Source organism: Arcticibacter eurypsychrophilus, from assembly GCF_001730525.1.
GTDB lineage: Bacteria > Bacteroidota > Bacteroidia > Sphingobacteriales > Sphingobacteriaceae > Arcticibacter > Arcticibacter eurypsychrophilus.
In genome coordinates this window covers 1-57,671 of the sequence record NZ_MDFN01000012.1, presented here as the reverse complement: position 1 = coordinate 57,671, position 57,671 = coordinate 1, and the positions used below count along the sequence as shown (strand labels likewise).

The 57,671-nt window shown below is 38.8% G+C and carries 59 protein-coding genes (1 of these 59 running past the window's edge); 15 read left to right on the top strand and 44 right to left on the bottom strand.

Going from position 1 to position 57,671, the window contains the following annotated elements:
* From rpsK to rplC, 26 genes are all read right to left on the bottom strand, one after another.
* Window positions 1–305 carry the 5' portion of a 30S ribosomal protein S11 gene (rpsK, locus tag BFL47_RS08225; RefSeq protein ID WP_016196830.1) on the bottom strand. 85 nt of this gene lie to the left of the window's left edge, so 305 of the gene's 390 nt are visible here — the first part of the coding sequence; it begins with the start codon at window positions 303–305; its stop codon lies beyond the left edge, outside the window.
* 12 nt (window positions 306–317) lie between these two features.
* Window positions 318–695 carry a 30S ribosomal protein S13 gene (rpsM, locus tag BFL47_RS08220; protein ID WP_016196831.1) on the bottom strand — a complete coding sequence of 126 codons (378 nt, stop codon included), beginning with the start codon at window positions 693–695 and terminating at the stop codon, window positions 318–320.
* A 95-nt stretch (window positions 696–790) separates the two neighbouring features.
* Window positions 791–907 (bottom strand): 50S ribosomal protein L36, encoded by a 117-nt coding sequence (gene rpmJ / locus BFL47_RS08215; protein WP_008506259.1) that lies wholly within the window; start codon window positions 905–907, stop codon window positions 791–793.
* A 1-nt stretch (window position 908) separates the two neighbouring features.
* Entirely contained in the window at window positions 909–1,127 is a 219-nt protein-coding gene (infA, locus tag BFL47_RS08210; protein WP_016196832.1) for a translation initiation factor IF-1, read from the bottom strand.
* 91 nt (window positions 1,128–1,218) lie between these two features.
* Window positions 1,219–2,004, bottom strand: a complete 786-nt coding sequence (map, locus tag BFL47_RS08205; RefSeq protein ID WP_069659316.1) for a type I methionyl aminopeptidase — start codon at window positions 2,002–2,004, stop codon at window positions 1,219–1,221.
* A 7-nt stretch (window positions 2,005–2,011) separates the two neighbouring features.
* Window positions 2,012–3,352, bottom strand: coding sequence for a preprotein translocase subunit SecY (gene secY / locus BFL47_RS08200; RefSeq protein ID WP_069659315.1), 1,341 nt, complete (start codon window positions 3,350–3,352; stop codon window positions 2,012–2,014).
* Between the two features lie 7 nt (window positions 3,353–3,359).
* Window positions 3,360–3,806 (bottom strand): 50S ribosomal protein L15, encoded by a 447-nt coding sequence (gene rplO / locus BFL47_RS08195; RefSeq protein ID WP_069659314.1) that lies wholly within the window; start codon window positions 3,804–3,806, stop codon window positions 3,360–3,362.
* 2 nt (window positions 3,807–3,808) lie between these two features.
* Window positions 3,809–3,988, bottom strand: coding sequence for a 50S ribosomal protein L30 (gene rpmD, locus BFL47_RS08190; RefSeq protein WP_016196836.1), 180 nt, complete (start codon window positions 3,986–3,988; stop codon window positions 3,809–3,811).
* A gap of 4 nt (window positions 3,989–3,992) precedes the next feature.
* A complete protein-coding gene (rpsE, locus tag BFL47_RS08185) occupies window positions 3,993–4,511 on the bottom strand; it encodes a 30S ribosomal protein S5 (RefSeq protein WP_016196837.1) in 519 nt (172 codons plus the stop codon).
* Window positions 4,512–4,522: 11 nt separating this feature from the next.
* Entirely contained in the window at window positions 4,523–4,876 is a 354-nt protein-coding gene (gene rplR, locus BFL47_RS08180) for a 50S ribosomal protein L18 (RefSeq protein WP_069659313.1), read from the bottom strand.
* A 4-nt stretch (window positions 4,877–4,880) separates the two neighbouring features.
* Window positions 4,881–5,438, bottom strand: coding sequence for a 50S ribosomal protein L6 (gene rplF, locus BFL47_RS08175; protein WP_069659312.1), 558 nt, complete (start codon window positions 5,436–5,438; stop codon window positions 4,881–4,883).
* 17 nt (window positions 5,439–5,455) lie between these two features.
* Window positions 5,456–5,854 (bottom strand): 30S ribosomal protein S8, encoded by a 399-nt coding sequence (gene rpsH, locus BFL47_RS08170; RefSeq protein WP_069659311.1) that lies wholly within the window; start codon window positions 5,852–5,854, stop codon window positions 5,456–5,458.
* Window positions 5,855–5,953: 99 nt separating this feature from the next.
* Complete coding sequence (rpsN, locus tag BFL47_RS08165) at window positions 5,954–6,223, bottom strand: 30S ribosomal protein S14 (RefSeq protein ID WP_016196841.1); 270 nt, start codon at window positions 6,221–6,223, stop codon at window positions 5,954–5,956.
* On the bottom strand, window positions 6,216–6,785 hold the full coding sequence (gene rplE, locus BFL47_RS08160) for a 50S ribosomal protein L5 (protein ID WP_069659310.1): 570 nt from the start codon (window positions 6,783–6,785) through the stop codon (window positions 6,216–6,218). The genes rpsN and rplE overlap by 8 nt, the downstream gene beginning before the upstream one ends.
* Window positions 6,782–7,126: a 50S ribosomal protein L24 gene (gene rplX, locus BFL47_RS08155; RefSeq protein WP_016196843.1), complete on the bottom strand. Its 345-nt coding sequence runs from the start codon at window positions 7,124–7,126 to the stop codon at window positions 6,782–6,784. Before rplX ends, rplE begins: the two co-directional genes overlap by 4 nt.
* Window position 7,127: 1 nt before the next feature.
* Window positions 7,128–7,496, bottom strand: coding sequence for a 50S ribosomal protein L14 (rplN, locus tag BFL47_RS08150; RefSeq protein ID WP_016196844.1), 369 nt, complete (start codon window positions 7,494–7,496; stop codon window positions 7,128–7,130).
* Window positions 7,496–7,753 carry a 30S ribosomal protein S17 gene (rpsQ, locus tag BFL47_RS08145; protein WP_016196845.1) on the bottom strand — a complete coding sequence of 86 codons (258 nt, stop codon included), beginning with the start codon at window positions 7,751–7,753 and terminating at the stop codon, window positions 7,496–7,498. Before rpsQ ends, rplN begins: the two co-directional genes overlap by 1 nt.
* A gap of 13 nt (window positions 7,754–7,766) precedes the next feature.
* Complete coding sequence (rpmC, locus tag BFL47_RS08140) at window positions 7,767–7,994, bottom strand: 50S ribosomal protein L29 (protein ID WP_040300468.1); 228 nt, start codon at window positions 7,992–7,994, stop codon at window positions 7,767–7,769.
* An 82-nt stretch (window positions 7,995–8,076) separates the two neighbouring features.
* Window positions 8,077–8,499, bottom strand: coding sequence for a 50S ribosomal protein L16 (gene rplP, locus BFL47_RS08135; RefSeq protein ID WP_069659309.1), 423 nt, complete (start codon window positions 8,497–8,499; stop codon window positions 8,077–8,079).
* Between the two features lie 37 nt (window positions 8,500–8,536).
* Complete coding sequence (rpsC, locus tag BFL47_RS08130) at window positions 8,537–9,496, bottom strand: 30S ribosomal protein S3 (RefSeq protein ID WP_069659308.1); 960 nt, start codon at window positions 9,494–9,496, stop codon at window positions 8,537–8,539.
* A gap of 5 nt (window positions 9,497–9,501) precedes the next feature.
* A complete protein-coding gene (gene rplV, locus BFL47_RS08125) occupies window positions 9,502–9,885 on the bottom strand; it encodes a 50S ribosomal protein L22 (protein ID WP_016196849.1) in 384 nt (127 codons plus the stop codon).
* A 3-nt stretch (window positions 9,886–9,888) separates the two neighbouring features.
* A complete protein-coding gene (rpsS, locus tag BFL47_RS08120) occupies window positions 9,889–10,155 on the bottom strand; it encodes a 30S ribosomal protein S19 (protein ID WP_016196850.1) in 267 nt (88 codons plus the stop codon).
* The gene (gene rplB, locus BFL47_RS08115) at window positions 10,155–10,979 is read right to left on the bottom strand and encodes a 50S ribosomal protein L2 (RefSeq protein ID WP_016196851.1); all 825 of its coding nucleotides are present in this window, start codon (window positions 10,977–10,979) and stop codon (window positions 10,155–10,157) included. Before rplB ends, rpsS begins: the two co-directional genes overlap by 1 nt.
* Before the next feature lie 7 nt (window positions 10,980–10,986).
* Window positions 10,987–11,277 (bottom strand): 50S ribosomal protein L23, encoded by a 291-nt coding sequence (gene rplW, locus BFL47_RS08110; RefSeq protein ID WP_016196852.1) that lies wholly within the window; start codon window positions 11,275–11,277, stop codon window positions 10,987–10,989.
* A 1-nt stretch (window position 11,278) separates the two neighbouring features.
* Complete coding sequence (gene rplD, locus BFL47_RS08105; protein WP_016196853.1) at window positions 11,279–11,908, bottom strand: 50S ribosomal protein L4; 630 nt, start codon at window positions 11,906–11,908, stop codon at window positions 11,279–11,281.
* 1 nt (window position 11,909) lies between these two features.
* Window positions 11,910–12,527 carry a 50S ribosomal protein L3 gene (gene rplC, locus BFL47_RS08100; protein ID WP_069659307.1) on the bottom strand — a complete coding sequence of 206 codons (618 nt, stop codon included), beginning with the start codon at window positions 12,525–12,527 and terminating at the stop codon, window positions 11,910–11,912.
* Window positions 12,528–12,998: 471 nt separating this feature from the next.
* Here rplC and purN point away from each other — a divergent pair, with 471 nt between their 5' ends.
* Window positions 12,999–13,586 carry a phosphoribosylglycinamide formyltransferase gene (purN, locus tag BFL47_RS08095; protein WP_069659306.1) on the top strand — a complete coding sequence of 196 codons (588 nt, stop codon included), beginning with the start codon at window positions 12,999–13,001 and terminating at the stop codon, window positions 13,584–13,586.
* A gap of 36 nt (window positions 13,587–13,622) precedes the next feature.
* On the opposite strand, the gene BFL47_RS08090 is transcribed toward purN, so the two are convergent.
* The 3 genes from BFL47_RS08090 to BFL47_RS19590 form a co-directional block, all read right to left on the bottom strand.
* Window positions 13,623–14,393, bottom strand: coding sequence for a class I SAM-dependent methyltransferase (locus tag BFL47_RS08090; protein WP_069659305.1), 771 nt, complete (start codon window positions 14,391–14,393; stop codon window positions 13,623–13,625).
* 94 nt (window positions 14,394–14,487) lie between these two features.
* Window positions 14,488–15,375 (bottom strand): alpha/beta hydrolase family protein, encoded by an 888-nt coding sequence (locus BFL47_RS08085; protein ID WP_069659304.1) that lies wholly within the window; start codon window positions 15,373–15,375, stop codon window positions 14,488–14,490.
* A 15-nt stretch (window positions 15,376–15,390) separates the two neighbouring features.
* Window positions 15,391–15,672 carry a hypothetical protein gene (locus BFL47_RS19590; protein WP_139125791.1) on the bottom strand — a complete coding sequence of 94 codons (282 nt, stop codon included), beginning with the start codon at window positions 15,670–15,672 and terminating at the stop codon, window positions 15,391–15,393.
* A 482-nt stretch (window positions 15,673–16,154) separates the two neighbouring features.
* On the opposite strand from BFL47_RS19590, the gene BFL47_RS08080 reads away from it, so the two are divergent.
* From BFL47_RS08080 to rodA, 10 genes are all read left to right on the top strand, one after another.
* Entirely contained in the window at window positions 16,155–16,634 is a 480-nt protein-coding gene (locus BFL47_RS08080) for a GtrA family protein (RefSeq protein WP_069659303.1), read from the top strand.
* 10 nt (window positions 16,635–16,644) lie between these two features.
* Window positions 16,645–16,767: a hypothetical protein gene (locus BFL47_RS20355; protein ID WP_262482885.1), complete on the top strand. Its 123-nt coding sequence runs from the start codon at window positions 16,645–16,647 to the stop codon at window positions 16,765–16,767.
* A 215-nt stretch (window positions 16,768–16,982) separates the two neighbouring features.
* Window positions 16,983–18,908, top strand: coding sequence for a carboxypeptidase-like regulatory domain-containing protein (locus BFL47_RS08075; RefSeq protein ID WP_139125790.1), 1,926 nt, complete (start codon window positions 16,983–16,985; stop codon window positions 18,906–18,908).
* 432 nt (window positions 18,909–19,340) lie between these two features.
* Window positions 19,341–20,324 (top strand): hypothetical protein, encoded by a 984-nt coding sequence (locus tag BFL47_RS08070; RefSeq protein ID WP_069659301.1) that lies wholly within the window; start codon window positions 19,341–19,343, stop codon window positions 20,322–20,324.
* Window positions 20,325–20,509: 185 nt separating this feature from the next.
* Window positions 20,510–22,036 carry a bifunctional phosphoribosylaminoimidazolecarboxamide formyltransferase/IMP cyclohydrolase gene (purH, locus tag BFL47_RS08065; RefSeq protein ID WP_069659300.1) on the top strand — a complete coding sequence of 509 codons (1,527 nt, stop codon included), beginning with the start codon at window positions 20,510–20,512 and terminating at the stop codon, window positions 22,034–22,036.
* Window positions 22,037–22,093: 57 nt separating this feature from the next.
* On the top strand, window positions 22,094–23,116 hold the full coding sequence (locus BFL47_RS08060) for a rod shape-determining protein (protein WP_069659299.1): 1,023 nt from the start codon (window positions 22,094–22,096) through the stop codon (window positions 23,114–23,116).
* Window positions 23,117–23,193: 77 nt separating this feature from the next.
* The gene (gene mreC / locus BFL47_RS08055; RefSeq protein ID WP_069659298.1) at window positions 23,194–24,033 is read left to right on the top strand and encodes a rod shape-determining protein MreC; all 840 of its coding nucleotides are present in this window, start codon (window positions 23,194–23,196) and stop codon (window positions 24,031–24,033) included.
* The gene (locus tag BFL47_RS08050) at window positions 24,026–24,541 is read left to right on the top strand and encodes a rod shape-determining protein MreD (protein WP_069659297.1); all 516 of its coding nucleotides are present in this window, start codon (window positions 24,026–24,028) and stop codon (window positions 24,539–24,541) included. Before mreC ends, BFL47_RS08050 begins: the two co-directional genes overlap by 8 nt.
* On the top strand, window positions 24,541–26,484 hold the full coding sequence (gene mrdA / locus BFL47_RS08045; protein WP_069659296.1) for a penicillin-binding protein 2: 1,944 nt from the start codon (window positions 24,541–24,543) through the stop codon (window positions 26,482–26,484). Before BFL47_RS08050 ends, mrdA begins: the two co-directional genes overlap by 1 nt.
* Window positions 26,468–27,727 (top strand): rod shape-determining protein RodA, encoded by a 1,260-nt coding sequence (gene rodA / locus BFL47_RS08040; RefSeq protein ID WP_069659295.1) that lies wholly within the window; start codon window positions 26,468–26,470, stop codon window positions 27,725–27,727. The genes mrdA and rodA overlap by 17 nt, the downstream gene beginning before the upstream one ends.
* Window position 27,728: 1 nt before the next feature.
* Here the strand turns inward: rodA and BFL47_RS08035 are convergent, their stop codons facing one another.
* Window positions 27,729–28,622 (bottom strand): hypothetical protein, encoded by an 894-nt coding sequence (locus BFL47_RS08035; protein ID WP_069659294.1) that lies wholly within the window; start codon window positions 28,620–28,622, stop codon window positions 27,729–27,731.
* Between the two features lie 93 nt (window positions 28,623–28,715).
* Between BFL47_RS08035 and BFL47_RS08030 the strand changes: the two genes are divergently transcribed.
* On the top strand, window positions 28,716–29,294 hold the full coding sequence (locus BFL47_RS08030) for a thymidine kinase (RefSeq protein WP_069659293.1): 579 nt from the start codon (window positions 28,716–28,718) through the stop codon (window positions 29,292–29,294).
* On the opposite strand, the gene BFL47_RS08025 is transcribed toward BFL47_RS08030, so the two are convergent.
* The 3 genes from BFL47_RS08025 to BFL47_RS08015 form a co-directional block, all read right to left on the bottom strand.
* Window positions 29,295–32,069 (bottom strand): S8 family peptidase, encoded by a 2,775-nt coding sequence (locus BFL47_RS08025; RefSeq protein WP_069659292.1) that lies wholly within the window; start codon window positions 32,067–32,069, stop codon window positions 29,295–29,297.
* 28 nt (window positions 32,070–32,097) lie between these two features.
* Window positions 32,098–33,507, bottom strand: a complete 1,410-nt coding sequence (gene dacB / locus BFL47_RS08020) for a D-alanyl-D-alanine carboxypeptidase/D-alanyl-D-alanine endopeptidase (protein WP_083257073.1) — start codon at window positions 33,505–33,507, stop codon at window positions 32,098–32,100.
* 129 nt (window positions 33,508–33,636) lie between these two features.
* Complete coding sequence (locus BFL47_RS08015; protein ID WP_069659291.1) at window positions 33,637–34,632, bottom strand: aspartate-semialdehyde dehydrogenase; 996 nt, start codon at window positions 34,630–34,632, stop codon at window positions 33,637–33,639.
* A gap of 47 nt (window positions 34,633–34,679) precedes the next feature.
* Between BFL47_RS08015 and BFL47_RS08010 the strand changes: the two genes are divergently transcribed.
* The 3 genes from BFL47_RS08010 (at window position 34,680) to BFL47_RS08000 (ending at window position 37,913) form a co-directional block, all read left to right on the top strand.
* The gene (locus BFL47_RS08010; protein WP_069659290.1) at window positions 34,680–36,263 is read left to right on the top strand and encodes a hypothetical protein; all 1,584 of its coding nucleotides are present in this window, start codon (window positions 34,680–34,682) and stop codon (window positions 36,261–36,263) included.
* A gap of 126 nt (window positions 36,264–36,389) precedes the next feature.
* Complete coding sequence (locus tag BFL47_RS08005; RefSeq protein ID WP_069659289.1) at window positions 36,390–37,115, top strand: YebC/PmpR family DNA-binding transcriptional regulator; 726 nt, start codon at window positions 36,390–36,392, stop codon at window positions 37,113–37,115.
* Between the two features lie 12 nt (window positions 37,116–37,127).
* Complete coding sequence (locus tag BFL47_RS08000; RefSeq protein WP_069659288.1) at window positions 37,128–37,913, top strand: hypothetical protein; 786 nt, start codon at window positions 37,128–37,130, stop codon at window positions 37,911–37,913.
* A 24-nt stretch (window positions 37,914–37,937) separates the two neighbouring features.
* Here the strand turns inward: BFL47_RS08000 and bglX are convergent, their stop codons facing one another.
* The 11 genes from bglX to BFL47_RS07945 form a co-directional block, all read right to left on the bottom strand.
* The gene (gene bglX, locus BFL47_RS07995) at window positions 37,938–40,220 is read right to left on the bottom strand and encodes a beta-glucosidase BglX (RefSeq protein ID WP_069659287.1); all 2,283 of its coding nucleotides are present in this window, start codon (window positions 40,218–40,220) and stop codon (window positions 37,938–37,940) included.
* A gap of 26 nt (window positions 40,221–40,246) precedes the next feature.
* Complete coding sequence (locus BFL47_RS07990) at window positions 40,247–42,043, bottom strand: family 43 glycosylhydrolase (RefSeq protein ID WP_069659286.1); 1,797 nt, start codon at window positions 42,041–42,043, stop codon at window positions 40,247–40,249.
* A gap of 1 nt (window position 42,044) precedes the next feature.
* Window positions 42,045–43,409 carry a glucoamylase family protein gene (locus BFL47_RS07985; RefSeq protein WP_069659285.1) on the bottom strand — a complete coding sequence of 455 codons (1,365 nt, stop codon included), beginning with the start codon at window positions 43,407–43,409 and terminating at the stop codon, window positions 42,045–42,047.
* 6 nt (window positions 43,410–43,415) lie between these two features.
* Window positions 43,416–45,095: a glucoamylase family protein gene (locus BFL47_RS07980; RefSeq protein WP_245681326.1), complete on the bottom strand. Its 1,680-nt coding sequence runs from the start codon at window positions 45,093–45,095 to the stop codon at window positions 43,416–43,418.
* An 8-nt stretch (window positions 45,096–45,103) separates the two neighbouring features.
* Complete coding sequence (locus tag BFL47_RS07975; RefSeq protein WP_069659283.1) at window positions 45,104–46,009, bottom strand: LamG-like jellyroll fold domain-containing protein; 906 nt, start codon at window positions 46,007–46,009, stop codon at window positions 45,104–45,106.
* A gap of 25 nt (window positions 46,010–46,034) precedes the next feature.
* Complete coding sequence (locus tag BFL47_RS07970; protein ID WP_069659282.1) at window positions 46,035–47,579, bottom strand: RagB/SusD family nutrient uptake outer membrane protein; 1,545 nt, start codon at window positions 47,577–47,579, stop codon at window positions 46,035–46,037.
* Window positions 47,580–47,596: 17 nt separating this feature from the next.
* The gene (locus BFL47_RS07965; protein WP_069659281.1) at window positions 47,597–50,629 is read right to left on the bottom strand and encodes a SusC/RagA family TonB-linked outer membrane protein; all 3,033 of its coding nucleotides are present in this window, start codon (window positions 50,627–50,629) and stop codon (window positions 47,597–47,599) included.
* 251 nt (window positions 50,630–50,880) lie between these two features.
* Window positions 50,881–53,781, bottom strand: a complete 2,901-nt coding sequence (locus BFL47_RS07960) for a ligand-binding sensor domain-containing protein (protein ID WP_069659280.1) — start codon at window positions 53,779–53,781, stop codon at window positions 50,881–50,883.
* 37 nt (window positions 53,782–53,818) lie between these two features.
* Complete coding sequence (locus BFL47_RS07955; protein ID WP_069659279.1) at window positions 53,819–54,190, bottom strand: DMT family protein; 372 nt, start codon at window positions 54,188–54,190, stop codon at window positions 53,819–53,821.
* Between the two features lie 77 nt (window positions 54,191–54,267).
* The gene (gene trhO / locus BFL47_RS07950) at window positions 54,268–55,248 is read right to left on the bottom strand and encodes an oxygen-dependent tRNA uridine(34) hydroxylase TrhO (protein WP_069659278.1); all 981 of its coding nucleotides are present in this window, start codon (window positions 55,246–55,248) and stop codon (window positions 54,268–54,270) included.
* A 56-nt stretch (window positions 55,249–55,304) separates the two neighbouring features.
* Entirely contained in the window at window positions 55,305–57,032 is a 1,728-nt protein-coding gene (locus BFL47_RS07945) for a S8 family peptidase (RefSeq protein ID WP_069659277.1), read from the bottom strand.
* Window positions 57,033–57,671: the final 639 nt, after the last annotated feature.

Genomic DNA, 57,671 nt, shown 5'->3' with positions numbered 1-57,671 from the left:
TTCTGAAGAGTACGGATAGCAGATTCACGACCGGATCCCGGACCTTTTACAAGTACTTCTACTTTACGAAGACCTAAATCGAACGCCACTTTACCACAATCAGCAGCAGCTTGACCTGCAGCATATGGAGTGTTTTTCTTAGAACCTTTAAAACCCATCTTACCTGCAGAAGACCATGATATAGCCTGTCCTTGTAAATTAGTTAAGGTAATAATGATGTTATTAAAAGTAGCGTTAATGTGTGCTTCGCCAATTGGCTCGATTACAACGATACGCTTCTTGGTTACTTTTTTTGTTTTAGCCATTACTTATTGGTATTATTTAGTAGCCTTTTTCTTGTTAGCGACTGTTTTACGTTTTCCTTTACGGGTACGAGTGTTGTTCTTGGTACGTTGTCCACGAACAGGAAGTCCCTTACGGTGACGCAATCCTCTGTAACAACCAATATCCATTAAACGTTTGATATTTAATTGAACTTCTGAACGTAAAGATCCTTCAACCTTAACTGAATCATTAATGATCGTACGGATCGCTGTTAATTGATCATCGTCCCATTCTTCTACTTTCACATCATGACTAATACCAGCTTGATCTAATATGCTCTGTGCTGTAGCCTTGCCGATACCGAAAATGTAAGTAAGTCCGATCTCTCCTCTTTTTTTATTTGGTAAATCAATACCTGCTATTCTTGCCATATTTCTTTGAATGATTGATTGATTGAATGATAAACAGATTGAAGTTTACAGCTTTAAAACCGATCATTCAATCCTCCAACACACAACAAATTATTTTATCCCTGGCGTTGTTTATACTTAGGGTTCTTCTTGTTAATTACATAAAGTTTTCCCTTACGGCGAATTATTTTGCAGTCCGCACTGCGCTTCTTTATGGATGCTCTAACTTTCATCTTATTTGTATCTGTAAGTAATTCTTCCCTTTGACAAATCATATGGAGACATTTCGAGCTTCACCTTATCTCCAGGTAAAATCTTGATGTAATGCATCCGCATCTTTCCGGAGATATGAGCAATGATCTCATGACCATTTTCTAATTCCACACGAAACATAGCATTTGATAATGCTTCCTTTATGATCCCGTCTTGTTCAATAGAGGCCTGTTTAGCCATATTTTATTGATTTCTATTTAATTAACTCCCACCATTTGGGGTTGCAAAATTAAATAAAATTTTTAGTTATTTGAAGTTATTGTAATAATTATTATATACTAGTTTTTAATACCTCATCCACATAGTCAAATGTGGACAAAATATCGGCCTTCCCTTTACGTATAGCGACTGTATGTTCGAAATGTGCAGAAGGTTTTCCATCTGCTGTACTTATCGTCCATCCATCTTTCCAAAACTTCACTCCGGCTCTACCGAGGTTAATCATGGGTTCGATAGCAATCACCATCCCTTCCTCCAGTTTCATTCCAGTACCACGTTTACCATAGTTAGGCACATCTGGCTTCTCATGCAGCTTAAAACCTACCCCATGCCCCACAAGCTCCTTCACTACACCGTAACCATGGTTCTCTGTATAATCCTGAATCGCAAAGCCTATATCCCCTATCCTCGATCCTACAACAGCTTTTTCAATCCCACGTAATAAAGATTCACGCGTTACATCCAGAAGCTGCTGAATTTCTGAAGATATTTCCCCTACTGCAAAAGTAAAGGCTGAGTCACCATAGAACTTATTCAGAATAGCCCCACAATCAATTGATATAATATCCCCTTCTTTAAGTTCGTCATCGCCAGGAAAGCCATGTACCACTTTATCGTTCGTTGATATACACAATGAATATGGAAAGCCACTATAATTTAAAAATGCAGGAATACCTTTATTATCTCTAATAAAGGTTTCCGCATGTTTATTTAGGTCAATTGTTTTAACACCTGGTTTAACCAATCGTCCAACTTCTGCCAGTGTCCTCGAAACGAGCAATGAACTTTCCCGAATCAATTCAACCTCTTCAGCTGTTTTTAAAATCAACTTAGACATATTCCGATTAAATCACAGACCCAGAAGCGCCGCTATCGGCAGCTATAGGAGTACGGCCCTTCAATCGACCAGTCTTCATCAATCCGTCGTAATGGCGCATAAGCAGATGGCTCTCTATTTGCTGAAGAGTGTCTAGAACAACACCAACCAGAATAAGTAAAGATGTACCACCATAGAAATGTGCAAAATTACTATTCACGCCAAGTATTATGGCTAATGAAGGTAATACCGCAATCGCTGCTAAAAAGATTGATCCAGGCAACGTAATCTTTGAAATTACACCATCAATATACTCCCCTGTTGCTTTACCAGGTTTAATACCCGGAATAAAACCACCATTCTTCTTCATATCATCTGACATCTGAACAGGGTTAACTGTTATAGCAGTATAAAAGAAAGTAAAAGCAATGATTAGAATAGCAAAAGTCAAATTATAAGCAACCGAAGTATAATTACTTAATGAAGCTAAAACCGGACCTTGTGCTGCTGGGAAAAATTGCCCTAGTGTAGAAGGAATAAACATCAATGCCTGAGCAAAGATAATTGGCATTACACCTGCTGCATTTACCTTAAGAGGTATATACTGGCGAACACCACCATATTGTTTGTTGCCTACTATCTTTTTGGCATACTGCACCGGTATTCGTCGAACACCCTGAACAACAAGAATCGTAAAGATAATAACAAAGAACAACGCGGCTAATTCTACTAAAAATGGAATAATTCCACCCAAACCATTCAGCCTTGAATCAAATTCCGTTATAAATGCTCCAGGTAACTGTGCAATTATACCGATCATGATAATCAATGAGATTCCATTACCTATTCCTTTATCAGTTATTTTTTCTCCAAGCCACATGACAAATAATGTACCTGCGGTTAGAATAACCATAGAAGAAATGGTGAATAACGGCTCTGAAAGCAATCTGGCTTCAGGTGTAATTTGAGTACGAACATACCCAATAGCTTGTAAAAGAGTAATTCCTACAGTCAGGTAGCGGGTAAGCTGAGTAAGTTTTTTCCTACCACTGTCCCCTTCCTTTTGCATCTTTTGAAAATAAGGGACAGCAATACCTAAAAGCTGTACCACAATAGATGCAGAGATGTAAGGCATAACCCCCAGGGCAAATATAGATGCCCTGGCGAATGAACCGCCTGCAAACATATTTAATAATCCCAGGATTCCTTCCCTGGCTTGTTGATTATCCAATGCTGCGGCACTAACACCGGGAAGCACGATAAATGATCCTACTCGGTAAATTAAAAGAAATAAGAGTGTGTTTAAAATACGCACTCTTAAGTCTTCAATTTTCCAAATATTGGAAAGGGTAGTGAATAACTTCTTCATTAATCAATTATAATTTAACAATTGCACCACCAGCTGCTTCAATTGCTTTTTGAGCCGTAGCTGTAAAAGCATGAGCAGCAATTTCTAATTTAGTTGTCAGTTCTCCTCTTCCAAGGATTTTAACAAGATCGTTTTTAGAAACTAGTCCATGCTGCTTTAAAGCTACAAAATCAATTGTTGTTAAGCTAAATTTCTCAGCAAGGGCTTGAATAACGTCAAGGTTTACACCTATGTATTCAATACGGTTGATATTCTTGAAACCAACCTTAGGAACACGGCGCTGTAATGGCATCTGACCACCTTCAAAACCAATTTTGTTTTTATGTCCTGAACGTGAACCAGCTCCCTTATGACCACGGGTTGATGTTCCACCGCGACCAGAACCGGTACCACGGCCTATCCTCTTTTTATTTTTTGTTGAACCTTCTGCAGGTTTTAAATTACTTAAGTTCATGATTAAATACTTTCTACTGCTACTAGATGATTAATTTTTCTTACCATCCCGATGATTGACGGGGTAGCTTCAACTTCTACAGAGTGGTTAATCCTTCTTAAACCTAAAGCCTGCATAGTTCTTTTCTGGCGCTCGCTTCTATCGATAACGCTTTTAATCTGAGTGACCTTTATCTTCGCCATGTTCTTATCCGTTAAAAACTTTATTAAGATCCACACCACGGTGCTGAGCTACTGTATACGCATCTCTCATTTGAGACAAAGCTGAAACAGTTGCTTTTACCACGTTATGCGGGTTAGATGATCCTCTGGATTTTGCTAATACGTTATGTACACCGGCACTTTCAAGAACCGCACGCATTGCTCCACCAGCAATAACTCCAGTACCATTTGCAGCTGGTTTGATTAAAACAAACCCACCTGAAAATTTACCATATTGCTCATGAGGTACTGTTCCATTAATAATTGGAACCTTTACTAAATTCTTTTTCGCATCATCGATTCCTTTAGCAATTGCCTCAGTTACCTCTTTTGCTTTACCTAATCCGTAACCAACTACACCATTTTCGTCACCTACAACAACTATGGCTGAGAAACTGAATGTACGACCACCTTTAGTAACCTTAGCAACACGCTGTATACTTACTAAACGATCTTTTAATTCAATTTCGCTTGATTTAACTCTTTTTATATTGATTGTTGACATCTATTCTCAGATTAAAAGTTTAAACCAGCTTCACGTGCACCGTCTGCAAGAGACTTAACACGACCGTGGTATAAATAACCATTTCTATCAAATACTACCACGTTTACACCGGCAGCAATAGCTTTTTCAGCTACTAGTTTTCCAACAGCTTTAGACTGCTCTACTTTGTTTCCAGTTCCTGAAAACTCTTTAGAAGCCGAAGATGCTGAAGCTAATGTTTTTCCAGTAACATCATCTATAACCTGAGCATAAATGCCCTTATTACTTCTATATACTGACAAACGAGGACGATCAGTAGAACCAGACAGTCTCTTTCTTATGCCTTTTTTTATACGTTCTCTGCGAGATAATTTTATTCCTGACATGATACTATTTCTTAGCTGCTGATTTACCTGCTTTTCTTCTTAATATTTCACCTACAAACTTGATACCCTTACCCTTATATGGTTCCGGTGCACGTAGCGAACGAATCTTAGCTGCAACTTGTCCTAACAACTGTTTGTCGATACTTTCTAAAATGATTGTTGGGTTCTTTCCTTTCTCTGCAGTAGTCACTATAGAGATCTCTTTAGGCAATTCAAACACATAATGGTGAGAATAACCTAAAACAAGGTCAAGTGTATTACCAGTGTTTGTAGCACGGTAACCAACACCAACAAGTTCTTGTTGTAATTTGTAGCCTTCTGTAACACCCTTAACCATGTTGTTAATAAGTGAACGGTATAAACCGTGAAGTGCTTTATGACGCTTCTGTTCTGTAGGGCGTTCAACTGTTAATATTCCGTCTACCTGAGATACTGTGATATCACCATCCAGATGCTGAAATAATTCGCCTTTGGGTCCTTTAACCGTTACTACATTCTCTGCAGAAACCGTTATCGTTACACCAGAAGGTATTGTAATCGGGGTTTTTCCTATTCTTGACATCGTTTAATCCTCTTTGATTAATGAACGTAACATAATACTTCACCACCGATGTTAAGGTTGCGGGCTTCTTTATCAGTCATAACTCCCTTAGAGGTTGATACTACTGCAATTCCCAAACCATTTAATACACGTGGCATGCTGTCTACACCTGAATATTTTCTCAAACCAGGCTTACTCACACGTGTTAGAGTGCGAATAGCAGGAACTTTAGTTACCGGATGATATTTCAACGCAATTTTAATTGTGCCTTGTACCGTATTGTCCTCAAACTTATAGTTCGCGATGTAACCCTTATCAAAAAGAACTTTTGTAATTTCTTTTTTAAGGTTTGATGCAGGAATTTCCACAACCCGGTGGTTGGCCTTAATGGCATTCCTTACTCTTGTAAGATAATCTGCTATTGGATCTGTATTCATTACTTGTTTATTGTGATAGTGGTATCCACTTAAGGGACCTGCTATCGGTTAATTGTTTATATTTTATTGGTTTGTTGGGAGACCAGCTCCCAACCTAAACTACCAACTTGCTTTTTTCACTCCTGGAATCTTTCCAGCTAAAGCCATTTCACGGAATGTTACACGTGAAATACCAAACTGTCTCATATATCCACGAGGACGACCAGTTAATTTACAACGGTTGTGTAAACGAACCGGTGAAGAATTCTTAGGTAATTTATCTAATCCTGCAAAATCACCAGCAGCTTTTAAAGCAGCTCTCTTTTCGGCAAACTTAGCTACCATCTTCTCACGCTTAACTTCGCGTGCTTTTATTCCTTCTTTAGCCATTATTTACGGGTGCTTGATTTTTGAACGGTAAACCAAATTGTTTTAGTAACTCTAATGCTTCAACGTCATTTTTTGCGGAAGTTACGAAAGTAATATCCATACCCATGATTTTATTGATTTTATCAATGTTAATCTCTGGAAAAATGATCTGCTCAGTGATACCTAAAGTATAATTCCCATGACCATCAAAGCCTTTATCATTAATACCCTTGAAATCACGGATACGAGGTAACGCTACAGCTATTAAGCGGTCAAGAAACTCATACATCTGATTGTCACGCAAAGTTACACGAACACCAACTGGCATTCCCTTACGTAATTTGAAATTTGAAATATCCTTTTTTGACTTTGCTGCTACAGCTTGCTGACCAGTAATAGTGGTCATATCAACAATAGCACTATCAATAAGCTTCTTATCAGTAGTTGCAGCACCAACACCCTGGTTGATCGCAATTTTCTGAAGCTTAGGAACCTGCATCACGCTCTTATACTGAAACTTCTCTTTCAATGCAGTGCGGATATCTTCCTTATACTTCGACTTTAATCTTGGTACGTAACTCATAGCTTAATTTCCTCCCCTGACTTTTTAGAAATCCTTACGAATTTCCCTTCTGCATTCTTTTGCTTTCCTATACGGGTTGGTTTGCCTGTTTTAGCATCTACTACCATTACGTTTGACACGTGGATAGCAGCTTCTTTCTTGACAATTCCACCATTTGGATTAGCAGCATTCGGCTTGGTATGACGTGAAACCATGTTCGCGCCTTCAACTATAACCCGGTTCACTTTAGTTAAAACCTCAACGATTTTACCTTGTTTTCCCTTTGAGTCGCCAGCTATCACCTGTACTAAATCTCCTTTACGGATCGTCAGTTTAGGTATAATTAAATTCTTCTTTTGCATGTTATAATACCTCCGGTGCTAATGATACGATTTTCATAAATTGTTTTTCACGTAGCTCTCTTGCAACCGGACCGAAGATACGGGTACCTCTCGGCTCGTCTTGGTTATTTAACAAAACTGCTGCGTTATCGTCGAAACGGATATATGAGCCATCTTTGCGTCTTACTTCTTTTCTTGTTCTAACAACAACTGCTTTTGTAACAGTTCCTTTTTTCACATTTCCAGAAGGAATAGCACTTTTTACGGTAACAACAATTTTGTCACCAAGAGAAGCATACCTTTTACCAGTACCTCCCAGAACACGGATCACTAAAACTTCTTTAGCTCCGCTATTGTCTGCGACATTTAGTCTTGATTCCTGTTGTACCATTATTTCGCTCTTTCTAAAATTTCAACTAATCTCCAGTTCTTAGTCTTACTCAGAGGACGAGTCTCCATGATCAACACTGTATCACCGATACCGCAAGTGTTGCTTTCGTCATGAGCCATAAATTTGGTAGTTTTATGAACAAACTTTCCGTAGATCGGATGTTTCACTTTCCTTTCTACAGCAACAACGATAGATTTTTCCATCTTATTGCTCACTACCAACCCTGTACGGGTCTTTCTTAATTTTCTTTCTTCCATTTCGATTCTAAAATTATTCAGTTTCAGAAGCGGACTGTTTCTCAGCAGCAGCGGCCGCTTTGCGCTTAGTCAATTCTGTGTTCAAACGTGCGATTTCTTTTCTTACCTTACTAATACGAGATGGATTCTCTATGGCAGAAACTGTATGCGCAAATTTTAATTTAGTGAGATTGGTTCTTTCCTCGCTCATGCGGGAAACAATCTCTTCAGTTGATAGCTCTATTATTCCTGAGGGTTTCATCTTTTCTTCTTTCTTGATTGTGGACTGCAAGTTGTCTGTTGCAGTTATTCACATAACATACAACTTGCAACCTACAACTTAATTATGCTTCTACGTAATCCCTACGTACTACAAATTTTGTTTGTACCGGTAATTTTTGAGCTGCTAAACGCAATGCTTCTTTGGCAACTTCCATAGGAACGCCTTCTGCTTCAAAAATCATTCTACCCGGGCGAACAACTGCAACCCAGTATTCTGGAGCACCTTTACCTTTACCCATACGTACTTCCGCTGGCTTTTTGGTAACCGGTTTGTCCGGGAATATGCGAATCCACACTTGGCCTTCACGTTTCATAAAACGTGTAACCGCAATACGTGCAGCTTCTATCTGACGGCTGGTTATCCATGCCGGTTCCAGCGATTTTATTCCGAAAGATCCGAATGAAAGCTCTGCTCCACGAGAAGCTAACCCTTTCATTTTTCCTTTTTGCATCTTTCTGAACTTCGTTCTTTTTGGCTGTAACATCTTTTTCTGTATTTATCTATTTTTTGATGTTTGACAATTATTTCTTAGGGCGAAATCCTGCACCACCAGCGCCACCGCCGCGGTTAGCACCTGGAGCTCCAGGACGACTTCCACCTTGACCGCCTGGACGGTTACCACCTTGGCCACCAGGTCCACCAGCGCTTCCACCACGGCTATTACCACCACGATTTCCACCTCTGCTATCGCCACCAGCACCTGGTCCGTTACCCGGTCCACCACGTCTGTCGTTAGTACGTCTATCGTTTCCGCCTCTTCGCTCTCCTCTTTCGCCAGCACCATAAGAAGAATTACCTTCTCCTGCTCTGCCTCTTACTCCGGTTGTTTGACCGATGTTTGGAGATAAATCGCGTTTGCCATAAACCTCACCTTTACAGATCCATACCTTAACACCAATCTTACCATAAGTAGTAAGCGCTTCTGCTAATGCATAGTCAATATCAGCACGGAACGTATGCAATGGAATTCTTCCATCTTTATATTGTTCAGTACGAGCCATTTCAGCACCACCTAAACGACCAGAACACATGATCTTAATTCCTTCTGCACCCACACGCATTGTTGATGCGATAGAGGTTTTCATTGCACGACGGAAAGAAATACGCGCTTCAAGTTGTTTCGCTATACCTTCAGCTACTAATTGAGCATCAAGTTCCGGACGTTTAATTTCAAAGATGTTAATCTGAACTTCCTTTTTAGTCAGTTTCTTTAACTCTTCCTTGATTTTATCAACTTCCGCTCCACCTTTACCAATTACTATACCTGGGCGAGCTGTGTGTACTGTTACAGTGATTCGCTTTAATGTACGCTCGATAACTAATTTGGCAACGCCACCTTTAGCTATACGTACAGAAAGATATTTTCTGATCTTTTCATCTTCAACTAGTTTATCGGAATAGTTGTTGCCACCGAACCAGTTAGAATCCCAACCTTTGATGATTCCTAGTCTGTTACCTATTGGATGTGCTTTTTGTCCCATTTTCCTTAATTAGTTACTGATTCAAGGTTCTCAATATTCTCTGCCACAGTCTTACTGTCCACTACAAGGGTAACGTGATTTGAACGTTTACGGATTCTATGACCACGGCCCTGAGGCGCAGGTCTAAGTCTCTTCAACTGACGTCCGCAATCAACAGTTATTGTTTTCACAAACAAACCGCTATCTTCCGGACGTTGACCCTCATTCTTAGCTTCCCAGTTTTTGATCGCTGACAACAAAAGTTTTTCAACTCGTTGTGCAGCTTCCTTATTGGTAAACTTTAATATATATAGTGCCTTTTCAACACGTTCACCACGGATCAGGTCAACAACCAATCTCATCTTACGAGGAGAGGTAGGGCAATCATTTAATTTTGCTACTGCTTCCATTCCTTATTTCTTCTTTTCAGAGTGACCTCTAAATGTTCTTGTTGGAGCAAATTCTCCCAACTTGTGACCAACCATGTTTTCAGTTACATACACCGGAATAAACTTGTTACCGTTGTGAACTGCAAATGTATGTCCTACGAAATCCGGAGAAATCATTGACCGGCGAGACCAGGTTTTGATTACAGACTTCTTGCTAATCTCGTTCATAGTAAGCACTTTGCTTTCTAAATTATGATCGATATAAGGACCTTTTTTAATTGAACGTGCCATTATTTCTTTCTCCCTTCAATGATGTAACGACTCGAAATTTTCTTCTTGTTTCTAGTTTTGTAGCCCTTAGCTAACAATCCATTTCTAGAACGAGGATGTCCACCTGATGATCTTCCTTCACCACCACCCATCGGGTGATCGACTGGATTCATGGCAACACCACGAACACGAGGACGACGTCCCAACCAGCGTTTTCTACCAGCCTTACCTAACACTTCGTTAGATCTTTCTGCGTTAGAAACCGATCCGATTGTTGCCATACAAGTTGACAAGATCATACGAGTTTCGCCTGAAGGCAATTTGATAATAGCGTACTTTCCGTCACGAGCAGATAGCTGAGCATATGTTCCTGCACTACGTGCAATGATTGCTCCCTGTCCTGGGTTCATTTCAATGTTGTGAATAATTGAACCCAATGGAATGCTCTTCAAAGGAATTGCATTTCCAACTTCCGGAGCTGATGCTTCACCAGATACCACGGTTTGTCCAACCTTAAGTCCTGTTGGCGCTATAATATAGCGTTTCTCTCCATCAACATAATGAAGTAATGCTATACGAGCTGTACGATTTGGATCGTACTCAATTGTGGCAACTTTTGCGGGGATATCTTTTTTATCGCGTTTAAAATCAATCAATCGGTACGACTGTTTATGTCCCCCACCGAGATAACGCATAGTCATTTTACCGGTATTATTTCTACCACCCGAATTTTTGATGGAAACTATTAACGATTTTTCAGGAACGTTTGTAGTAACATCAGAGTAATCGCCTCCTACGCGGTGACGAGTACCAGGGGTAACCGGTTTAAATCTTTTAACTGCCATGTTCTATTTAAATATTGCTGTAAAAGTCAATAGTTTCTCCATCCTTAAGCGTTACAATTGCTTTCTTGTACTTAGGCATACGGCCTGATACAAATCCAGCTTTAGTATAACGATTCTTTGCTTTACCAGATACCACCATGGTGTTTACAGCACTAATGCTAACACCAAACATTTTTTCAATTGCACCTTTAATCTGCAATTTGTTGGCTCTGTGATCTACTTTAAAAGCATATCTGTTAAACTTTTCAGTTAATGCAGCTGCTTTCTCCGTTAATATAGGCTTCTTTAAAATTTCCATACTACTTGGCAAATGCCTCCTCTAATGTTTTAACAGAACCGGTAGTCAGAATTAGCTTTCCTGCGTTTAACACATCATATGTGTTTAACTGATCGGCAGTAATTACTTTCGCTGATTTAATGTTTCTGCTTGATAAATACACATTATTATTAGCAACTGCTAAAACCAATAGCGTTTTCTCAGATGCCACCTTCAAATCTGTTACCAGTTGAAGGTAATTCTTAGTCTTCACTGAATCAAAAACAAAATCTTCCAGTATCACGATACTGTTATCTTTCGCCTTGTAAGATAAAGCTGACCTGCGCGCAAGTTGCTTTAACTTCTTATTCAGTTTAAAACTGTAATCACGGGGTTGAGGACCAAATACACGACCACCGCCATTGAATAATGGAGATTTTATACTACCAGCACGTGCACCACCTGTACCCTTTTGCTTATATAACTTGCGGGTTGAACCTGCAATCTCATTACGCTGTTTTGATTTATGTGTTCCCTGACGTTGATTAGCAAGATATTGCTTAACGTCAAGATAAATCGCGTGATCATTAGGCTCAACGCCAAAAATCGCATCAGACAGTTGCACCTTGGCTCCTGTTTCTTTACCTGATATGTCTACTACGTTAATTTCCATCTTATTTATCAACGATTACGTAAGAACCCTTAGCTCCCGGAATTGAACCGCTAACTACCAATAAATTTTGTTCTGCGTATATTTTCAAAACCTGAAGATTTTGAACCTTAATACGTGAACCACCTGTACGACCAGCCATGCGCATACCCTTGAATACACGGGAAGGCCATGAAGAAGCACCTAATGAACCTGGAGCTCTCAGTCTGTTGTGCTGACCGTGAGTGGCCATACCAACACCGGCGAAACCGTGACGTTTCACTACACCCTGAAAACCTTTACCTTTAGATGTACCAACGACATCAACGAAGTCTCCTTCAGCAAAGATCTCAACAGTTACTGTGTCTCCCAGACTTTTCACATCATCAAACGACTTAAACTCCACAAGTTTACGCTTTGGAGTTGTGTTTGCTTTTGCGAAATGACCTTTCAGCTGCTGAGTAGTGTTCTTTTCCTTCTTCTCATCGTAAGCCAACTGAATTGCTTCGTAACCGTCAATTTCAGAGGTACGAAGCTGCGTAACAACGCAAGGGCCAGCTTCAATTACCGTGCATGGAATGTTTCTTCCATCGGCATCGAAAATGCTGGTCATTCCTACTTTTTTTCCAATAATACCTGACATTTTTATTTAATTCTTTTTAAGCCCATCGAAGCAGTAGGGCTTCGTTCAAGGCAATGTAAATCCCTCGAAAGGGACGGCAAAGATAGGAATGTTTAATTAATTATCAAACACTTAGCCGTTTATTTTTAAAGAAATTTACGTATATGCACCTTTAATTAAATCAGATTGCGTTTAAAAGCCGATTACACAAAAACAAACAAGTGCATTTATTACAGAATCACCTTATCCTCAACTACTTTCAATACCCCTTTTTTTTGAAATAGGAGTTACATTTTCTAATTTTTTAAATTCACACCGCGCTGCCATCTGATGCATATATGAACTACAATTGAAAACCTGTTACCTGACAATCCAACAATGACCGTCAAATCTGCTGATTTCAAAAATCATTTTGATCCTTATCAAAAGGAAAGCAGACGTTAATTCGCTTCTTCCTTAATAAAATATATCTTTGAACATACTTCATTCAATATGCCACTCAAAAAACGGATTGCTATTTTTGCTTCAGGTTCAGGGTCAAATGCTCAAAAGATAATGGAACATTTCAACAAGCATCCCGACGCTGAAGTAGCCCTTATACTTTGCAACAACCCCAGTGCCTATGTCATTCAACGTGCCGACAATTTTGAGATCCCTTCTCATGTTTTTGATAAGTATGAATTCACCAAAACGGATACCATTCTTAAGCTCCTCAAATCGATGGAAATTGACCTGATTGTTCTGGCTGGCTTCCTATGGCTCATTCCTGAAAATTTGTTAAAAGCGTTCCCCAACCAAATTATCAATATCCACCCTGCCCTTCTCCCTAAATACGGAGGCAAGGGAATGTATGGCGATCGGGTACATCAAGCTGTTCTGGATAATAAGGAAACAGAATCAGGCATCACCATTCATTTTGTGAATGAAAACTTTGATGACGGAGAGATCATTCATCAATCCCGTTACAGGATCGACAAAAATGACGATATTGAAATGATCAAATTTAAAGGTCAGCAACTCGAACACCTTCATTATCCTAAAGTGGTAGAGAACCTGGTTAAAAAAATGAAGTCTTTATAAGAAGGTGAAGCTTTGCTTTATTATACACGAATCCGGTTATTTCCAGATAAATCCCCCTAATCTGAAAAAACGCAGTGTTTTGTTTATCGTAGTAAGTGATTCTTTAATCAATCTATCCTGAATCTTCTGCAGCTTCGTTTTCTTGTTATTCTGAAAGGAAGTTATACCTGTCTTTTCATCGAAAGGAGCAGATCTCTTTTTTTTCTCAACGACAACAATGCTGTCATAAAAATGAATTGAATCAACTGAACGTGTAAAATCATTAACATTTAACGCTCGTTGTTCAGAATGATAGGCATTTAAAAGATCTATGAACTTTTTACTGTATTCAATAAAGGTTCCGCGCCTTTTATAACCGCCCCCATGGCCTAACCAGTAAGAGGTGTGAACATCCTCACAAAAATAAACCCCATTGTCTTTGATAGACGAAAAAAGCTCCTCATAGCTCACAATCTGTTGATTCATGGTATGTCCTCCATCATCTATCAGGATATCTATAGGAGGCATTTGCTGCTTCACTGTCTTTAGAAATTTTCGGTCAGATTGAGAACCTATAAATATTTTTATATTCTCTTCTTCTAAATCCTTACACTTAGGATTGACATCAATGCCATATATTTTTGCATTTACACCGAAGTAATCCTTCCACATCTGCAGGCTTCCTCCCTGAGACACTCCAATTTCCAGGATTACGACTTCCTTATTTCTAAATCTACTGAAATGTTTTTCATAGACGTCAAAATAATGGTTCCATTTATGTATCAGGCGCTGATCGTTCTCCCGAAAATACTTTTCAATGTCATTCATACTAGTTGGTTAAGGATTTTTAAGTTATCATAACTCAGGGCACTAAACTAAAAGAATTTTTCCGTAATAGATGACTTGGATGAAGTTTGAGGAACTACCATTTTAAGCCGGAAGTTTTAATCAGGATAGCATTTAAAAAGATAGAAATTTCTACCTGAAGCTGTTGATGAAATATCTCCCGGTCAAAGCCTTGTGGATCAGTAGCTGGTTGGAAGTTCGGGTTTCTCATAGTTTCAGGGAATGGACTTAAAAAGGAAAAATGTCCCGCGTTATCAACTTTTCGAAAAGTAACCATAGATGAATCAGGAACACCGTTAATAACAACTGCAGCATTCCAGTCAGGCGTAATTGGATCATGTTCAGCCGTCAGCAGCAAAATCGGGACGGTTACCTTTTGTAAGTTATCAGCAAACCACCCGGCTCCGGGAGCAAGCAGTACTAAGGCTTTTACTCTGGGGTCAGCAGCAACATCTACTTTTTTCCCTTCCCGCGTATAAGGTACACCGCCTGCTAAAGCTAAAGCGGTATATCCTCCCATAGAATGCCCGATCACCGCTATGCTTTCAAGTAAAAGACTTTCCTGAAAAAACGCCATTTGTGTCACTACATTAATGGTTATGCTGATATGGCGGGGTCGAAGCACGAGGTTTTCCTCCGTGTTTTCGAGAGTATTGTTATTGCGATTGTTTCCATAGTGCTCGGGCATAACCACAATGTAACCATGCCGGGCTAAATGCATGCTGATCGTACGGTATAGTAAATGTGATCCGCCGTTGCCATGAGATATGACTATTAAGGGAAACTGCCCTTCCATTATTATGGAATCCACACTTACTTCCATCACGTAAGGCCCGAAAGCCACAAGCGTGGGGGATTCCAAAGTTGGATAATGTATTATAGCAGGAAATGATATGCCTTTTAGCTCATCTTCAATTGTAATCTGTTTACTCCCTACATAGCTTTGGACCCTTTTATTTGCCATTATTTAAATTCGAAATCATGTGGTTTGGTTTATTCGTGTTCGGGTTACTTCACTCTTTTTGCTAGTCGATAATAAAAGGCCAAAGAAACCGATGATACGGATAATTTGATTTTTTTCATTGTATTCGAAGTAATCCATTCCCTCTACGACATCCTGGTTAGCCACAACAAGTTCCCACATAAAACGACCGCTACCGTGATGACAGTCTGCCTGAGCAATTAAACTAAACTTTCTACCAGGAAACGTTTTGTAAGAGTTGTAAATCACCTCCACCAACTGATCAACCCCTATAGCCAAAGGAGTCTGCGGATCTATATAAGCGTTATTCTCAGACCAACATTTTCATGTTTTCATCATGAAAAACTCATTATCAAAAATAAAAAATTCTTTTGATTAATAGAATGAGTTTATGATAATCAGCGGAAAAATAAAAACATCTGTAAGGCTTATAGGCAAAGATCTGCTTTGGTTGAAAGCATGGATTTGTTATCACATTAAATTATCAAATAACAAGGAAATAATGATAGATAATTTTAATTCCAGCAAATATTTTAACTTGCCTTTATAAAAATTGCTCTCTAAAATCTATATATGCCTGATCACCTAAAAATACTCGAATTGAATGTTGTCTTATCGAAATTACAATTACCCTGGCTGCGGGCACGTGGCAAAGTACATCAGTAGGGTATTTTTCGCCTTATGAACTTTATGTTACATGATAATAGCCGCAGTTTGCCGGAAAATTCGCTTTGATTCTTACTTTCGTGCACATTCTAATTATGCGAAAAGCAATATTAACCTGTATAGATTTTTTCTTCCCACCATTTTCCCGCTGGATTTCTCGTGACACTTTTAGATACCTTGCAACGGGTGGTTCTACCTTTGCAACCGGAATTGTTGTCTATTACCTGGCCTACAATTATATATTAGAACAAAAAGACATCCGGCTTTCCAAATTGTTAGTGACCGCCCCGATCGCCGCTCTGGCCATTGAATGCACTATTACCTTCATAATCGGTTTCCTTTTAAATAAATACTTGATCTTTACGGATTCAAAATTGAAAGGTAGAATTCAGCTTTTCCGCTATGGCTCCATAGTAGTTACCAACCTCATGCTTAACTATGCTTTCATGAAATTAATGGTTGAAGCATTTGCTTTTTACCCAACGATTGCAAAGGTTCTGACTTCCATTATTTTGGCTATTTTCAGTTATTTCTCTCAAAGACATTTTAATTTTGGCTATTTTCAGTTATTTTAACTATGCTTTCATGAAATTAATGGTTGAAGCATTTGCTTTTTACCCAACGATTGCAAAGGTTCTGACTTCCATTATTTTGGCTATTTTCAGTTATTTCTCTCAAAGACATTTTACTTTCAAGGTAGAGAAGTAGTAGCATTATTTCTATTCTCTAGTCTGTAACGGCCAAAACGAATTCATGAAAAGTCTATCTTACATTGTATAAGAAAACGACCTTTATTCTGAAAAATGGAAAAGTGTCAACTTAGTGGAGGTCTAACAGGGTTCTGATTCTTGTTAAAGATTGTTAAGGTTACCAAAAAGAGAGGAGTTCACCGTATTTTGGTTGTTCGTCAAAATAGCATATCAGTGAGACCAATTTTATTTAGTTTTCTACTAACCGCATGCTTCATCAAAGCATCTAGCCAGGTTAATACAGAGGCGTTTCTAGCGGGCTTTAAAACCTTAACACTAGTTGATTCTTCCAGACTTTACAAGGCTGACACCCCCATAGCAGACCGGTTACACTTCAGGCCTCTTGATTTAGATGTTTGGTATCCCTCTTTAGAGAAAAAAAATTACAGCATGGTTTTCGGGGATTTACTTAAACTTTTTGAACTGCGGGCTAACAAGTACCAGGACAAAGATGATTACACCGGAATCACAGCAGAACTTGCGCTACAATTTGCATTGGAATCTGGACTGAAGCCTGAAAATGCCAGAGATCTCTTAGTAATCAAAACCAACAGCTATAGAAACTCTATTCCGACGAGAGAGAAAATGCCTTTAATTCTCTATATGGCAGGGTTAAACGGGATGAGCTTCGAAAACTACAAACTCCTTGAACACCTGGCCGAAAGTGGATATGTTGTTCTTTCAATTTCTTCTGTTGGCCGCTATCCGGGAAATATGACCGATAAAAAGGCAGATATGATGGAACAGGTATACGATGCTGAATACGCAATAAATGCACTCAAAAATCAAAACGAGATTCAGATTGATTTTGAAAAGATGGCAGTTATAGGGTACAGTTGGGGAGGTATGAGTGCAGGGGTTTTAATCAGCAGAAACGCGGAAATAAAAGCCCTTGTTTCACTTGACGGTAGCGAGAACCATGTTTTTGGAGAAAGCGAAGACGATGATAAGAATTTGAAGGAAATAGTTGGTTCAGCACTGCTCAACGAAAGAATAAAAGACATTTCTTATTTATACCTGAAAAGCGGAAATAGTAACAGTCCCCGGCCTGTAGATCAATATTCTTACTACGACAAGGTGCAAATAAAAAAGTATTATTTATGCTTTACAAATAGCGGGCATGAAGATCTGTCCTGCATTCCGTTTCTACTCAATTCTTCAAGCCATAAGCTGGATATCTATAATAATGTGTTACAAAGTACACGACTTTTTTTACATAAAGAGCTAAAAAACATAGAAGGATTTGATGATTATTATAATGAATTAAAAAGATCGGATAAAATAACTACTAGCCTGATAAAACCCGAAAAAACCGGCACTAATGCCATGCCGCTTAAAGGCACTGTATTTGACAGCTATACAGGGAAACCTTTGCCCTATGTAAATATTGGAACCCTAGAAGCAGAAATCGGAACTGTAACTAACGAGAGTGGTCAATTCGAAATAAGGATTACAGATGCCTCAGTTAACGATAGCCTTCGGATTTCTATGATAGGATATAAATCGCAGGTTTATAAAATAAATGAACTTTTAGCCCTAAAAGATGGTGTTACCATTAAGCTTGCCAAGGATATTAATCAGCTTAAAGAAGTGCTGGTTACTTCTAAGAAATTAAGAAAAAAGGTTCTTGGCAATAAAACGACCTCTAAGTTTCTGAGCACTCCATTTAATAACCTGCTCGGCACTGAAATGGGCATCAAGATTCCTGTCAGAACGCAGCCTGTTTTTGTCGATGCATTTAATTTTCACATATCTTATAACAGACTGAGTACCAGGGTATGGTTTCGGTTAAATATTTATGACATGAAAAACGGAAGGCCTTTTCAAAATATATTGTCGCAAAATATTTTAATACCTGTTGCTGCAAAGCAAACAGGATTAATTTCTGTCGACCTAAAGCCTTATGACATAAGCCTGGCTGATGATGTGATAGTTACATTAGAGTGGATTAAAAATGAAACGGAGCCGAAAAGAGGGGAAGCATTATACTTATCCGCAAGCCTGCTTTCAAATGGAACCTTCGTGAAGCGATCTAGTCAGGCCAGGATAGTAAAACGTAATAGCTTGGGCGTTGCATTTAATTTGAATGTGAGATATTGACCTCGATGACAATCGCCCGAGCCTCAGGTACAAAAGCCACTATTTTAAATTGGCCTTAATACTTTTAGAATCCAAAACCTTATTTTAAACCACTCCCATGAATAAACAATTTTACCTATTCGGAATTAGTGACTTCCCTAACCTAACCTCCAGGACTGATAAGTTGAGTAGGAGAAAGGTTATCATCTATACTATCCCGTGTATTTCCTTCTGGAAAGAATCGCATAAGCCTCTGGTATCACTCCGATCCTGGCTAGTTAAAGTCGGACTTAACACAGATAATTATTACATTATTTTTACCTTTAACATTAATTCATTTACCTGCACTCTTATAGAAAATTTATACGTATAGGAGAAGATATTGGAAAATTTCCTCTTTCTTTTGTTATTGGATTTCCTAATGGAGTACTTTGCCTGTATAAATTATATCACATGGCAACTATAGATCAAAAAGGAATGGTTCACGGAACCGCAGGTTCAGTAATATACCGCGGGTATCGGGGGAAGAACATCATCCAGGGTAAACCAAAGGCATTTAAGCAAACTGAAAAAACAATCAGGAGCGCTAATGAGTTTGGACTTTCGAGTTCTGCAGCAGCGGTTATCCGGACAGCATTTGAACCGGCTTATTTTTTTAAAGACGGAACAGCAGCGTATAGAAGCACCCAACTTGTGTATCGGTCAATATTGAACAATGTAAGCGGAGAGAAAGGGAAAAGGGATCTGCATGATGGCGACCTTTCTTTTTTACAAGGATTAGACTTCAATGCAAATAGCAAACTGCATGAAGTGCTACAAATAACCCATGAAGTTAATAAAAGCGTAGATGGTTTAGTAAGTGTTACCCTTGGTTCCTTAAATACCAAGACAGAGATCAAAAGGCCAAAGAATGCAAGCGGAGCCTATATGAAACACCGCATCCGACTAATGCTAGTCGCTTTCAACTTCAGGGAAGAGTATTATGAAAATCTGGGCGTACAGGATATCGATCTGGAAGGATATCAAAGTGTAGAAGGACGGGTCATCTCCTTTACAGAACCGGTTCCTGAGGATTGCCTAATCCTCGTAAGCATGTCATTGATGCTCTATTCCTCTATAAATCAAACCAATGAAAGCATCTTGTTAAACAGTGTAGCGTTTAGTCCCTGCGCAATCATCGGCACCTTTCAATCTGAAAATCCATCAGAATACCCCATAGAAGGGGTAAATACTCAACCATCTGACTATCCAGGCCGGGAAGAAAAGATCAAACAAATGAGTTATGTAGGCAATCTTCTTATGTTAGGAATGGATGCCAGGATTAAGAAACGTGACATTTCAACTAGTAAACAAACCCTTATAGCCAGCAAAACGTGCTTAATAGAAAAAGTGGACCGGAATAATGTTCTCAAAGGCAAGATTTCCTTTAAGAAATGATTGGATTTTTATCCCTTGGTATGATGTCTTGATTTTTGATGGATTAAAAATCCAGCGCTAACATATTAGCAACCTAAAAACATCATTCCTTAATAAGAAATATTACTATTCCTTAGTTTTACTATTAAATCTGCTAGGAACTTACGTCACAAAAAGCCTATCTTTGCCGCTTAATTTTCCCATAAATGAGCCATCCTGTCAAAATAAAAAACGCTTTAATATCAGTATATTACAAAGACGGGCTAGAACCGTTGATTAAAAAACTTCATTCTTTAGGTGTTACCTTTTATTCTACAGGTGGAACAGAAAGCTTTATCAGGGAGCTTGGATTCGACGTCATCCGTGTGGAGGACCTTACCGGGTATCCTTCAATATTAGGTGGACGCGTAAAAACATTGCATCCTAAAGTATTCGGTGGCATTTTATCCAGAAGAAATCTGGAAGAAGACAAAATACAATCTGCAGAATATGATATTCCTGAGATTGATTTGGTCATTGTTGATCTTTATCCATTTGAAGAAACAGTGCGTGCCGGTCTTGGCGAAGATGAAGTAATTGAAAAAATTGACATTGGTGGCATATCATTAATACGGGCAGCTGCAAAGAATTTCAATGACGTAGTAATCCTGTCTTCTAAAGATAATTACGAGGAACTAAATACCATTCTGGAAGAAAACGATGGTGTGACTTTATTGTCGCATCGTAAAGAGTTTGCTAAAAAAGCATTCAATATTTCTTCTCACTACGACACCGCTATATTTAATTATTTCAACCGCGAAAACCCTTTACCTGTATTTAAACAGAGCGAACAGAAATCGTCCACCCTTCGTTATGGAGAAAATCCACATCAGAAAGGTTATTTCTATGGCGATCTGGAAGCGATGTTCGAAAAGCTGAATGGAAAGGAACTCTCCTATAATAACCTGGTAGATGTTGATGCCGCAGTTGCTTTGATAGACGAATTTGATGAACCAACATTCGCGGTTCTTAAACATACCAATGCATGTGGAGTTGCTTCTAATCCTAGCTTATTTGAAGCCTGGAAAATTGCTCTTGCTTGTGACCCTATTTCTGCCTTTGGCGCGGTAATCATTTGTAATGGTGAAGTAGACGCACAAACAGCACTGGATATCAACAACCTTTTCTTCGAAGTACTGATTGCGCCTGCTTTTAGTGCCGAAGCAATTACAATTCTTACACAAAAGAAAAACAGAATTCTGTTGTTAAGAAAAGAGACAGCCCTTCCTACTAAAATATTCAAGACACTGCTGAATGGCGTGATTGAGCAGGAAAAAGATGGTACCATGGAAGGTCCGGAACAAATGACTCCGGTTACTGATATGTTGCCTACTACCGAACAATTGAAAGACCTTCATTTTGCCAATAAACTGGTAAAACATACAAAATCGAATACGATTGTGATTGCAAAAAACCAACAGCTAATCGCTAGCGGAGTAGGTCAGACTTCCAGAGTGGATGCCCTGTTACAGGCTTTAGAAAAAGCTAAATCATTTGGATTTAATGTGGATGGCGCCGTTTTGGCTTCCGATGCTTTTTTCCCCTTTCCAGACTGCGTGGAGATTGCTGCAAACGCAGGCATAAAGGCTATTTTACAACCTGGAGGATCGATAAAAGACAAACTTTCAGTCGACATGGCCAACGATAAAGGTGTTGCAATGGTAATCACAGGGGTTAGACATTTCAAACATTAATATAGTACTAAACATTTTACTACATTTGCATACTTTTAACAATTTAAAACGTCCTTAATGGGTTTATTTAATTGGTTTACACAAGAAATCGCTATCGATCTGGGTACGGCAAATACGCTGATCATACATAATGATAAAGTGGTTGTTGACGAACCATCAATTGTAGCTTTTGACCGCACTACAAATAAAATCATTGCAATAGGCCGTCAGGCCATGCAAATGGAGGGTAAAACCCATGATAATATACGTACAGTTCGTCCACTGAAAGATGGTGTAATTGCCGACTTCAATGCGGCGGAGCACATGATCAGAGGAATGATCAAAATGATCAACAATGGCAAAGGCTGGTTTTTCCCATCCTTAAGAATGGTGATCTGCATCCCTTCGGGCATTACTGAAGTAGAAAAGAGAGCCGTTCGTGATTCCGCTGAGATAGCAGGAGCAAAAGAGGTGTATCTGATTCATGAGCCTATGGCTGCTGCGGTTGGCATTGGCATTGACGTGGAAGAACCCATGGGAAACATGATCATCGATATAGGCGGAGGGACAACTGAGATTGCGGTTATTGCTTTATCAGGCATTGTTTGCGACCAGTCTATCCGTACTGCAGGTGATAATTTCGATAGTGATATCGTTCAATATATTCGCCGTCAACATAATATCATGATTGGGGAACGTACCGCTGAAAAGATTAAAATCGAAGTTGGTGCTGCCCTACCTGAATTAGCTGATCCACCTGCTGACTTTGCCGTACAAGGCAGAGATCTAATGACAGGTATTCCGAAGCAAATCACTGTATCCTATACCGAAATTGCACATTGTCTGGATAAATCAATATCTAAAATTGAAGAAGCCATTCTAAAGGCACTGGAAATTACCCCTCCTGAGTTGTCGGCAGACATCTATCAAACAGGGATTTATTTAACCGGAGGTGGAGCTTTGTTGAGAGGATTGGATAAACGGGTTGCTGCAAAAACTAAATTGCCGGTTCACATTGCCGAAGATCCTTTGAGAGCAGTGGTACGCGGTACCGGGATTGCACTTAAGAATATTGGCAGTTATAAATTTTTAATGCAGTAATATTATTAAAGGCGGTAAGCTTATGACTAATGCTGTGATCGTAAGTTTACTGCCTGCAACGCTTAACTTAAATATGTATGCGTAACCTCTGGGGTTTTATCAGTAAGTACAACGCATTCTTCTTTTTTATCATCTGTTTTATCATTTCCATTACTTTGATTATTCGGAATAATTCATTTCAAAGATCAGGAGTGTTTAATTCATCCAACGAATTTGTAGGCGAAGCTTATAGCCGCATTAATAAGGTACAGCGTTATCTTCGGCTTGCCGAAGTGAATGACAGTCTGGCCAAAGAAAATGCATTCTTAAGAAAGGACCTCAAAATGTCTCATTTTGATGATAGTCTGGTTCAGCAGTCGGTTTTAGATACCGTCTCCCGGCAGCAGTATACCTACATTGTTGCCCGCGTAGTCAACAATTCCATCCATCAAAAGAATAATTATATCACCATCAACAGGGGAACCCGCCATGGAATTCTTCCAGGCATGGGCGTTATTTGCCCATCCGGAATTGTGGGTATTGTAAAAGATGTATCTGCAGATTTCGCTACTGTTTACTCTCTACTGCATAGCGACACAAAGATCAGCGCAAGCATTACCGAGAATCAGGCATTTGGTTCATTGGTATGGGGGGAGGGAAATTCTGATCCCAGAACTGCTGTACTGCAGGATATTCCTAATCATATCCAGGTTAAGATTGGGCAGCATGTGGTTACTTCCGGTTATTCAACTTTATTTCCCGAAGGCTTACCCATTGGGCGAATTCTGCGTACCAAAGAAAAAGGAGGCGAAAGTTTCCCCGAAATTGTAGTGCGCCTGGATACTGATTTCTCCACCCTACAGTATGTATATGTAATTAAAAATCTTTTCAGTGCTGAAAAAGAAAAGTTAGAAAAGCAAAGCAAAAAAGATGGGTAGAACAATATTAATAAATATAGTCCGTTTTGTGCTGCTTATTTTCATTCAGGCATTTTTGCTGAAGAACATTGGCTTTTACAACTTATCTATACCCTTCCCCTACATTTTATTTATCATGCTGTTACCTTTTGAGGTGCCAAACTGGTTGTTATTTCTGTTGGCCATGGGTACCGGATTAACAGTAGATGCATTTTATGATACGGCAGGTTTAAATGCGGCTGCCTGTGCGGTTCTGGCATTTGTAAGGATCGTATTTATCAATGTAACAGTAGAACGACAGGGTTTTGAAAATGAACCGGAACCCAAACTTGGGATTATGGGCTTCCGTTGGTTTTTTATATATACGGTAGTATTGACTTTATTCCATCATGTTACCCTGATTTTTCTTGAAGCATTTGGTTTTTTTGATGTAAAGGATATACTAACCCGCGTATTCTTTAGTTCTATTTTTACCATATTCCTCATCGTGATATCAGAGTTTATATTCTTCCGTAAGAAAGAGCGTTAATGAATAGTTTTTTTCAACGAAAATACATTGTACAGGGTATTTTTATAGCAGTAGCACTTGTTCTATTGGCCCGCCTTTTCTACATACAGGTTATTGATAAAAGCTATTTTTTATCAGCAAACAATAATGTACTCCGAAAAGTAGTTATCTACCCCGCCAGAGGTATCATACTGGATCGGAAAGGCCGGATACTGGTTCAAAATGAACCTGTATATGACCTGATGGTCATTCCACGTGAAGTAGTCCAATTTGACACGCTTGAATTTCTTCGGCTGGTTAAGCTGGACAAGAAAGGTTTTGATAAACGGCTCACCAAGGCACGAAACTTTTCACCTTATCGCGCTTCGATTTTTGAAAAACAACTATCTGCGCAGACCTTTGCGGCATTTCAAGAAAAGCTTACTCAGTTCCAGGGTTTTTATGTTCAAAAACGTTCCGTTCGGCGCTATCCCGATAGCATTGCATCACAATTTTTCGGCTATATTAATGAAGTAGTGCCTTCGGATATTATCAAGTCTAAAGGCTATTATAAACCAGGTGACTATATTGGCCGTACAGGGGTAGAAAAATCGTATGAAGACCTTTTAAGAGGACAGAGAGGGGTAGAAAACCAAATGGTTGATGCATTTAACCGGCCCAAAGGGCACTTTGCCGAAGGAGCCTATGATACGCTATCTGTTACAGGCAAAAAACTAATCTCTTCGCTGGATAGAGATATACAGATTTTAGGGGAGAAATTGATGGTCAATAAGATCGGGAGCATCGTTGCCATTGAACCTTCTACAGGAGAGATCCTGGCTTTTGTGAGCAGCCCATCTTACGATCCGAACTTAATGGTAGGAAGGGAGAAGGGAAACAACTATATGAAATTGTTGAGAAACCCTTCAAATCCACTTTTTATTCGTCCAATTATGGCTGAGTATCCCCCGGGATCTATCTTTAAGGTCATAAATGCGTTGGTAGCCCAGCAAATGGGCCGAATAAATGCAGAGACGCGTTTTTTTTGTCCGGGTGCTTATTACTATGGCAGACGCGGCAAAATGGGTTGTACACATGCCCATGGATCGTTAACGCTTGCCCAATCTATACAGTTTTCATGTAACACCTATTACGGAAATGTATACAAACAGATGATTGACCGTTCGGGGATGCGTTCAGTAAATGCTTACCGGAAATGGTATGATGCGGTTAATCATTTTGGAATAGGTTCTAAGCTTGGTGTAGATATGCCGAACGAAAAGAAAGGACTTCTTCCTACTGCGGAATTTTATACCAGGCATTTCAAAAGTGACCGCTGGACATCTACATATAATATATCACTTTCTATTGGTCAGGGCGAATTAGGAATCACCCCATTACAAATGGCTAATGTAGTTGCTACAGTTGCCAATAGAGGCTATTATTATACTCCCCATTTAATTCGGGGTATTGGTGAAGATCATATTGTTAAAGCAGCCTATACTAAGAAAAACTACTCAGGTGTTGATGCCCGATACTATGGTCCGGTAATTGAAGGCATGTTCGGGGCAGTGAATAAACCAGGAGGAACTGCCTATCCGATTGCACAGATCCAGGGAATAGAGGTATGTGGTAAAACAGGTACGGTGCAAAATCCACATGGTGAAAATCACTCTGTATTTTTTGCCTTTGCTCCCAGGATCAATCCAAAGATTGCTATTGCGGTAGTGGTTGAGAATGCAGGGTATGGAGCTGTATGGTCTGCTCCTATTGCCAGTTTAATGATTGAACAATACCTCAGAGGTAAAATAACACGTCCGAAGTATTATACAGACCGGCTTTATAATGCAAACCTGCTTCCCGGCCATAAAGCCAAACAAAAGGCTGCACCGCGCAAGCAGACGGATAGTATTCCTAAGATCGAGATTAAACCAATAGTGCCCGTTACGACAAAATCAATAGCACCGCATGATCAATCAACGTAGTCCTTTTTTCAACGTAGACTGGATTCTGATCCTGATCTATCTGAGTCTTTGTACGATCGGATGGTTTAACATTCATGCTGCGGTATACGATCCCTTATTCCCCGGAATAATGGACATGAACACCAATTACGGAAAGCAGTTTATGTTTATCATTTCAGCAATCATTCTGGGTGTGGTGATCCTATTGCTTGATTCAAAGTTCTTTAGTACCTTTTCGCCGGTTTTCTACGGAATCACATTGTTGCTTCTTGTTCTTGTACTGATTGTAGGGCGAAATGTAGGTGGTAACCAGGCATGGATCCCCATTGGAAGTTTCCGGCTTCAGCCATCCGAGTTTGCCAAGTTTTCTACCTGCTTGATTCTCGCACATTATATCAGTTCGACTACCTTAAAAATGAATGAGTTTAAAATGATTGGCATTTGTGTCATTCTTTTGCTTATTCCTACAAGTCTGATTATGCTTCAGCCGGATACGGGATCGGCATTAACTTTTACTTCATTGGTATTTGCCTTATACAGGGAAGGACTTTCCGGATACATTTTAGTGATCGGAGCCATACTTATTACCTTATTTGTTTTAACACTGGTGATTAATAAATTTTTGCTGGTTGGCATTATTATAGGTTTAACACTCCTGGTACTTTTTGTTTTCCGGGAAAGCAGGAGACACGTTCAGCCTATTTTAGTTTCTATAGCCGTGGGAATCGCCTTCATTTTCTGCGTAAATTTCGCGTATCAGAATATCCTTCAAACACATCAGCGAAATAGAATTGATGTTATCCTGGGAAAGCTGGATGATCCGAGGGGCCAGGGTTATAACTTAAACCAATCCAAGATAGCAATTGGTTCGGGGGGACTGTGGGGCAAGGGATATCTTCAGGGTACTCAGACTAAATATGACTTTGTACCAGAACAAAGTACCGATTTTATATTTTGTACTGTGGGAGAAGAATGGGGTTTTGTGGGTAGTTTAGTTGTCGTCAGCCTTTATCTAATTATGCTATTACGCATAGTCAACATTGCAGAGAGGCAACGCGCTTCTTTTTCCAGAATCTATGGTTATGGGGTGGCATCCATCCTATTCTTTCACTTCTTCATCAACATAGGGATGACTATAGGGCTTGTACCGGTTATTGGGATACCCCTACCTTTTCTAAGTTATGGAGGTTCCTCGCTCTGGAGTTTCACCATTCTGTTATTTATCCTGTTGAAATTAGATTCCAACAGGATGGGAGTGATATAAACTATCGGGAAAACCTTCTGTGAAGAATTTCATAGAACTTATCTACGGAACTCTGCTTGCCAATCCAATTATTTTTAACCGCATAATTCGATTGAAGAAAGTGTTCAGCGGAATCAAATGTCTCAAAACGATTTAATATTTCAATCGCTTCACTATAGGCCAGACTGTATCCATTAAATAAGTCTTTTATAAATAGTAGCTTGTCATTTAAACTGATGCTGGACTTCAGATCGCCTATTGCAGGTTGTTTATTTAACTGACCGGATACAACTTGTTTAGATTTCTGTGAAGAGATCAGATCATTGATACTTTGTACACGGGCTGGCTGTGCGTTGTTAGGAGCAGCAGAAACAGGAATAGGATCGAAAACCGGAGTTGGGACAGGCACAGATGGATACCTGGAATCAATTACATCAGAAGAAGTGGGTACTGTAGATTTTACTTCAGGAATTTTAGCAACAGGAAGGTGCTCTGGAACAGGAACAGATAAAGGGAGTGTCACTCGAGCTTTTTCAGCTTCCTCATGTTCTACTTTTTTATCGTTAAACCAGGATTCTGATACCAGTTCTTTTTTCTCAGCAACAGGAGCTTTTTCCTGAACAGAACTTATTTCCTCCGGATGCTCCAATAAAGCAGAAAGAGAGACCTCTTTGTCAGACGGTTCTTCATGTGTAAAACTATCGTTTTCTGAACCGGTAGCAGATCGCTCTGCTTTCTTTGCGTTGAACTTTCTGAGCACTCTTAAATTCTCTGCAAGGAAATCGGCGTTTGCTGAGAAAAGTTCTAATTCTAAATCATTCAGGGCTCTTGGATTTTCTTCAATATATTGATACTGCTCGTTTAATTCAATGAGAATATATCCTGCCTTCTTAAAAATTTCTCCTTTGTTAATCATAATAAATAGCCAAATTTAGATATTGATTTGTTGGTAACTCGGTTCTCAAAAGTAGCATTAAATTCTGATATTAGCCGCTCGGATAAGCGAGATATGTTGTTTAGTGAATTTCATTTTAGGTCTAGAAATGATCGTTGTGGTAGTATTGAAGTGATCTGCGGATCGATGTTCTCCGGAAAGACAGAGGAACTTATCCGCCGTTTGCGCAGGGCAAAAATAGCAAAGCTTAATGTTGAGATCTTTAAACCTAAAACGGAGATCCGTTATCATGAAAGTGACGTAGTATCGCATGACTTTACTTCAATACCCTCTACTCCTATAGATAACTCCTCGTCTATTTTATTATTTGGCTCTAATACAGAAGTTGTTGGAATAGATGAGGCCCAATTTTTTGATGATGGGTTACCCGAGGTTTGCGTTATTTTAGCCAACAAAGGAATAAGAGTGATTGTTGCCGGCCTTGATATGGATTTTCAGGGTAAGCCCTTTGGCCCTATGCCCGCTTTAATGGCCATAGCCGAGGATGTAACCAAAGTACACGCTATATGTGCGCAGTGTGGTGCCCCTGCAACCTATTCATATCGTACAGTAGCAAATGATGAAACTTTTTTTCTGGGAGAAAAGGAAAGTTATGAACCCCGTTGCAGAGCCTGTTTTATACGTAAGGATTAGTTATTTCAACACACTTATTTTATGGGAAGAGGCCTTTCCATTGTACCCGAGCCTGAGAATGTAAATTCCAGGATTTAAATTTGCCATGCTATAATAAAGGGTATGTGCTCCTTTAGAAAAGGAGGTACCACTAATGAGTGTATTTACTTTCGCTCCAAGCATATTAAAGACTTCTAGGGTAATGGGCGCGTCTTCCGGCAGATTAATAACCACAGCGACATTGTTATTATTATTTGGTGTAATAGGATTTGGGTAGCTTGATAGAATAGTTGTTATTTGCTGACCTCCAATACTCACATCGTATGCCGCTTGTGCTTCAACAGCACTATTTTTTAAACCTTCCAGATTATCAGCACCAATATAGGCAAAAGCCACTTTCACAGAACCATTAGCTGGAATGGAATAAGGACCATATCCGGAAACAAAAGAAACATCATGACCGTCGGCACTGGAGCCAATGCCAGGTGAACTGATACCGGAAGATAATGTCGTAAATTTTTCGGCTGCGGTGAAATTATCATCCGCTATGAATCCAGCAGACAAGGATAAGGGGTAATAATTCGGAGGAGCGGAAGTACTTAATAGCTTTACTCCGGCATAAGGAAGTTCGGCATTTGTACTATACACATATCCCAACTTAGTTGTGGCATCATAAGCGGTAGCATTCGAGGCCCCTCCGTTTATATCCCAGTCTGTAAACATGCCAATGTATACTCCTGTAAGATCTGTTGCATTCCGGTTTACAACTTCGTATTCTGCAACAATGTAATTATCCTTACCCGTTTGTTTATCAGCAGTAACCGTATGGTTGACATCTACAGAAAGACCGTTTAAATTACCAGTATCATTAAATTGAGCATAACCAACAATTTTATTATCTGATAGAGATTCATTAATCGAACTTTGCTTTACAAAATGAACGTTAGTGCTTCCTTCAGTGGCCCTGGCATTATCCGAAATAGCATTTGCGGACCGGCCGATCAGCAGTGAAGACTCATAAAGAAGTTTATTTTCTTTATATATAAAACCCAGTCCATCCGTTTCATTAGCTGAACCAAATCCAATTTTACCTATGCTGGTAGCCGAGGTAGACAGATTACCGGTGATGATATTCATATAATCGCGGGCAACAACGAGGGTAAACGTTTCATAATCCTCATAGGTTCCTCCATTAGCTTTGTAAACGATTCTGAATTCGACAGGCGTATTGTCAGGAGTACCCGAATTTACCGTTACTTTAAAGGCCCCGATACCTGCTTTTTCATCCAGGGTACCCATCTCCGTAATGAGTTGAGTTGCATTGGAAATCGTCACATTCGTATTCGTACTTTCCAGTGTCACTTGAACTCCAGTTGCAGGCAGCAGATAATTGCGCAGATCCATATAGACATCTATTGTATTACCAGCGCGGTATGTTCCTGCATGCTGATCATCAAAAGTTAGGTTGATGGTTCGGATTGCAGGTGCACTTTCTGTTAATGCCCTATAAACATTCAGCCTGCCTTTGCCTAACATGCCGGCATAAGTTGTGTTCACCCGATCGACATTATCGGCTGTTACACGTAGCAGTTCGCCTACCTGAGCCATAGAAAGAGCAGGATAGTATGCCTTTATCAATGCTGCAGCACTAGATACAATCGGCGCAGACATAGACGTTCCTGATTTAACACCATAGGTACTCGAATAAGTTGTACTATAAATATTAATACCCGGAGCAGAGATCCCAATGTAACCACCGTAATTTGAAGACGAAGCCTTTACATCATTCGACATTATATTGGCAACCGCTAATACCCCTTTATATCCCGCAGGATAATCAGGAACGTTATTACCCTGGTTACCACCTGCAGCAATGATCAGGCAATCCCTACTGATGGCGTAATTCACAACATCTTCCCCATAGCGACTTCTGACATCTCCTCCCCAGGAACAGTTAATTACTTTTGCACCATGGTCAGCTGCATAAATGATACCCTCATATCCATTATAAATGTCACCGGGTGAATCATCAGCTGCTACCTTCACAATAAGGAGTTTTGCATTCGCTATACTGGCAATTCCTTTGGCATTATTTGAAACGGCTGAAGCGAGACCACTTACATGAACGCCATGATCACTAGCCGCATTTTTAACATTTGCATCATTGTCCTCTATAAAATTTGTGGATGAGCTACCGATAAGATCTATTCCACTTATTATGTTCGAGGCTAAGTCCTCATGAGTCAGTTCAGAACCAGTGTCTACAATTCCTATAATTATGCCTGAGGCATCACGTATAATATCCCAGGCTTGTTGTGCTTTAACTTGGGTAAGATAGCTTTGCCTTGTTGAAAATAGGGGATCGCTTGGAATATACGTGGTATGATAGACATACGCCGGCTCGGCATATTCAATGTTCTTTTTTGCTGATAGCTCATCTATGACAGTCTCAATGGCTGCATTCCCCAAATATTTAAGCTCATAAATTCTATTTAGTCCAATCCGGTCAGATTCTGCAGATGTAGTTATCCTGGCAGTTGAGCTAACTTCCGAAAATTTAACATGCAGACTTTTAACAGTGGTAGATTTGAGGTCAAGCGTAGGGCTTACAGATTTGGATCTTGCATTAGAGGACGCTACTGCTTTAAACTTGATGATAACGGTATTGGGGATATAGTCTTTATCACTTAGTGTGGAAGATACTCGAAAAGATTTGATCTTCCCATAGTAATTAGTTTGAGAAAAAGACGAATAGGAAATACTAAGTAATAAAACAATAAGTATAAGTTTATTCATCTGATTTATTTAACCAAAAATAATAAAATCATTTAAGCGTATCGAGAACTCTGAACATTTTTTGTTTGATGGAAGAAGTACTGCCTGTATAATTATTGGTAATGAATGAAAATACCAGAGGTGTACCGGAAACGCTCTTTTCATAACCGGCATAAGCGAGAACATTGCGGATACTGCCACTTTTCATTTTCATATTATTGTACACGGGCAGACTTGCATAAAAATCTGGAAACCAATCCTCTGTTTTTGCGGAATTCAGGATCTTTGCCATAACAGCTGTTGTAATTCTGTTTTCGGGTGCTAGTCCACTCCCATCAAGAATTGAAATCGCGTTAGAATCAATTCCAAGCCGCTTATTCCAATAGGATGTTAAGGTAGAAATGCCATTTTGGAAGGTAGCGGGTTTATCGGCTTTTACGGCCATTGATTTTAAGATATTTTCAGCATAGAGGTTCAAACTTTTTTGATTCAACCAATACACGATCTGAGAAAAGCCAGGGGAAAGATAACGATCAATAGTAATTGATGGTAGAGGGCGATAGCTATTTTCCATGCTTAGTCTTCTTGTGGTACTGGCATTCCCATTGATAGTGATGCCTGCTTTGCTTAGATATGCCTGCAATTGAGAGGCCAGTAGATAGGCTGGGTCGGCCATGGAGATTACAATTCTTTTTTTTAAATCAATCGCATAAGTACCTCTGAGGTAAGTCAGATCAGTAAAGGGAGCAGAAAAGCCATAAACCTGATCACCACTGCCTGATGTTCCTGTTTTCAGCTCATTGATTAATTTCAATCCTTCAACCTTAGGATCCATACTTTTTATTTGTACAGGCATGCCTGTTTTAGAACCGGGAATGATCGTTAGTTCTATTTCGTTTTCACGCCAGGTTAGAGAGGTGGCTCCTGCACCGTAATAGTTTCCAATGTCGCCCCAAATCCATCCATCAGGAATGGGTTGTGTTCCAAAAAGCAAATCGTCAGCCATCACCCGCCCTTCAATTTTCGTAATACCAGCCTTTTTGGTGGCCTCTAACCATCTGTTAAGTAAAAGAGCGCCCTTCGTATTCGGATAGCGATCACTACCCAATGTAGGGTCTCCTGTGCCTTTTACGATAAGGTCACCATAAAGCACACCTTCTTTGATAGACCCGGTATAGGCTAGAGTCGTTTCCCACTTATAATTGGGTTTTAATATATTATATCCGGTGATGCTGGTAATGGTTTTTAAGGTGGATGCAGGAGCAAGACCGGTGTTCCCATTTTTAGAAAACACCACTTCGCCAGATGCTGAATTCAAAACCGTTAGCGAAGTTAAGCCGTACTGAAGCTGACCATCAAGCTCAAATTGGGCAAAGGCCTTCGCGATTTTGTCGGGTAATGACTGCGCAAAGAGCATTTGGCTGATTGCTAAAAGGGCGACTGTACCTACTATTTTCATTAAGCTATTGTTTAAAGGAAATTTAAAAGCATAAAAAAAGAGGCTACATCAAGTATGATTTCAGCCTCTTTTTTTTTCGTATTTTAATTTATGTATTTATTGACAGCCGCTTGTTTTGGATATACAAACCTAGGCTGGTAACAATCCTTCTTTTAGTAAGTACTCTGCAATTTGTACGGCATTGGTGGCAGCTCCTTTACGTAAGTTATCAGCCACAACCCACAAGTTTAATGTATTATCCTGAGATTCATCACGGCGAATACGTCCGACAAACACTTCATCCTTATTATGCGCATCCTTAGGCATTGGATAAATCAGGTTTGCAGGATCGTCCTGCACGATTACACCTTGTTGAGCCTCTAATAAGCTACGCACTTCAGCGAGATCAAAGTCATTCTCAAACTCAATGTTCACGGCTTCGGAATGGCCTCCCATTACAGGGATACGTACCGTAGTGGCCGTAACCTTAATGGAGTTATCACCCAAAATTTTCTGAGTTTCCAGGATCATTTTCATCTCTTCTTTAGTATATCCGTTATCCTGGAAAACATCTATCTGAGGAATAACGTTTAAGTCAATAGGATAAGGATAAGCCATTGGACCTTCAATACCGTTCCGTTCGTTCATTAACTGATCAACAGCCTTAACACCAGTGCCAGTAACCGATTGATAGGTAGAAACGACAACCCTTTTAATCTTATATTTCTGATGAAGTGGTTTTAACACGACCACCATTTGAATTGTCGAACAATTAGGATTAGCAATGATCTTATCGTTTGAGGTAAGAACATTTGCATTTACTTCAGGAACAACTAACTTTTTTGTAGGATCCATGCGCCAAGCTGACGAATTATCAATGACCACTACTCCTGCATCTGCAAAACGCGGCGCTTCTGCAAGAGAAGTATCTCCTCCTGCGGAGAATAGGGCAACATCTGGTTTCATTGCAATTGCGTCATCCACCGTTACTACCTTATACTTCTTACCCTTGAATTCAACTTCTTTACCTGCGCTTTTGGCAGATGCTACGGGAATTAATTCGGTAACCGGGAAATTACGCTCTGCTAATACTTTTAACATCACTGATCCTACTAGACCAGTAGCGCCTACAACTGCAACTTTCATCTTGGTTTGGTATAAATGTGTACTATATAATTATTAATCCAGCAAATATGAAAAAATGTTTACTGCTTTACGCTATTTTTTATTGGAATTTTGCTGTATGTCAGGTTAATGAAACGTTTAATGACGGTAATTTTACTTCTTCGCCTGCCTGGGGAGGGGATGTTTCAGCATTTAAGATCAATTCAAGTGGTAGGCTTCAATCAATGAAGAGTGACTCTTCAGGTTCTATATATTTGTCAACTCCCAATTCGATGGGAAGAGATTGCACCTGGGAGTTTACGGTTGAAATGGGGTTTGCGGCGACTTCATATAATCGGACGCGGATCTATCTGATCGCCGACAAGGCTGATTTAAATGTGGCTTCAAATGCGTATTTTATTCAGATAGGGATAGATGGCTTCACGGATTCTTATGATCTGTACCGCCTTAATGGAACTAATTTACAGTTACTGATTAAAGGTTTGGAAGGAAGAGCATCTGCTTCTTCATTAAATACACGAGTTAAGGTAAACCGGTCAAGCACTGGCAAATGGGAGCTATGGAGTCGCAATAAGGAGGAATCTGCTTTTTGTAGAGAGGGAGAGAAAACGAATACCTCCCCTATCTTAAGCACATCATGGTTTGGGGTTCAATGTGTATTTACGAAAACACGTTCAGACCTATTTTATTTTGATGATTTCATGATCAGGAAGTTAACGGCTGAAGATTCTAATCCATCAGTTGTTGCCCCGGTTGATAGCACAAACATTCCGGATACTGGCGGAGGAACTGTTCCTATAGCCGCCATTATTGGTAAAAATGAAATCCTGATTAATGAGCTCCTTTTCAATCCTAGAGGAGATGGGGTTGACTTCCTGGAGATTTATAATAATTCTGACCGCCCCATAAACTTAGAGAATCTATCAGTTGCCACTATTAAAAAAGACACACTTTCTTCAATAAAGCGTATTTCTAACATTGGGATTACACTCTTATCTCATTGTTACCTGGTATTAAGTAGTGATCCAGATAATATTAAGGCAGAATATTTCACAAAAGATGCAAATGCCTTTCTTAAAGTATCCGCTTTGCCGGCTTTTAGTAATGACGTGGGGGTTGTGGTGTTATTGTCTGACAGCAGTATCATTGATCAATTCAATTATTCAGAAAAATTGCACTCCCCTTTAATCAATAATCCTGATGGGGTATCCCTTGAACGATTGAGTTTTAACACGGCAACCAATGAACCAGGGAATTTTATTTCAGCAGCCGCTGCAGTAGGATATGCTACGCCGGGTTATAAAAATTCGCAATATAAGAGTGAGGAAGAGGTAAGCGATGCTGTTACGTTGGTTTCTAAAACATTTTCTCCTGACAATGATGGAATTGAAGATCAGCTAATTATTCGATATGTATTAAATAAACCTGGAACATTGGCGAATATTGCTGTATATTCAAGTGGAGGAATGGAGGTTAAACAAATTAGTAAAAATGTTACGTTAGGTACCGAGGGTGAGCTCTTATGGGATGGGGCCGATGAAAATGCTTCGTTGATGCCTCCGGGAATTTATATCCTATACATTACCTTAACTGACATGAATGGGCACACACAGAAATACCGAAAGGCCTGTGTTCTAGCCCATAAATTTTAATTTATACTTAAATTCATGATAATATAATCCTGATCAGGGGGATATCTTTCATATTTTGTAAATTTGAACCGATAAGCACTTTTTGCTTGAATCAATTTAAAATAACTATTAAACAACTTCACATATATGGGAAGAGCGTACGAATTCCGTAAAGAAAGAAAATTTAAACGTTGGGCAAAAATGTCCATCCAGTTTACTCGTTTGGGTAAGGAAATTGTAATGGCTGTAAAATCGGGCGGACCACATGTTGAAACAAACTCCCGTCTTCGTACAGCTGTCCAAAATGGAAAGGCTGTAAATATGCCTAAGGATCGTATTGATGCGGCCATTAAAAGAGCAATCAGCAAGGACGAAACGAATTACGAGGAAATTGTATATGAAGGATATGCCCCTCATGGAGTTGCTTTATTAATAGAAACAGCTACGGATAATACAAACCGTACGGTGGCTAATGTTCGAAGTTATTTCAACAAAAATAATGGTGCACTTGGAAAGACCGGTGCGCTTGATTTTATCTTTCATCGGAAGTCTGTTTTTCAGTTTGATCCGCAGGAACGTGACCTGGAAGAGCTTGAGTTTGAACTGATCGACTCAGGATTAGAAGATATTTTTGTAGAGGAAGATGCGGAAGGTAATGATGTAGCTGTACTCCATACTTCTTTTGAAGATTTCGGAAAAATGCAAAGGGCATTGGAAGAAAAGGGGATTGAAGTGAAAAGCGCAAAGTTAGAACGGGTCGCTCAATCTTTTATTGAAGTTTCGGAAGAACAGGCTGTTGATGTATTAAAGCTAATTGACAAATTAGAAGAAGATGACGACGTTCAGGCTGTTTATCACAATATGGCTGAATAATTAAAAATTAAAATGACTTTTGAAGAATTTTTTACTAAAAAGAGGATCAACCTGGAGTTGATGGCGAAAGCTGACCCTAAGCTTTACACTGAATTCAAAAGTCATTTTAATTTAATGGGGGAAAAGAGTTTTGATCATTCAAAAAAATTCTGGTTTAATAAATTAAGACACTTGTATCACCTGGCAATAGTGCCTAAAGATAAACCGGTGGTTATTGAGCCCAATCTGGCTGCTCAGGCTGAGCCTCTTCAGTCACCAACAATTGAGATTTCCCAACCTGTTGCTAAGCCTGGATTTAAACCCCGGCATGTAAAAGTGCCTTCTTTAATTTCTGATGAAGTAAAAGATCCTGATGCCAGGCCAGGAACGAATGCTGTTACTGATCTTGATGTTCCCTCAATTCCTAAAGTTGATGAAACCGAAGGTGCTACTGAGGTAAAAAAGCCTGCTTTTAAGCCGCGTTTTACTAGCAAAGTTATTGTAAAACCTGCTTTAGAAGTGGTGGTTCCTTCAGCTGATCTTATAGAAAAAGATATACCGGAGACAGTATTACCTGAGATTGATCTACCTGAAGCGGAAAAGCTTGCTGGGGAAGAAAAGAAAGACACTCCTAAACCGACTTATAAACCAAGATTCAGTGCTAAAGTTATCGCAAAACCGGTAGCAGAAGAGATTGTGCCTTCAGCTGATCTTCCAATAGAGAAAAAACCAGCTGAGAAGGAACAAGATGAAGCTCCTAAACCTGCTTATAAGCCGCGTTTTAGTGCCAGCAATATGAAACCTAAAAAAGAAGATTAGTCTCTATTGGCAACAATAAATTACTTATTGTAAAGTAAATCCTACTTCTTTGACATCCTTACTATTGGTACCAATAAACAATTTGAAGGCTCCAGGCTCAGCTACGTAATTTAAATCACTGTTATAAAACTTGAGATCTTCATCAGTAACAGTAAAAGTAACTACTTTAGATTCACCTGCTTTTAAGCTTATTTTCTGAAATCCTTTCAATTCTTTAACGGGTCGCGTAATTGAACCTACCAGATCTCTAGTATATAGCTGTACAACTTCCTGCCCATCCCTTGACCCTGTATTTCTTACAGTAACTTCGGCTCTTATAGACTGTCCTTTTCGCAATAGGGTATCACTTAGTTTTATAGCGCTATAATCAAATGTAGTATAACTCAAACCATAACCAAAAGGGTATAAGGGATCGTTGGAAACATCCAGATAATTGGATCTGAATTTCTGAAACCATTTTCCTTCAGCGAGCGGTCTCCCTGTGTTTTTGTGGTTATAATAGATAGGCACCTGACCTACATTTTGAGGGAATGTCATCGTAAGCTTTCCTGAAGGGTTTACATCTCCAAAAAGAACATCAGCAATTGCATCTCCAGCTTCGGATCCGCCAAACCAAACATTTAATATCGATGGGGCATTTTCACTTTCCCATTTTAATGCTAAAGGCCGCCCAGTAAATAATACCAGTACAACGGGCTTGCCTGTCTTCAATAAAGCAGCTAAAAGATCTTTTTGAACTTGTGGGATCGTAATGTCTGAACGACTTGAGCTCTCACCACTCATTTCAGCTGATTCGCCAAGAGCAGCTACAATAACATCGGCTTGTTGAGCAATCGCTAACGCTTCTTTTAGAAGTACATCTGCGGAGCGAGGATCTCTTCCTAATGATTTACCAAACATAGTGGATCTTGTTTCCAGGGCACTGTCAGCCGTTAAGTTTGCTCCTTTTGCGTAGCTAATTTTTGTATTTTTTCCTCCAATGCTTTTTAGACCACTCAGCAAGGACACTGACTTTTTGAAATCAGCTGCAACACTCCAGGTACCAGTCATATTTTCGGCTGCATCAGCAAGTGGACCGATAAGAGCAATTTTACCACCTTTTTTTAGTGGCAATATCTGGCTATCATTTTTTAGCAAAACAAAGCTTTGAGCAGCAGTTGACCTGGCTTCTTTTCTATTTGCAGGTGTAAAAATTTCAGTTTTACTCCGTTTAACATTACAATACCGATAGGGATCAGCAAACAATCCTAATTTGTATTTCGCCTCCAATATGCGTTGACAAGCCATGTCGATTTCCTGTTGCGAAATCTTTCCTTCGCTTAATAACTGTTTTAAAGTAGTTAAAAACCCTTCCCCTACCATATCCATGTCTACACCTGCTTTAAGTGCCAGTGCTGATACTGTTTTTAAATCACCTAACCCATGCTCAATCATTTCATTAATGGCTGTATAATCAGTCACCACCATTCCATTAAATCCCCATTGCTTACGCAATACGTCGGTCATCAACCACTTATTTGCACTTGCAGGAATACCATCAACCTCATTAAAGGAAGTCATTACGCTTCCTGCCCCAGCGTCTACTGCTGCTTTATAGGGTGCAAAATATTCGTTATACATTCTAAGCCGGCTCATGTCAGTAGTATTATAATCCCGACCTGCTTCTATTGCTCCGTATAGCGCAAAGTGCTTCACACAAGCTAATATGGTATTGTTCCGACTCAGATCATCACCCTGATACCCTTTTACCATCGCTTTTGCGATCTGAGATCCGAGGTATGGGTCTTCACCCGATCCTTCTGATGCTCTGCCCCAACGGGCATCACGTGAAATATCTACCATAGGAGAAAATGTCCAGTTAATTCCATCAGCGCTTGCTTCGATAGCTGCGATCCTTGCGCTCCTTTCAATTAGAGCCATATCCCAGGTGCAGGACAAGCCTAATGGTATAGGAAAAACAGTTTGATACCCATGAATAACATCCATCCCAAAGATTAAAGGAATTTTTAGCCGGGATTTTTCAACCGCTATCTTTTGAACATCCTTAATCTTTTCTACTGTTTTAATATTAAATAAACCTCCAATTTTGCCCGCTTCTATCTTCTGTGCAATATCGGAACTGGATGCTTGCCCGGTAGTAATGTCCCCCGCACCTGGAAGGTTCAACTGACCTAGCTTTTCATCCAAAGTCATTTTTTGCATTAGCGTAGATATAAACTTATCCATCTTAACATCCTGTTTTGTTTGTGCAGATGCCCCTGTAACAACTGTAATGAATAAAAACAAACACTTTTTGAAAACTTTCATACGCTATAATTTACTGTTAATTAGATTTATTTAGTACCAGAATAGTTAGATTTAATTAACTTCTGGGGCTTAGTTCTTGCTGAAATTCCATTTTCATTAAAAGCCTCTATGGAGAAATAATAAGTTTGATCAACGGACAAACTTTTCAAGTTCAATAGATTAGCTTCATACACCATCCAGGAGTTATACAGCTTATCGGGAGCAATTCCCCATAAAACATTATATCCCTGAACGCCAGATTGCTTGTTCCAGGAGATATCAGCGTCCCGAAGGTCTTTATATTGCTTTACTTTAAACCCTTTTACAGGAGCAGGCTTTTTACCTTCACCTATTCCAAAAACACGTAATCCTGAGATGGAAAGATTAGGTGTAGGAACGTGAATATTTTTATACCGAATGTATCTGACCTTTTGTGGCACTCCCAATTCTACATAATCGTTTGGTACATCTCTATAGTTCTCCTGACGGTCAACCAGTACGGTCCAGTTCTTTTTATCGTTTGATCCTTCAATTAAGTAACGCTGGTAAAGACCAGGAATTCTTCCATAAAGATTTGATTTATAATCATTGTAATTTACCTGGATTGCACATACTTTTGCTGGTTTTAAGAGATCAATCTCAATCCATTGCTGATCATCATTTTTCGTTGCGACCCAAAAAGTTTTAATACTTTCATCCACCATATTCTCTGGTTTAAATTTATCCAAAGAGGAAGAAGCTTTTATGGGCTTGTTATAGGAAAGCAGCATCCAGCCTTTAAACTGTCCCATTTTTCCAGCTATCGATGGTGTGTAGTGAGGATAATCGCCAAAGGAAGTGTTTGAATACATGAGGCCATCCTGATCAAAATAGGCTGGAAATAAACAAAGACGCCTTTCCCAGTTTACATTTATTGAAACGGCCATCGAAGCAAAGTGCCAGAACTTATTGTCAGGACCAATTACCGTACTTCCATGTCCGGATCCATTAGCAAAACCACCTGGTTTATAAAAGACCGGATTATTAGGTGCATACTTATATGGCCCCAGTGGGGAATCGCTCATATAGACTCCATCGCCATATACATTAAATTCGGTGCCTGGTGCAGCGTACTGCATATAATATTTATTATTATATTTAGTTAGCCAAGCGCCTTCCATATAGCCTTTAAGTACGGTATCGGAATGATTTTCACCAAATCTTTCCCATCCATGCTTATCACCATCGAGTTTAAACAGTTCAACCGTTTCATCAGATGCACGAAAACGATTCGATTTGTCTAGTTTTTTCCCTCTGAGCGGAAACGTATTGGAAGATCCCCAAAACATATACGCCTGTCCGTCATCATCAATAAATAAATCAGGATCTTGCAGATCATTGAGAATTGCGGGTGTAGCCTTCCAATCTCCTTTTTTAGGATTATCAGTGTACAGGATACTCATAGAACCGGAAGGATCGCCAGCTACGTACAAAACAGAGTCCTTATAATTATGAGCTGCCGGAGCATTTGATCCCTGGAAATACCATTTTTCAGGAGTAATAAACGTCCAATTAGTTAGATCTGTAGAGTGCCAATAGCCCATAGACCGGGTAACGAACATATAATATTCACCCTTGAAGGTAACAACAGCAGGATCGGCCCCTGAGCGATAAGAAATATCACGGTTGGAATCGTAAACCATATAGGTGTAATCTAGATTGAGGGGATTACAATAGGTGGTCATTTGAGTAGTTTGCGCAGCGGTATTTAATGATAAAGCAATACCCAGGATAAAGCATATCAGTACAATTTTCTTAGATTTTTCTCTTGTTGAGTAATATTTTTGTAATTCGTTCCTGATCATTTTATAGTTTTAAATAGGGGCTTTCAAAGCCTAATTTCTTCAAGCCACTTTGTACCGCTGTATTACTCATAAACAACTTCCATAACAATCCAGACCTTCCGTTTTCAATCATCACAATTTCGGGACCCTGATCAATTGCCAGATAACGTTTTGGATACCAGTTATCCGTTTCACTAAAAGCATCATAAAATCCATATTTACCCCACACCTGATCACCCAGGTCCTGATATAAGTGACGAATGACTTGCATAGAATAAGTTGGTGTGTAGGGATAAGAGGATAAAGCCGCTGTTGGAGAGATCACTCCCAAATCATTATCAGGCGTATGTGCGCTATAGCCTTTTACAGAGTAACTGGCCGACAGTCCCCAGGTATTCTCCCCATATCCTTTAAAGCCTTTTGGATTTTCAAGCGCATGCTTTCTGTGAATAAGTGTCTGGTTTTTATTAAGCTGCCAATAATCGGCATAACGATCCTTTAAGCCTTTTGGATTTAAGCCCAGATATGAGTAATGCGCCCAAAAAAGTGGCCCCACATGTCCCTCGACTCCATTATAATTCAAAAACACTTTGTATCCTAATTGTTCCCCATCTGATTTGATTGCACCCTTTTTAGCCCAACCCTCGTGATATACTGCCGCAGGTACCCCATATGTAGGAGATGAGGCTGCCAAGACATACATAATCAGGCATTCATTATAGCCTGATACAGGAAAATTCATTGCCCACTGATATTTAGGACTCCAATGCCAGTAGAGTACGTTCTGGTTTCCATTACGGTACCAGCTCCAATCTATTTCTTTCCAAAGGTTTTCTGTATCTTTTGAAAGTTGCTGCTCTTGGACATTCCCATCTTTAAAATACTGACTCACACAAATAAGACCCTGAGCCATAAAAGCAGTTTCTACCAAATCGCCACCATCATCTTTAATACCAAAGGGTTTTACTTTACCAGTAGGACCATATAGCCAATGCGGCCAGGCTCCATGAAAACGATCTGCTTTGGAAAGAAAGTTTACAATTTTCCTGAGCCTTTCAGCCCCTTGCTGTCTGGTAATGAATCTACGTTCTATGCCCACTAAAATTGCCATTATACCGAACCCTCCCCCACCAATAGTGACTACATCCTGGTCATGTTCAGGATAGTCGCCATCCATGTGAATGCGCTCTCTGGCTAAACCTGATACTGGCTCAGCACCTTCCCAGAAATAATTAAAGGTCCTTTTTTGAACTAGGGTAAGTAAGGAATCATCACTTAGCGTATCTTTTAAAGATGGAGCAGAAGTAGAATTTTCTCTATGTCCTACACAACTATTTAAAAAGAGGATTAAGATAAAAAGCATACATAGAGACAGTAATTTATTCATGTTATATTATAAATTAGGACTACTAAAGCCCAGTGTTTTCATTCCGGTTTTCACTTCAGGACAACTCATAAATAAGTTCCATAAGAGTTTACTCCTATGATTTTCAATCATGATAATAATGGGTCCCTGATCAATTGCCAGATATGAACTCGCGAACCATGGCTCATATAACGAGAATGCATCTATAAAACCATAATCTTTCCAAAGCTTATCTCCCAGTTTATAATAGAAAAAATTCAATGCTTTCATGGATTCAACAGGAGTATAAGGAAATGAAGATAAAGCCGCTGTTGGAGAAATAACGCCATTATCATTATTGGGTTCATGAGCCAGATACCCATTAATATCATCACTAGCGGTTAAACCCCAACAATCGCCACTATAACCATAAAACTTTTTAGGATTAGCAACACAATATTTATAATTTATTAAACTATGCGCCTTAGTTTGAATCTCATAATCAGCGTAAGCATCCTTTAAACCATTAGGATTTATTCCAAGAAAAGAATAATGCGAAAAGAACAATGGACCTCCATTAGCCGGACCTAAAGGCAACTGCACTCCATAATAAAGATTACCATTTCGAATAGATCCATTGTTTGCCCAGCCATTATCGTAAACACTTTTAGGTATAGGATAAGTAGTTGAAGATGCAGCAAGGACATAAGTAATTAAACCCTCATTCCATCCTTTAATAGGCATATTCATTTCCCACTGAAAATCAGGACTCCAATGCCAGTATAACACATTCTCATTATTCTTCCTGAACCAGCTCCATTCCACTGTATTCCATATGGCGTTAATATCATCACGAAGGACAGTTTCATTGGAATTTGCATTAGAAAAATACTGACGAGCGGTTAATAATCCCTGCATTAAAAATGAGGTTTCTACCAAATCAGCACCATTATCTTTTGCACTAAAAGGCTGAACCTGGCCAGTTGTACCATTTAACCAATGCGGATATGCTCCATGAAACCTTTGCGCCTTATTTTTAAGAAAAGCGACGATTTTTTGCATCCTGGCTAAACCTTCCTCTCTTGTAATGAAGCCCCGGTGAATACCTGTCACAATTGCCATAACACCAAAACCAGAACCACCCAAAGTCACTGTCTCTCCTGATGTAATCCTTTCCCTTGCCAACCCACTAACAGGATGTGCAAAGTCCCAGAAATACTTAAACGTTTGACGTTGTACCAGGTTAAACAAGTCCTCTTCCGGTATTCTTTGGAATTTATCGGCTGAGTCTAGTCCTGTAGTTAAACTAACGGTAATACTTTTATTTAAGCTAATCTTCGTTGCCGACTTTAAACTTCCGGATATCACAACTTTATAGTTACTAAATGAACCCAGACTCGAAGCAGGCTTAAGAACTATAGCAGTGTTATCATTTTCATAAGTCGCGCTATAATTAATCGCCTCACCTGAACTTTGATTAAATAACAGGTTCTCTTGAACTGAAGCGATATCTATTGGATCAGAAAAAAAAAGTTTAATCGAAGGGCTAGTACCTACCTCATTGAAAAATAAAGAGCTATCCGATATTCCGTTAACGGTAGCAGAAACAAAAGTAAAAGGATCAACTACAGGTAAAGCATCTTCGCTACTGTTTTTACTGCAACCAAACAAGAATAACAACATACAGCAAGCAGAGATGATGGAATATCGCATAGCTATTTTAGACATATATATGATCACCTACCCTGTCGTTCTAATTGGTACAAAGCAGATACTTCCTGAGAGCTCAAAGCTGTTTTATAGATTCGCATTTCATCAAGCATTCCGGTGTAATTGAGCATCCATGGCTCTAATCCATTAAAGGGAGCGCCAAGACTATTCTGAAATGCACCAATAACAAATTTTGTAGCATCTTTAAAGGCCAGTGGGCCTAGACCAGCATCTCCAACACCACTTTTCCGATTTGCATCAGCTGCTGGTAAAGCTATAGCCTGACCATTGGCATACATAGCTACTTTTGAAGTTTGTGCATCATAGGTATACGTTACTTGTCGCCATGCTCCATACATATTGTCAGGCCTTAGAGTCTCAGCAGGGTCAACCCAATTTTCAGTATTAGGGATTGCCGGTGTAGCATTTTTTTCAAAATGAAGCTTTATTTGCATCTTATTAGTGGTGGAGGTGTTCCCTTCAACAATAACAAAGAAATTGGCCCAAAACGAACCATCTGCTTTAGCAAGAGCAAAAATCCCTTGGGCTCCACCATCATGTTTCGCAGTATACATCCAAAAGGATACAGTAAAACTTGTCAATCCTGCAATTGTACCAGGATTGTCGTATGAAATGAAAGCATTTGCACTTCCCTTGTAAGCCTGGCCTTTTCTACCATCAACAAATGTTCCTACGCCGTTTAATTTACCGCCGGTAACATTACCTTTTGAATCGGCTATATTACCATCAAAATTCCAATAGGCTACTAAATTGTCCGGCGATACTTCATCAGAAGTACTCCACTCTCCTATTGAAGGACCCTCACCTGGAGTAAAAACATCATCTTTCTCAGGTTGAGTGCATTGTGTAAATAGTATACTTGTTAATATCGCCATTACGATGACTGATATTGATTTATAATTAGGTTTCATATAATATCGATATAATGGTTAGTAATTAATATCCTGGATTTTGAGTAAGTCGTCCAGCGCTTAGATCACGTTGAGCCTGTGGAATAGGAAACAACTCGTTTTTTCCATCAACAAAGGCTTTACCTTTTGCTCTAAGAACTGTTCCTGCACGTCCTTGTCTAACCAAATCAAAAAAGCGATCCTGTTCCATTGCTAATTCAACTCGTCTTTCATTCCAGATATTCGCTACAGTGCCCGCAACTGTCACTAGTCCTGCTCTATTCCTTACTAATTTCAACTTGGCTTCTGCTTCCCCACTATTTCCTAAATTAGCTTGTGCTTCAGCATACATCAACAGAACATCCGCGTAGCGCATCAGCCTAATGTTTTTAGGTTTACTGTCTTTATTATTACTAACCTGAGGCGATTCTTTTAAGGAGCTATGAAAAGCTTTATAGTTATAGCGTTCATTTTCAACAGAATCCTGCGTTGGTATGCGGAATCCATCCCATAGCACAGTTCCGACGTTTAAAGGGTTACCGCCGTCTTTATGTATAACCGTAGGGTTTATAAAAATAATACTTGCCGCTCTTCTCTTATCATTAGCTTCGTATGCATTAGCCAAGTCGGAACTTGGGGTATTGATACCAAAACCTAAGTCATTCCATCCTCCTTTTGAACGAGGACCCTGACCATTGCTATATAAAAGACTAACTGCATTTTCACCTAAATTTATACCTGTTTGAACTTCAAAGATAGATTCCACATTATTATTTCCTCCATCATTTCCAACTGCATTTTCCCTAAAGATCAAACTATAATCATTTACCAGATTATATCTACCTGAATTAATAACAGCTGTAGTATTTTCCAATACTTTTGCCCAATTTTTCTGGTACATATAAACTTTAGCCAAATAACTTTGTGCAGCTCCTTTAGTAGCGCGACCTACTTCTGTGCTTCCCTTTTCAGGAAGATTATCTGCTGCAAACTGCAAGTCATCTAAGATTACTTGGTAAATTTCCTCTTTTGTGGACCTGGTTTGAAATTCATCACTGTTTCCTTCCGAAGGATCAGGAGTACGAATTACCTTTGGTACACCACCGAAACATCTTACCATGTTAAAATAATAGATGCCTCTTAAAAAACGCACTTCGCCTATCAAAGTATTTTTTACACCCTCGTCAAATGTACTTTGAGTTAAAACATCAATAGCCTTATTTGCCCTGTTAATTGCACTATAATGCCCTTGCCAGATGTTATTCAATACAAAATTGTTGGCCGTTACTGTAAAATTATCAATCTCACCACCTGCACTAAAATCAGATGGAGAACTTCCTTTATCTGTATCATCAGAAGCCATGTCATTTAAACATTCAAAGAGAAATCCGACCGTTGTATTATCAAATCCGCCGAAATATAAAGTGCTGTAGACTCCTCCAACTAATTGATTAGCGGCATTTGGATCTTTCAATACCTGATCTTCCGTTAATTGTCCCTGGGGACTAACCTCAAGGAAGTCCTTACTGCATCCAGATAAAACAATTAATCCTGCAGTTATACAAGTTATGATATATTTATTCGTTTTCATTTTTGTTCCGCTTAAAATTATAAACCTATATTGACCCCAAAAGTGAAGGTCCTGGTAGTAGGATAAATACTTGATTCAATTCCTGCAGTAGTAGCTCTATCACTAGTTATTTCTGGAGTAAACCCACTATAACCTGTTATGGTAGCCAAATTTTGAGCAGCCACATAAATTCGAAGACGCTCTATACTAAACTTGGATAAGGTCGCTTTAGGAATAGTAAATCCCAGTGTTAAATTATTTATCCGGAAGAAATCTCCTTTTTCCAAAAAATAGCTAGATGCTGGAAGCTGACTCAGAGTAGCACGTGGCTCACTTTTGCTTGGTCTGTCTGGTGTCCATCGGTTATTAACTACATCTGTTTCCAAATTATCTCTTTGATCATTTCGGGATGCCTTCTTTCCATTGTAGATTTTTCCACCTGTAGTACCGTAGGTGCTGATTCCTAAATCAAACTCTTTAAAGGTTACATTTCCATTTATACCAAAAGTATATTTTGGTTGGTAGGAGCCCATAAAAGTTCTATCTGATTCATTTATAATTCCATCAGGTGTTCCATCCGGACCACTCAAATCTTTATATCTTAAATCTCCAGGCAATGCATCCTTTTGGGCTGAAGCTGCAATTTCATCCACGTTTTGAAAAATTCCATCGGCCTCATAAATGAAAAAACTTCCTATAGGCTGACCGTTATCAGATTTGGTCACATTTCCTTGATTTCCACCGGTGTTTCCATCTACTAAAGCCTGACCTCCATTTAATCGTGTAACTGCATTTTTATTATAAGCCACGTTTCCACCGATATTGTAACTCCAATCGTCATTAACTTTATCTGTCCAGTTCAAAGCAAACTCAGCACCTTTATTCGTGAAATTCGATGCATTAGTGGTATATAATCCATCAATATCACCCAGAATCGCTGGAATTCGAATATCAATAAGCGCGTCTCTTGTTGTTTTGGAATAATAATCCAATTCACCATTTAATCGATTATTAAAAAAACCAAAATCAAGTCCGAGATCATACTCCTCGGTAGTTTCCCATTTTACATTCTTATCTGGTAACTGATTAAAAGCAATTCCAGAATATTCGACATTGTTGTAGAAGTAAGGGATGTTGATCGCAGCAATTGGGAAATACACATTTGTAGCAATCTGATCATTCCCAACCCTACCCCAACTTCCTCGGATCTTAAGGGTGGTAAATGTCTTTTGACCCTTCATGAAATCTTCTTCCGCAATATTCCAACCAAGCCCTACAGATGGAAAGTAGCCCCAACGATTCTGTGTAGGAAACCTTGAAGTACCATCTGCCCTGAATGTAGCAGTCAGTAAATATTTGTTATCATAAGCATAGTTCAATCTGCTTATATATGAATTCCGGGTCCATTTATCACCTGTATTATCGTTAGTAGCTCCTTTGGTAGATCCAATACCTAAATACCATTGATCTTTATTTTCAGGAACATTCACACGTTTACCAGTTAATCCATTAAACTTATATTGCTCTGAAGTTATACCAGCTAAGATATTGAAGCTGTGCTTATCAAGTACCTTTGCAAATGTCGCTGTGTTATCCCAAACCCATTTTGTTGCATTATTTTGGGAAACGGTCAAATCACTTTTATCACGAAGTTGATTTCCACCTTCTGTAAGAAATATGCTGTTTGCGCCTACATTGTTAAATTGATATCCATAGTTTGTACTTTTAAGAAAATCTAGATCGACACCAAAGCTTGAACGAAGAGTTAACCACGACACCGGTTTAACATCTGCAGCAAACGACCCTTGTAACCTATTGCCTAAAACGGAATTGTCAGCCTTTTCCAGGTTTAATAATGGATTACCTACATTATTAGAAAGAGAGGTATTACCATACTTTTCACCTATTTTAGAAGCAATGTAAGGTGCTGCTCTATACGCTATATTAAACGCATTTAGATCAACAGTCCTATTATTAAGTCTGCTAAAAGAAATCAAAGAAGATAATTTGAGCCACTTTGCAGCATTATATTCGTTATTTGAACGTAATGTAAAACGGTTAAAATCATTGGTCTCAATAATTCCCTTATCAGATAAATAACCAGCACTTATGAAATAAGTCACATCATCTGTTCCTCCGGACAAAGATATATTATGATTCTGCTGTATCCCCTTCTTCAATATAGCGTCGTACCAATCCGTATTCGCACCCGATTGTAGTTGAGCGGCAGTAATAAGCTCATCTCCTGTACCGTAATATATACTAGCTTCGTTTAGATAACCAGCATATTGAGATGGACCAGCCATGTTGACTAAATGAGCCGCTTCCTTTATACCTGCTTGTCCATCATAGGCAATTACCATTTTACCGGTCTTTCCTTTTTTTGTGGTGATCAAAAGGACTCCATTTGCAGCTCTCATTCCATATATTGCAGTTGCTGAAGCATCCTTTAAAATATCCATTGACACGATATCCGCGTTGTTTATGTTCCTGATATCTTCTGTAAGAATTCCGTCAACTACATATAATGGGTTTGCTCCTGCCTTCATTGTTCCTGTTCCCCTGATACGGACAGTAGGCAAAGAATTAGGATCTCCTGAGCTAATAATCTGAACTCCAGCTATCTTACCCTGGATAGCCTGTGTTGCAGCAAGTACAGGCTGACTGGCGATATCAGCACCTTTAATCCTTGCAACAGAACCAGTAATATCACTTTTTCTTTGTGTACCATAACCTACAACAATCACCTCATCAAGTGCAGCTGAAGAAGTTTTCAATTTTACATTAAGAGTTGTTTGATTGTTTATTGGAATCTCTGTGGATACAAAGCCAATATAAGTAAATATTAAAATTCCATTTGAGGGCATATTAATTGTAAAGGCCCCGCTTACATCTGTTGATGTACCTTGTGTACTCCCTTTTAATTTAATGCTTACACCGATTAATGCCTCTCCATTAATAGCATCAGTTACTTTTCCTTTTACTGTAATACTTCCTTGAGCGAAAGCATTTCCTAAAATAAAAAAGAATACGAGAATACAACCTAACAGGTTAGTATATAATTTCCTCATAAAGTTTATAATTAGATTAATTGATATTTGGTTAACTACACAAAGATCAAATGATTGTGTGCAACAAAAAAATTAATTAACCTTCACTTTACTACATCAAAGCGAGGAAATCTCGTTTTAATTTAATTAAAATCATACGTTTAAATGAAATCAGAGCATAATTAATCAATTTTCTATACACATAGTGTACAAATAAAATACATCAATTATATACTTGAAATACATACCCTATGAGAGGTGTTGATGTAGTATTAAAGCTCTATGAAAAATTCCGACAGATTCTTATCATGATCAAGATTAAGTTTTTTCCTCAATCTATATCTTCTTATTTCAACGCCTCTTAATGAAATATTTAATAAAGAGGCAATCTCTTTACTGCTCATGTTCATTCGCAAGTAAGCACAAAGCTTCAGGTCATTAGGAACGAGATCAGGCGAATTAATTTTAAGCTTCTTAAAAAAATTCTCATGCGCTTCATTAAAACTATGCTCGAAAACATTCCAGTCCCGCTCGTCATTTATGCCCTCATCAATTACCTTTTGTATGCGTTTTAACTGGTCCTCCTTTAACACTTTTCCATGACTATCTTTCAAATGAATAAGCTCATCACTTATCTTTTGAAGCAATTCATTTTTATACACGATATTCATCGCCGAATTAGCAAGCTCCCGACTTTTACTCTCCAAATCGACCTGTAATTGCTCATTTTTTAGCTTAGCTATTTTTTGATCATTAGATATCAACTCTTGTTTTAAAAGTGCTTCCTTTTCCAGCTTTAGCTTACGATGAATCTCTTCCTGATGATTTCTAAGTTTCATGTAGTATAACCTCCTCAAAAACAAAAAGGCTGCTATATGTAGTAATATATAAAATATGATCGCCCAAGTGCTCAAATACCATGGAGGTAGAATTATAAATTCAAAAATAGCTGTGTCTGATATAATCTTCTCGTTAATGCGTGCTCTTACCTTAAAAACATAAGTTCCCTGACTTAGATTGGTAAATTCTTTTGATGCTTGAGGACTCCATTCAGACCAGCGCTTGGTATAACCCTCCAGCATGAATTGATAGCTTACTTTGGCCTGCCGATAATAAGGCAGAGCATAAGTAATCCTGATGTTATTTCTATTACTAGGTATTTCCACCTCACCATCCCTTCCATTCTCTGTTATTGAAAAGTTGCCATAGGTTATGTTCTCAACTTTTCTAATTAGCACCTTGGGAATTTTTAAAGGATCAGCTATCGGAATGGTATTACCATTATATATTGCAAAGCCATCATCCATACTAATTAAGTAAATGGAATTATTTATTTTACTAATATTTTCATAGTACTGCACCATTCGTCCATCCAAAACAGTAAAACGGCTTGAATCAACTGAAATCTTACCTGGCTCTTTAAAACTTGTCAATGCGACGCTGCCATGGTTTATAAACCAATATGACTTATCAGCAGCCGGTATAATTTTATTCGAAGATGCAAATGATCCCAAAATAGTATTGAGTTGACTATACTTATAAAACTTATTACTGATATCGTCATAGACGTAAAATCCAGCATCGGAAGAAAATACGATACGATTATCCAGGTTATAGACATTAATATGGTAACTTCCAGGAAGGCCATTTTTAACTCCATAATAATGACTCGAGACTACACTTTTAAGGTCACTACTTAATTGAAGCCGATACAGCCCTTTATAAGCATGTGCCACCCAAATTTGCCCTTTAGCATCTTGTTCAACATAGCGAGATGGTTCACCGAAACCACTTACACGATGAGAAAACACCCATTTTCCTTCACTAGTCTTTCGATATATAACTAGTCCTGTATATGTTCCCTGTATTAACATATCAGGATATAAATTCAACCTTTTTATTGTCCAGCCCCCATTAACTGAAGAAAGTCGCTTTAAACTCTCCCCAACAACAGCAAAAGTTCCTTCATTATGACCGCATACCAGTTGATCATCCAGTAAGGAAAGATCCCAAACTTGACCTTGTGAATTAGGAATGAACTTGAAGTTGAACGATTGAAATTTATCATTCTGATCGGCATTCAGATCACTATAAAAAAGACCTTGATTAGTACCTAAATATATTTTGTTCTTATAGATTATACTTGAATATACAGTACCTAAGTCTCCCTTTTTATCGAAGTAAAAATATAAAGGCGAATTCAGTTCTATTCGATCAATCCCATTATCAAGTCCTGCCCATAGATTTTGCTCATTATCTGAGTATAAACTTAGTACTGTATTATTCTGCAGTCCACTTGATTTGTTTATCTGCTGCACAATCTGTCCTGATTCATTCAGAATAACAATTCCATTAAGTATGGTACCAAAAGCAAAATAGCGGTCCATTAAAATCAGGCCATTATTTAGCTGAAAGGTTTTTAAAAACTGGTTAGCTTGATTGGACCATGGAATAATGGATTTTCCATCATAAATATATAAACCATTTTTAGCAGTACCAATTATGAATTTACTTTTCTGATAAGGCAGAATAGTTAAAATCCCGGTACCCCCCAAAATATGACTATTCGGAATAAGTTGAAGTATCTTTCCCTTTAATTCGAAAAGGCCAGTACCAATCACTTCCACAAAAAAACGATTTTTTACTTTAAATAAAAAGAGGAAAGGTTTGCTTGCTTTTACTACGCTAATCTTACCCTTTTCATATATAAATATACTTGCAAATGATTGAAATATTACTCTTTGCCCATCCACATAAATTTTCCATATCTCATCTTTAGGGATAGATTTGGAAGGAACAAGCGGAGTAAGGCTATTATATACCAGTTTACCACTCTTATTGTATGACCAGTAGCCAAATTCACCAAAAGCTCCAGCATATATTCTATCTTTCCCATCTGCAGCAACGGAGCGAACAATCAAATGATTAGGCATCCTGTACTGCTGCCAGTATCGCCCATCAAATGATAATAAACCCTCTGAATTACCATAATACATAATTCCGTTCTGATCTTTAGTAACAGACCAGTTTTGGTTGCCATACAAGTATTGTGCTTTTGTATAATTCTGAACATATGGAACACCCATACCTTTTATATCCGTTCCTAAGGCCAATTTGTTGATCAGCAAAAAGCAGGTAATCCACAAAAGTAAAATTCCAGCTCTTCTGAACATATTAATAATTGAGGTTTAAACGGTTATTATATATGGCTTACCATTTTTTAAAAATAAAGAAAACTGCAAGAATAATAAAAAAGAAACCAACAAGATGATTCCAGGCAATCTTTTCTGTCTTAAAGAAGAGCAATGAAAGGATCAAAAATATAGTTATGGATAGGGCTTCCTGAATAACCTTTAACTGCAATAGAGTAAACGGTCCTCCGTTATCTTTAAATCCAAATTTATTTGCGGGAACCTGAAATGTATATTCTGCAAATGCTATTCCCCAACTAATAAAAATTATAGCTGTTAAACCAAGGTTTTTACTCCAGTCCATCTCTTTAAATTTAAGATGTCCATACCAGGCAATAGTCATAAATATATTGGAGATGCTTAACATTGCAATTGTAAAGATTCCTTTCATATCTATTTATAAGATTTTTAAAATATTACCAGAGTGATTAGACCATACCGCATTTAAAAGCAAGGCTTGCAGCTGAATCAACTCTCAGCCGGAGGTAATACATTAGAATAATTCCCTTTTACTCTTTTATTTAGATTCACCTGCATAGGAATCTTCACATAATATCCAGTACCATCATAAAGGCGCTTTCTGGGATGAGCCTGACAAATTTCAGAACAACAACCATCCAATTCAACGCCACAGGCATCACATTGAGTAAAGTGCTCATTGCATTCCGGATTAGCGCAATTAATCATCTTAGCCGTTGTCTTTCCACAATTATAACAAGTAGAAATCACAACAGGATTAACCTTGTTGACATCAACAGCTACACGATTATCAAAAACATAACATTTACCTTCGAAATCTTCACCCCCTGCTTCCTTTCCATACTTAATTATACCACCATGCAATTGGTATACTTCAGGAAATCCTTCATGAAGAAGCAAGGCAGAGGCTTTTTCACATTTAATACCACCCGTACAGTAAGTAATAATCTTCTTATCCTTATACTGCGCAAGCTCATTAATCATGGCAGGAAAATCACGAAAATTAGCTATGTTCAGCGTAACTGCATTTTTAAATTTACCCAGAGCATGTTCATAATTGGATCGCACATCTAAAATAACCACATCGTCCCTATCCTTCATTTCCATGAACTCTTTAGGCTCTAAATGTATTCCGCTTTTCTCCTGAGGATTGATAATACCCGGATCACGCAGTCCGGAATGCACTATTTCTGACTTATATCGACAATGCATCTTAATAAAAGAAGGCTCCTCTACGTCGTCAATTTTAAATTCCGCAGAATCAAAAACAGGGTTAGCCTTCAAATGGTTCATATAGGCGTCACAGGATTCCTTTGTTCCTGATACAGTGCCATTCAAACCTTCATCGGCTACGATAATTCGCCCAACAAGTTTTAATGATTTACAAAATTCAAGATGATCGGTCGCAAATTGCCCGGCGTTCTCTATTGTCGTATAACAATAGTATAGTATGGTTTGATATTGTGTCATATGTTCATCGATACTGTTGCAAACAGCGTTAAATGCGATGCAAAGTTAAAAAATTATTATTTATGCTCAAGCTTTTCTGCTAATACAACTGCATTATAAGCATTTACAATGCCCCCTGAAACACATACTTCAGTAAAATCAACCCTTTTACTAGATCTTTCATCTTCCACTTTAACCTTTTGTTCCACTTTCACTGCCGACTTCATGATGATATCTTTTACTTGTATAGCAGTTAAAGAAGGAAAATAAGATCGTATTAAAGCTGCTACACCTGCAACTACCGGAGATGCCATGCTCGTACCATCATTCTCTTTATATTTAGATTTAGGAATCGTAGAATTAATTTTTACACCTGGAGCAAAGATATCTACAGTACGTTTTCCATAGTTAGAAAAGCTGGCCACTAAAGACCCATCGTTTTTCCACCCTGAAGCACCAACTTCAATCCAGTTTGCAGCCTTTGGAAATGTGTATTGAATAGTATCTTTTTCAATCTTCATAGGAGGCAGTGATCTCTGCCCCATGGGCCTCTGGTTACCGCTTTGCTGAGGAAGAGGAATACGAAGAGGCTTTGGAGCATTCCAAAAATTTGGATCCTCATCATCAGCATAAAAGCGATTAGGAAAATTATTGGTAACATCTGTATTCGCTCCCTCATTTCCTGCAGCATGCACCAAAAGCACATCTTTAGACGCTGCATAACGAACGGCACTATCCACCAGTTTTTTATCCCACGAATATGCCTTTCCAAAACTCATGTTGATCACTTTAGCACCATTATCAACGGCATAAATTATAGCATTAGCAACATCTTTATCACGCTCATCCCCATCAGGCACCGCTCTCACAGACATAATCCTTACATTGTCCGCTACTCCTTTTATCCCGATATTATTCGTCCGGTCCGCCCCGATAATACCAGCAACATGTGTACCATGCTCTGCATCCGGACCTGTTATATCATCATTACCATATTGATGCTCTTTCCCGTTAGTATACTTATCACCGATAGAATCACGCGGATCGTAATTCGCATTTAGATGATAATTAATCTCACTGGAGTAATAATGTAAAGCTTCTTCAATATCTTCTTTAACCTTATCAAAATCTGATTCCTTCCTCAATTCAGACTTAATAATTTTAAGTGCTTTAGATTCCTGTTCATTTTGAGCTTTGTAATTCTCGAAATCCTTAAGATCAGGTTTTTTCTTTCCTATGCGGACCAAGATCGTAGTCAAATATTTATCCAGCTTTAAATAATTTTCATACCCAAAACGAGCCATTTCAAGTTTGCCCATATAATCAGTCACCATTCTTTTATACAGATTAAACTCAGCACGCTCCTCTTTAGTCAGCGGAGTAGAATTAACTACAGCAGCATACCGATCTTCATACTTCCGAATCATTCTTAATACCTCCAGATTATCGTAACGAACAGTTGCTTTTGAAGATCCCAGAAAGTTCCATCCATGTACATCATCTGTAAAACCATTCTTATCATCATCTTTATTATTAGACGCAATCTCTTTCGGATTCACATACATCACGCGTTTTAAATCTTCATGATCACGCTGTACCCCTCCGTCAATAACTGCGACAATTACAGGAACACTTTTTTTACCTTTCAGTAATTCTGAATATGCTTTTTCTGTACTCACCCCAAATACTCCATCATTTTGAAGATCCAGGTTGAACCAATTAGGTTTAGGAGAGTCCTTTTTTTGAGCGATAACAGCAAATGGCAAAAATGCCGCTATTAGAAGTAATTTATTGAAGAAGTTCATTCAGAGTATTTACTTTTTAATTAATGTATTTTAACGCAATTTGACCATTTAAATTTCAGTCACCGCTACTTAATATTAGAGATTAATAACAAACAAACATTAGCGATCTCTACAAGTTTAATAAATCTTTTGGTTTAACGGCAAAGATGCGCATTGAAGATTGATTTAAAATATTCACCCTACCTACATCGTATTTAGAATGATATAAACTTAAATTACTAAGTTTAAACTGTCTTGTGATGAATAAAAGGCATCAGTACATGAATAAAATTTGTACCAGGCCGAACATTCCTGTCCATTTCTACAATCCCGGTACAATAATCCAGTTATGTGCCAAACCAGAAATGGGTTACTTCTTCCTTCCTGCCCAACCCGGTACCTGCGCTATAGACGTTTCTATCCGCTCCTGATCGAGGCCCTTATTTCTAAGCTGCTTCCGATTAAATCCATTCGTTTCCATTCCAGGATAATGGGTTTAATCTTTCTGTTGCCTAAATATAAAAAGCGGATCCGGAACGTACGATTATAGCATGTAATCTTCCTATATCTTCTTAAAAGAGGTAGGATAATGACTGATCCTGCTAAGCTAAACCAGTTTCAAAAACCATTAAACGCAAAAAAGCCCGGTAGTACTGAAAC

Excerpts from the sequence above, each read along its gene's own strand:
- rpsM (WP_016196831.1), bottom strand. The coding sequence starts at position 695 with ATGGCAAGAATAGCAGGTATTGATTTACCAAATAAAAAAAGAGGAGAG.
- rpmJ (WP_008506259.1), bottom strand. The coding sequence starts at position 907 with ATGAAAGTTAGAGCATCCATAAAGAAGCGCAGTGCGGACTGCAAAATA.
- infA (WP_016196832.1), bottom strand. The coding sequence starts at position 1,127 with ATGGCTAAACAGGCCTCTATTGAACAAGACGGGATCATAAAGGAAGCA.
- map (WP_069659316.1), bottom strand. The coding sequence starts at position 2,004 with ATGTCTAAGTTGATTTTAAAAACAGCTGAAGAGGTTGAATTGATTCGG.
- secY (WP_069659315.1), bottom strand. The coding sequence starts at position 3,352 with ATGAAGAAGTTATTCACTACCCTTTCCAATATTTGGAAAATTGAAGAC.
- rplO (WP_069659314.1), bottom strand. The coding sequence starts at position 3,806 with ATGAACTTAAGTAATTTAAAACCTGCAGAAGGTTCAACAAAAAATAAA.
- rpmD (WP_016196836.1), bottom strand. The coding sequence starts at position 3,988 with ATGGCGAAGATAAAGGTCACTCAGATTAAAAGCGTTATCGATAGAAGC.
- rpsE (WP_016196837.1), bottom strand. The coding sequence starts at position 4,511 with ATGTCAACAATCAATATAAAAAGAGTTAAATCAAGCGAAATTGAATTA.
- rplR (WP_069659313.1), bottom strand. The coding sequence starts at position 4,876 with ATGTCAGGAATAAAATTATCTCGCAGAGAACGTATAAAAAAAGGCATA.
- rplF (WP_069659312.1), bottom strand. The coding sequence starts at position 5,438 with ATGTCAAGAATAGGAAAAACCCCGATTACAATACCTTCTGGTGTAACG.
- rpsH (WP_069659311.1), bottom strand. The coding sequence starts at position 5,854 with ATGAATACAGATCCAATAGCAGATTATCTTACAAGAGTAAGGAATGCC.
- rpsN (WP_016196841.1), bottom strand. The coding sequence starts at position 6,223 with ATGGCTAAAGAAGGAATAAAAGCACGCGAAGTTAAGCGTGAGAAGATG.
- rplE (WP_069659310.1), bottom strand. The coding sequence starts at position 6,785 with ATGAGTTACGTACCAAGATTAAAGTCGAAGTATAAGGAAGATATCCGC.
- rplX (WP_016196843.1), bottom strand. The coding sequence starts at position 7,126 with ATGCAAAAGAAGAATTTAATTATACCTAAACTGACGATCCGTAAAGGA.
- rplN (WP_016196844.1), bottom strand. The coding sequence starts at position 7,496 with ATGGTACAACAGGAATCAAGACTAAATGTCGCAGACAATAGCGGAGCT.
- rpsQ (WP_016196845.1), bottom strand. The coding sequence starts at position 7,753 with ATGGAAGAAAGAAAATTAAGAAAGACCCGTACAGGGTTGGTAGTGAGC.
- rpmC (WP_040300468.1), bottom strand. The coding sequence starts at position 7,994 with ATGAAACCCTCAGGAATAATAGAGCTATCAACTGAAGAGATTGTTTCC.
- rplP (WP_069659309.1), bottom strand. The coding sequence starts at position 8,499 with ATGTTACAGCCAAAAAGAACGAAGTTCAGAAAGATGCAAAAAGGAAAA.
- rpsC (WP_069659308.1), bottom strand. The coding sequence starts at position 9,496 with ATGGGACAAAAAGCACATCCAATAGGTAACAGACTAGGAATCATCAAA.
- rplV (WP_016196849.1), bottom strand. The coding sequence starts at position 9,885 with ATGGAAGCAGTAGCAAAATTAAATGATTGCCCTACCTCTCCTCGTAAG.
- rpsS (WP_016196850.1), bottom strand. The coding sequence starts at position 10,155 with ATGGCACGTTCAATTAAAAAAGGTCCTTATATCGATCATAATTTAGAA.
- rplB (WP_016196851.1), bottom strand. The coding sequence starts at position 10,979 with ATGGCAGTTAAAAGATTTAAACCGGTTACCCCTGGTACTCGTCACCGC.
- rplW (WP_016196852.1), bottom strand. The coding sequence starts at position 11,277 with ATGGAAATTTTAAAGAAGCCTATATTAACGGAGAAAGCAGCTGCATTA.
- rplD (WP_016196853.1), bottom strand. The coding sequence starts at position 11,908 with ATGGAAATTAACGTAGTAGACATATCAGGTAAAGAAACAGGAGCCAAG.
- rplC (WP_069659307.1), bottom strand. The coding sequence starts at position 12,527 with ATGTCAGGTATTATTGGAAAAAAAGTAGGAATGACCAGCATTTTCGAT.
- purN (WP_069659306.1), top strand. The coding sequence starts at position 12,999 with ATGCCACTCAAAAAACGGATTGCTATTTTTGCTTCAGGTTCAGGGTCA.
- BFL47_RS08090 (WP_069659305.1), bottom strand. The coding sequence starts at position 14,393 with ATGAATGACATTGAAAAGTATTTTCGGGAGAACGATCAGCGCCTGATA.
- BFL47_RS08085 (WP_069659304.1), bottom strand. The coding sequence starts at position 15,375 with ATGGCAAATAAAAGGGTCCAAAGCTATGTAGGGAGTAAACAGATTACA.
- BFL47_RS08080 (WP_069659303.1), top strand. The coding sequence starts at position 16,155 with ATGCGAAAAGCAATATTAACCTGTATAGATTTTTTCTTCCCACCATTT.
- BFL47_RS20355 (WP_262482885.1), top strand. The coding sequence starts at position 16,645 with ATGAAATTAATGGTTGAAGCATTTGCTTTTTACCCAACGATTGCAAAG.
- BFL47_RS08070 (WP_069659301.1), top strand. The coding sequence starts at position 19,341 with ATGGCAACTATAGATCAAAAAGGAATGGTTCACGGAACCGCAGGTTCA.
- purH (WP_069659300.1), top strand. The coding sequence starts at position 20,510 with ATGAGCCATCCTGTCAAAATAAAAAACGCTTTAATATCAGTATATTAC.
- BFL47_RS08060 (WP_069659299.1), top strand. The coding sequence starts at position 22,094 with ATGGGTTTATTTAATTGGTTTACACAAGAAATCGCTATCGATCTGGGT.
- mreC (WP_069659298.1), top strand. The coding sequence starts at position 23,194 with ATGCGTAACCTCTGGGGTTTTATCAGTAAGTACAACGCATTCTTCTTT.
- BFL47_RS08050 (WP_069659297.1), top strand. The coding sequence starts at position 24,026 with ATGGGTAGAACAATATTAATAAATATAGTCCGTTTTGTGCTGCTTATT.
- mrdA (WP_069659296.1), top strand. The coding sequence starts at position 24,541 with ATGAATAGTTTTTTTCAACGAAAATACATTGTACAGGGTATTTTTATA.
- rodA (WP_069659295.1), top strand. The coding sequence starts at position 26,468 with ATGATCAATCAACGTAGTCCTTTTTTCAACGTAGACTGGATTCTGATC.
- BFL47_RS08035 (WP_069659294.1), bottom strand. The coding sequence starts at position 28,622 with ATGATTAACAAAGGAGAAATTTTTAAGAAGGCAGGATATATTCTCATT.
- BFL47_RS08030 (WP_069659293.1), top strand. The coding sequence starts at position 28,716 with ATGTTGTTTAGTGAATTTCATTTTAGGTCTAGAAATGATCGTTGTGGT.
- BFL47_RS08025 (WP_069659292.1), bottom strand. The coding sequence starts at position 32,069 with ATGAATAAACTTATACTTATTGTTTTATTACTTAGTATTTCCTATTCG.
- dacB (WP_083257073.1), bottom strand. The coding sequence starts at position 33,507 with ATGAAAATAGTAGGTACAGTCGCCCTTTTAGCAATCAGCCAAATGCTC.
- BFL47_RS08015 (WP_069659291.1), bottom strand. The coding sequence starts at position 34,632 with ATGAAAGTTGCAGTTGTAGGCGCTACTGGTCTAGTAGGATCAGTGATG.
- BFL47_RS08010 (WP_069659290.1), top strand. The coding sequence starts at position 34,680 with ATGAAAAAATGTTTACTGCTTTACGCTATTTTTTATTGGAATTTTGCT.
- BFL47_RS08005 (WP_069659289.1), top strand. The coding sequence starts at position 36,390 with ATGGGAAGAGCGTACGAATTCCGTAAAGAAAGAAAATTTAAACGTTGG.
- BFL47_RS08000 (WP_069659288.1), top strand. The coding sequence starts at position 37,128 with ATGACTTTTGAAGAATTTTTTACTAAAAAGAGGATCAACCTGGAGTTG.
- bglX (WP_069659287.1), bottom strand. The coding sequence starts at position 40,220 with ATGAAAGTTTTCAAAAAGTGTTTGTTTTTATTCATTACAGTTGTTACA.
- BFL47_RS07990 (WP_069659286.1), bottom strand. The coding sequence starts at position 42,043 with ATGATCAGGAACGAATTACAAAAATATTACTCAACAAGAGAAAAATCT.
- BFL47_RS07985 (WP_069659285.1), bottom strand. The coding sequence starts at position 43,409 with ATGAATAAATTACTGTCTCTATGTATGCTTTTTATCTTAATCCTCTTT.
- BFL47_RS07980 (WP_245681326.1), bottom strand. The coding sequence starts at position 45,095 with ATGTCTAAAATAGCTATGCGATATTCCATCATCTCTGCTTGCTGTATG.
- BFL47_RS07975 (WP_069659283.1), bottom strand. The coding sequence starts at position 46,009 with ATGAAACCTAATTATAAATCAATATCAGTCATCGTAATGGCGATATTA.
- BFL47_RS07970 (WP_069659282.1), bottom strand. The coding sequence starts at position 47,579 with ATGAAAACGAATAAATATATCATAACTTGTATAACTGCAGGATTAATT.
- BFL47_RS07965 (WP_069659281.1), bottom strand. The coding sequence starts at position 50,629 with ATGAGGAAATTATATACTAACCTGTTAGGTTGTATTCTCGTATTCTTT.
- BFL47_RS07960 (WP_069659280.1), bottom strand. The coding sequence starts at position 53,781 with ATGTTCAGAAGAGCTGGAATTTTACTTTTGTGGATTACCTGCTTTTTG.
- BFL47_RS07955 (WP_069659279.1), bottom strand. The coding sequence starts at position 54,190 with ATGAAAGGAATCTTTACAATTGCAATGTTAAGCATCTCCAATATATTT.
- trhO (WP_069659278.1), bottom strand. The coding sequence starts at position 55,248 with ATGACACAATATCAAACCATACTATACTATTGTTATACGACAATAGAG.
- BFL47_RS07945 (WP_069659277.1), bottom strand. The coding sequence starts at position 57,032 with ATGAACTTCTTCAATAAATTACTTCTAATAGCGGCATTTTTGCCATTT.